This is a genomic window from Shewanella atlantica, from assembly GCF_003966265.1.
GTDB lineage: Bacteria > Pseudomonadota > Gammaproteobacteria > Enterobacterales > Shewanellaceae > Shewanella > Shewanella atlantica.
Genome location: NZ_RXNV01000007.1, coordinates 1 through 57671, shown reverse-complemented (window position 1 = coordinate 57671; position 57671 = coordinate 1). Strand labels below are relative to the sequence as shown.

Annotated in this window: 40 protein-coding genes and 1 riboswitch (1 of these 41 running past the window's edge); of the genes, 22 read left to right on the top strand and 18 right to left on the bottom strand. The window is 47.6% G+C overall.

Going from position 1 to position 57671, the window contains the following annotated elements; all coding sequences use genetic code 11:
• A protein-coding gene (locus tag EKG39_RS15215; RefSeq protein WP_126506662.1) for an MFS transporter crosses the window boundary here: on the bottom strand, positions 1 to 1018 show its 5' portion. Its footprint begins 392 nt before the window's first position; the window shows 1018 of its 1410 coding nt (coding positions 1-1018); the start codon lies at positions 1016 to 1018; its stop codon lies beyond the left edge, outside the window.
• Positions 1019 to 1538: 520 nt separating this feature from the next.
• Between EKG39_RS15215 and EKG39_RS15210 the strand changes: the two genes are divergently transcribed.
• The 6 genes from EKG39_RS15210 to EKG39_RS15185 all read left to right on the top strand — a co-directional run bounded on the left by EKG39_RS15210 (position 1539) and on the right by EKG39_RS15185 (position 10600).
• Positions 1539 to 1850, top strand: coding sequence for a hypothetical protein (locus EKG39_RS15210; RefSeq protein ID WP_126506660.1), 312 nt, complete (start codon positions 1539 to 1541; stop codon positions 1848 to 1850).
• 150 nt (positions 1851 to 2000) lie between these two features.
• Entirely contained in the window at positions 2001 to 3923 is a 1923-nt protein-coding gene (locus EKG39_RS15205; RefSeq protein WP_126506658.1) for a methyl-accepting chemotaxis protein, read from the top strand.
• A gap of 401 nt (positions 3924 to 4324) precedes the next feature.
• A complete protein-coding gene (locus EKG39_RS15200) occupies positions 4325 to 5206 on the top strand; it encodes an AraC family transcriptional regulator (protein ID WP_126506656.1) in 882 nt (293 codons plus the stop codon).
• Positions 5207 to 5664: 458 nt separating this feature from the next.
• Complete coding sequence (locus tag EKG39_RS15195; RefSeq protein WP_246028514.1) at positions 5665 to 7269, top strand: Ig-like domain-containing protein; 1605 nt, start codon at positions 5665 to 5667, stop codon at positions 7267 to 7269.
• Positions 7270 to 7868: 599 nt separating this feature from the next.
• Positions 7869 to 9479 (top strand): Ig-like domain-containing protein, encoded by a 1611-nt coding sequence (locus tag EKG39_RS15190; protein ID WP_126506653.1) that lies wholly within the window; start codon positions 7869 to 7871, stop codon positions 9477 to 9479.
• 401 nt (positions 9480 to 9880) lie between these two features.
• The gene (locus tag EKG39_RS15185; RefSeq protein WP_126506651.1) at positions 9881 to 10600 is read left to right on the top strand and encodes a helix-turn-helix domain-containing protein; all 720 of its coding nucleotides are present in this window, start codon (positions 9881 to 9883) and stop codon (positions 10598 to 10600) included.
• An 86-nt stretch (positions 10601 to 10686) separates the two neighbouring features.
• On the opposite strand, the gene EKG39_RS15180 is transcribed toward EKG39_RS15185, so the two are convergent.
• A complete protein-coding gene (locus tag EKG39_RS15180; RefSeq protein ID WP_126506649.1) occupies positions 10687 to 10887 on the bottom strand; it encodes a YheV family putative zinc ribbon protein in 201 nt (66 codons plus the stop codon).
• A 193-nt stretch (positions 10888 to 11080) separates the two neighbouring features.
• On the opposite strand from EKG39_RS15180, the gene EKG39_RS15175 reads away from it, so the two are divergent.
• On the top strand, positions 11081 to 12991 hold the full coding sequence (locus tag EKG39_RS15175) for an ABC transporter ATP-binding protein (protein ID WP_126506647.1): 1911 nt from the start codon (positions 11081 to 11083) through the stop codon (positions 12989 to 12991).
• Positions 12992 to 13067: 76 nt separating this feature from the next.
• Positions 13068 to 13505: a TIGR02444 family protein gene (locus EKG39_RS15170; RefSeq protein ID WP_126506645.1), complete on the top strand. Its 438-nt coding sequence runs from the start codon at positions 13068 to 13070 to the stop codon at positions 13503 to 13505.
• Between the two features lie 80 nt (positions 13506 to 13585).
• Here EKG39_RS15170 and EKG39_RS15165 read toward each other — a convergent pair whose 3' ends face one another.
• Positions 13586 to 15181 carry a GMC family oxidoreductase gene (locus EKG39_RS15165; RefSeq protein WP_126506643.1) on the bottom strand — a complete coding sequence of 532 codons (1596 nt, stop codon included), beginning with the start codon at positions 15179 to 15181 and terminating at the stop codon, positions 13586 to 13588.
• 74 nt (positions 15182 to 15255) lie between these two features.
• Entirely contained in the window at positions 15256 to 15771 is a 516-nt protein-coding gene (locus EKG39_RS15160) for a TAT leader-containing periplasmic protein (protein WP_126506642.1), read from the bottom strand.
• A 230-nt stretch (positions 15772 to 16001) separates the two neighbouring features.
• On the opposite strand from EKG39_RS15160, the gene EKG39_RS15155 reads away from it, so the two are divergent.
• The 3 genes from EKG39_RS15155 to EKG39_RS15145 all read left to right on the top strand — a co-directional run bounded on the left by EKG39_RS15155 (position 16002) and on the right by EKG39_RS15145 (position 18221).
• A complete protein-coding gene (locus EKG39_RS15155; protein WP_126506640.1) occupies positions 16002 to 16982 on the top strand; it encodes a hydrolase in 981 nt (326 codons plus the stop codon).
• The gene (locus tag EKG39_RS15150; protein WP_126506638.1) at positions 16976 to 17233 is read left to right on the top strand and encodes a YheU family protein; all 258 of its coding nucleotides are present in this window, start codon (positions 16976 to 16978) and stop codon (positions 17231 to 17233) included. Before EKG39_RS15155 ends, EKG39_RS15150 begins: the two co-directional genes overlap by 7 nt.
• Before the next feature lie 100 nt (positions 17234 to 17333).
• Positions 17334 to 18221: a phosphoribulokinase gene (locus EKG39_RS15145; RefSeq protein WP_126506636.1), complete on the top strand. Its 888-nt coding sequence runs from the start codon at positions 17334 to 17336 to the stop codon at positions 18219 to 18221.
• A 749-nt stretch (positions 18222 to 18970) separates the two neighbouring features.
• Here EKG39_RS15145 and EKG39_RS15140 read toward each other — a convergent pair.
• The 5 genes from EKG39_RS15140 to EKG39_RS15120 all read right to left on the bottom strand — a co-directional run bounded on the left by EKG39_RS15140 (position 18971) and on the right by EKG39_RS15120 (position 26416).
• The gene (locus tag EKG39_RS15140) at positions 18971 to 22105 is read right to left on the bottom strand and encodes an efflux RND transporter permease subunit (RefSeq protein WP_425470180.1); all 3135 of its coding nucleotides are present in this window, start codon (positions 22103 to 22105) and stop codon (positions 18971 to 18973) included.
• A gap of 12 nt (positions 22106 to 22117) precedes the next feature.
• Positions 22118 to 23464 (bottom strand): efflux RND transporter periplasmic adaptor subunit, encoded by a 1347-nt coding sequence (locus EKG39_RS15135; RefSeq protein WP_126506632.1) that lies wholly within the window; start codon positions 23462 to 23464, stop codon positions 22118 to 22120.
• Positions 23464 to 24810: a TolC family protein gene (locus tag EKG39_RS15130; RefSeq protein WP_126506630.1), complete on the bottom strand. Its 1347-nt coding sequence runs from the start codon at positions 24808 to 24810 to the stop codon at positions 23464 to 23466. The genes EKG39_RS15135 and EKG39_RS15130 overlap by 1 nt, the downstream gene beginning before the upstream one ends.
• Before the next feature lie 136 nt (positions 24811 to 24946).
• Positions 24947 to 25306, bottom strand: a complete 360-nt coding sequence (locus EKG39_RS15125) for a hypothetical protein (RefSeq protein ID WP_246028513.1) — start codon at positions 25304 to 25306, stop codon at positions 24947 to 24949.
• A gap of 333 nt (positions 25307 to 25639) precedes the next feature.
• Positions 25640 to 26416, bottom strand: coding sequence for an SEL1-like repeat protein (locus EKG39_RS15120; RefSeq protein ID WP_126506627.1), 777 nt, complete (start codon positions 26414 to 26416; stop codon positions 25640 to 25642).
• A 447-nt stretch (positions 26417 to 26863) separates the two neighbouring features.
• On the opposite strand from EKG39_RS15120, the gene crp reads away from it, so the two are divergent.
• From crp to EKG39_RS15100, 4 genes are all read left to right on the top strand, one after another.
• Positions 26864 to 27499, top strand: a complete 636-nt coding sequence (gene crp / locus EKG39_RS15115) for a cAMP-activated global transcriptional regulator CRP (protein ID WP_012144207.1) — start codon at positions 26864 to 26866, stop codon at positions 27497 to 27499.
• Positions 27500 to 27581: 82 nt separating this feature from the next.
• Complete coding sequence (locus EKG39_RS15110; protein WP_126506625.1) at positions 27582 to 27920, top strand: PepSY domain-containing protein; 339 nt, start codon at positions 27582 to 27584, stop codon at positions 27918 to 27920.
• 47 nt (positions 27921 to 27967) lie between these two features.
• Entirely contained in the window at positions 27968 to 28642 is a 675-nt protein-coding gene (locus EKG39_RS15105) for a response regulator transcription factor (protein ID WP_126506623.1), read from the top strand.
• Positions 28639 to 29964: an ATP-binding protein gene (locus EKG39_RS15100; RefSeq protein WP_126506621.1), complete on the top strand. Its 1326-nt coding sequence runs from the start codon at positions 28639 to 28641 to the stop codon at positions 29962 to 29964. The genes EKG39_RS15105 and EKG39_RS15100 overlap by 4 nt, the downstream gene beginning before the upstream one ends.
• Positions 29965 to 30651: 687 nt before the next feature.
• Here EKG39_RS15100 and EKG39_RS15095 read toward each other — a convergent pair.
• The gene (locus tag EKG39_RS15095) at positions 30652 to 32442 is read right to left on the bottom strand and encodes a flavocytochrome c (protein ID WP_126506619.1); all 1791 of its coding nucleotides are present in this window, start codon (positions 32440 to 32442) and stop codon (positions 30652 to 30654) included.
• A gap of 414 nt (positions 32443 to 32856) precedes the next feature.
• Between EKG39_RS15095 and EKG39_RS15090 the strand changes: the two genes are divergently transcribed.
• Together EKG39_RS15090 and EKG39_RS15085 are read left to right on the top strand one after the other, a co-directional pair.
• Positions 32857 to 34881 (top strand): ATP-binding protein, encoded by a 2025-nt coding sequence (locus tag EKG39_RS15090; protein WP_126506617.1) that lies wholly within the window; start codon positions 32857 to 32859, stop codon positions 34879 to 34881.
• Positions 34878 to 36260 (top strand): sigma-54-dependent transcriptional regulator, encoded by a 1383-nt coding sequence (locus EKG39_RS15085; protein ID WP_126506615.1) that lies wholly within the window; start codon positions 34878 to 34880, stop codon positions 36258 to 36260. Before EKG39_RS15090 ends, EKG39_RS15085 begins: the two co-directional genes overlap by 4 nt.
• Positions 36261 to 36328: 68 nt before the next feature.
• Here EKG39_RS15085 and EKG39_RS15080 read toward each other — a convergent pair whose 3' ends face one another.
• The 8 genes from EKG39_RS15080 to EKG39_RS15045 all read right to left on the bottom strand — a co-directional run bounded on the left by EKG39_RS15080 (position 36329) and on the right by EKG39_RS15045 (position 50710).
• Positions 36329 to 38371, bottom strand: a complete 2043-nt coding sequence (locus EKG39_RS15080) for a sensor histidine kinase (protein WP_126506613.1) — start codon at positions 38369 to 38371, stop codon at positions 36329 to 36331.
• Entirely contained in the window at positions 38368 to 39546 is a 1179-nt protein-coding gene (locus EKG39_RS15075; RefSeq protein WP_246028512.1) for an urea ABC transporter substrate-binding protein, read from the bottom strand. Before EKG39_RS15075 ends, EKG39_RS15080 begins: the two co-directional genes overlap by 4 nt.
• Positions 39547 to 39771: 225 nt before the next feature.
• Complete coding sequence (locus EKG39_RS15070; protein ID WP_126506609.1) at positions 39772 to 41046, bottom strand: dicarboxylate/amino acid:cation symporter; 1275 nt, start codon at positions 41044 to 41046, stop codon at positions 39772 to 39774.
• Between the two features lie 514 nt (positions 41047 to 41560).
• A complete protein-coding gene (locus EKG39_RS15065; protein ID WP_126506607.1) occupies positions 41561 to 42781 on the bottom strand; it encodes a phosphoenolpyruvate carboxylase in 1221 nt (406 codons plus the stop codon).
• A 1-nt stretch (position 42782) separates the two neighbouring features.
• The gene (locus tag EKG39_RS15060) at positions 42783 to 43436 is read right to left on the bottom strand and encodes a condensin complex protein MksE (RefSeq protein WP_126506605.1); all 654 of its coding nucleotides are present in this window, start codon (positions 43434 to 43436) and stop codon (positions 42783 to 42785) included.
• On the bottom strand, positions 43436 to 47110 hold the full coding sequence (locus EKG39_RS15055) for an ATP-binding protein (protein ID WP_126506603.1): 3675 nt from the start codon (positions 47108 to 47110) through the stop codon (positions 43436 to 43438). Before EKG39_RS15055 ends, EKG39_RS15060 begins: the two co-directional genes overlap by 1 nt.
• A 394-nt stretch (positions 47111 to 47504) precedes the next feature.
• Complete coding sequence (locus EKG39_RS15050; protein WP_126506601.1) at positions 47505 to 48884, bottom strand: alanine/glycine:cation symporter family protein; 1380 nt, start codon at positions 48882 to 48884, stop codon at positions 47505 to 47507.
• Between the two features lie 159 nt (positions 48885 to 49043).
• Positions 49044 to 49207, bottom strand: a riboswitch (glycine riboswitch).
• An 801-nt stretch (positions 49208 to 50008) separates the two neighbouring features.
• A complete protein-coding gene (locus EKG39_RS15045; protein ID WP_126506599.1) occupies positions 50009 to 50710 on the bottom strand; it encodes a DUF3581 domain-containing protein in 702 nt (233 codons plus the stop codon).
• 351 nt (positions 50711 to 51061) lie between these two features.
• On the opposite strand from EKG39_RS15045, the gene EKG39_RS15040 reads away from it, so the two are divergent.
• The 5 genes from EKG39_RS15040 to EKG39_RS15020 all read left to right on the top strand — a co-directional run bounded on the left by EKG39_RS15040 (position 51062) and on the right by EKG39_RS15020 (position 57470).
• Positions 51062 to 53254, top strand: coding sequence for a TonB-dependent receptor family protein (locus EKG39_RS15040; RefSeq protein ID WP_126506597.1), 2193 nt, complete (start codon positions 51062 to 51064; stop codon positions 53252 to 53254).
• 267 nt (positions 53255 to 53521) lie between these two features.
• Positions 53522 to 54709: a porin gene (locus EKG39_RS15035; protein WP_126506595.1), complete on the top strand. Its 1188-nt coding sequence runs from the start codon at positions 53522 to 53524 to the stop codon at positions 54707 to 54709.
• Between the two features lie 186 nt (positions 54710 to 54895).
• Complete coding sequence (locus EKG39_RS15030) at positions 54896 to 55414, top strand: FMN-binding protein (protein ID WP_126506593.1); 519 nt, start codon at positions 54896 to 54898, stop codon at positions 55412 to 55414.
• An 87-nt stretch (positions 55415 to 55501) separates the two neighbouring features.
• The gene (locus tag EKG39_RS15025) at positions 55502 to 56314 is read left to right on the top strand and encodes a PepSY-associated TM helix domain-containing protein (RefSeq protein WP_126506591.1); all 813 of its coding nucleotides are present in this window, start codon (positions 55502 to 55504) and stop codon (positions 56312 to 56314) included.
• Between the two features lie 649 nt (positions 56315 to 56963).
• Complete coding sequence (locus EKG39_RS15020; protein ID WP_126506589.1) at positions 56964 to 57470, top strand: DUF4265 domain-containing protein; 507 nt, start codon at positions 56964 to 56966, stop codon at positions 57468 to 57470.
• The last annotated feature ends 201 nt before the right edge of the window (positions 57471 to 57671 follow it).

The following is a 57671-nucleotide window of genomic DNA, read 5'->3' as shown; positions in this document are numbered from 1 at the left end:
CTAAGATGGTTTCTGTACCGGCAAACATATTACCCGATGCCATCAAAAGCGCCGAAACAGGCATGATAAACATACCGATAGTCATCGAAGAGAGCGCGCTGCGCTTGCTCATCATGGCGGTAACTAAACTAACCGAAAGAAATACCACTAACGGGTTTACGTTAGCGTACCAAGATGGTGAAGAGCCCTCACCCGCCATACGCAATACATACTTAGGCATAGTTGCATACAACTGATGCTGTACCATCCAGAAACCACTGATGATAATGGTCAATGAGATTAAGCGGCCGTTACCCAGAACCTTGGTCAGTGCAGTCCAGATTTCAGCCAAAGACTTTCCTTCGCTGTTTGTCTCGGCATTCTTGAAGAAGATAAAGATACTGAAAAATGCGATAAGCGTCATGCTGGCCGCGAAATAGTTCAGGTTGATTAAACCCAGATCTCCCATTGACTCACGAAGAGGTTTAACTACGGTTTTTCCGGAGAAGGCACCGATGTTAACCATCATATAAAAGATCGAAAAACCTTTAGCGCGGTTAGCGGTAGTCGTACATTTAGCCACGGTACCTGTGATCACCGCCTTGATAAATGAACCACCGATCATGATAACGATGAGGATCGGCACAATCGCCCAGCGAATATCGGCCTCTTTCAGCCCGTGATAGGTCGCCTCTTTGCCATATTCAACCAGCCCTTGTCCCTCTAGCAGTGCAGGGAAAAGAGCAAGGCCGGAATAACCTACCGTAAGCAGACCGAAGGCCAGCAGTAAGGCTCCCCTGAAGCCGATTTTGTCTGCTAGCGCCCCACTGAAGGTCGGCAGAAAATAGAGACCCGCAGAGAAAGAACCGGCAAGCCATGCGGCCTCAACATCGGTAAATCCAAGGATTCGTGACAAATACAGGGTGATCACAATGAACACGCCATAATAGGCGGCGCGCTCTAAAAGTTCGACGCCGTTAGCAATCCAAAATGTTTTTGGAAAACCCTGCTGCGTCGAAGAAGACGTACTGTTATTCATTTTATAATTCCAGATCTGAAGTTATTATCTGCATCAACATATTATCTAGCCCATGATGACGCAATTGTGACTATATCGATTCTATCTCTATTCTATATCTATTCGTCTGAAGCCTGAGTTTCCTGTCGGTTGAAGACTCGAATCCAACCGATTTTAACCCCATATACGTAGACTTCTGGCCGATGCGCCCTGAACAGCGCCTGACATATCTCTAATAAACAGACATGTCCCTAATAAAAGTAAGGCGGGATTCTATCACGATTTTGTTAATGACAAGACAGTTAATGCGCCATATTGAGCGCTCCACACGCCAAACTCATTAACAAAAAGCCATATCGGCTAACAAGAAATCTTAGTTAACATCTGATTGTAAGCGAATTAATGATGTAAAAATTCCTATACAGCAGTTCAATGTTTATTCAGCTCACGTGAACTTTCCTAACTAAGGTATCCCCATGCCTCGATTATCAGACTAAATAGGGTTACTCTTTGCCCAAAGTAGCCATATACAGACAAGCCAATGACTAAACCTAACATCAGCAAACAGCAACTCATCGACGTACTCAACTCCTGGGGAGAGCAGAAGCTCACCGCAGATCAACTTCAGGACTGGATGGTCACCAACTACGATCCCGATGAAACCGACATAGGTAAAGGAGAGCCGGAGTGGACCGTCGAAGCGATGAATATCGTGATGAATGAGTATGAGATTGCGAAGCAGGAAAAGTTTCGTCTGGAGAACTACATGCTGGCAGTCGAGTTCATTCAGGCCGAAGAATCACGCTTTAACCAGACCCGCCACCTGTTTTTACGTGAAGGATTTAGCGATTAATTCGTAACTAGACAACAAAATTGAGAGCGAACTATCAGCGGCGCTCTCGGTCACTCCTTAAAGTTTAACTCTAGGAATGACTTAAGCCATTATTTAACAACACGAATGCCAGCGGTCTCCTATACTTATTTCAGATTAGGAGACACGCCAATGTTAAAACTGAATATTCGCCGCAAAGTAGTCTTAACCACCTTAGCCTCTGTAGTACTCTCTATACTGATCATCAGTATCTATTCGCTAAGCAGCAGCCGTAGTATTATCCTCGAAAGCACCCTCGAAAGAGAGCTGCCGGCAGTCTTAGGTGAGGTTGCTAATGACATCCATGCCCAACTGCTGATGCCGATAACCATCAGTAAGGTGATGGCCAATAACATCGACTATCAGGACGTGATCCGCCGGGGGGACACCCCGGATACCCACGAGGCGATCGATAACTATCTGACCAATATCCAGAAGAGATTTGACACCATCACCGCCTTCCTTGTCTCGGCCAACAGCGGTCGCTACTACATTCCCGGCGGCATACTGAAAACCATCTCCGAGTCCGACTCGAGCGACCAGTGGTTTTACAACTTTATGAGCAGTGGTAAGCAATACTCTCTCAGTTTAGATGTCGACGAGTCGAATCAGATCCCAACCCTGTTTATTAACTACCTGATGACGATTGACGGAAAACCCAGTGCCGTTGCTGGCGTGGGCTTGTCACTCTCCAGCATGGCCACCAGCATTAAACAATACCAAATTGGCACCCATGGCCAGGTCTTCCTGGTCGATGGCAGCGGCGCTATCAAGATCCACCCCGACAGCAGTTATAGCGGCAAACAGTTGAGTAGCTTAGGTGAGATAGATACCGAATCACTCTTTAAAGAGCAGGAGTTTGCCACCACAGAGTATTCCGATAACGGCAAAGAGATGTTGGTCGCGAGTCGATACCTGCCCGATATTGGTTGGTACCTTATCGCTCAGATCCCACGCGATGAGATCTTTGGCACCTTAGATGATGCCACTTGGTCTGTGGTGATTATGGGGATCGTTATCGCCCTCTTCTTTATGGCCGTCAGCATGTGGCTGATTAACCACCTGCTCTCTCCTTTCGGAGAGTTGGCTAAGATGCTTAAAGCCATTGGCGAGGGTGAAGGGGACCTCACGCTGAGGCTGGATGACTCACGTCAGGATGAGACAGGTAACATGGCACAGGGATATAACCACTTCGTCGATTATCTCAGCCGTACCCTGCAGAGCGTGTCGGCGACGGGCAACGATCTCTACGAGGCCGTCGAACGTATCGATAATCAGGCTAAGCATATGGAGCATGAGATAAATGAACAGGTGAGCAAGATAGAGCAGATAGCCACCGCCATTCATGAGATGGGGATGACGGCCGAGGAGATAGCCGGTAGCGCTAATAATGCCGCTGAAAACGCATCAGTCGCCGAAGAGGCTGTGGTACAGGGTAATAATTCGGTTCAAAAAACCATTACCAGTGTCGCGACCATGAGCGAGCAACTGCAAAATACCAGCTCCACCATCAGTAAGCTGGCCGAAGATGCCAGCTCTATCGACACCGTTCTCGAAGTTATCCGCGGGGTATCAGAGCAGACTAATCTGCTGGCGCTCAACGCCGCCATCGAAGCCGCCCGTGCCGGCGAACAGGGACGAGGCTTTGCCGTGGTCGCCGATGAGGTCAGAACATTGGCCTCACGCAGTCACGCCTCAACCGAAGAGATACGCAATATTATCGAGCAACTGCAGGAGAGAACCAACGAAGCAGTAAAAGCGATTGAACAGAGCACCGAACTGAGTACCGATAGCCAGCAGGAAGCGACCTCATCGGGTGAGCATCTACAGAGCATCTCAGACAACATCAAGGCGATGAACGAGATGAGCGTACAGATAGCCACGGCAACCGGTGAACAATCGAATGTGGTGGGAGAGATCAATCCCCATGTAACTGCCATCGCCGATATCTCAAGAACCAGTAGTCAGGTAGTGCAACAGACCTCTGTCGATTGTAGCGATCTCAGAGAGATGGCAGTACAACTCAATGAGTTGGTGTCACGGTTTAAGTTTTAAGTTTTAAGTTTTAAGTTTTAAGTTTTAAGTTTTAAGCTTTAAGCTTTAAGTAATGAAGCCTCGGAGTATGGAGCCGACAGGCATGCTGAGCATAAGATTATGCTCGATGCCGGAAGCTCCAACCGAACAGCTTAAGCATTTCAGGTAAAATGACTGGCAACTTAATGATGTACCATGGGAGTCGGCTGTTGTTTCTAAGCACGACACGACTAAATATTTGGGATCTGGCTCAGATATCAGCATGGGGTATACACAATTTTATTCCATTTGAATACCTCAAGCCCTATCATCAGATTTGAAGTTGACGTATTGATAACAATTTCAGCACAATCACCTCTACGAAATACTGCACGCTTTATGCCGCAAGGCTCTATTAAATAAACACGATGACTTGAAGCTAAATGGATAAATTTACTGATATACCAGACATTAAGTATCGGGCTCCAAGCAGCGAAAAGTCCGGAATAGAGGTTTTAGATCTCGACAAATTCTACAAGAAACTACCTAAGTATGATCATGATCCCTCAAAGCCTCACAGGCTCCATTACTTCTGCTTTATCTATATCACTCAGGGGGAAGGCAGCCACTTCATCGATTGTAATTACTATCCATTCAGGCAAGGTAGCTTCATCGCCGTCAACAAGAATCAGATACAGGCCTTTGATCTAAAAAATCGTCCCAAGGGGAAGATGATCAATGTCACAGAGAAATTTTTTGACGAAATTCGAGCCAACGTCAGAATGCCGCTGTTCACCCCCACTCACCTGGCGACGGCACATTCACCCGTTTTTGTTATGGACCAATCAACTAATGAGAGTTGTGATAATTTTTTAAAAGAGATCGATAAGGAACAGGCAAGCGAGAATTGTGACAACCTGCTCCTTCAGCTTATTTTCTCTTCGCTACTGCTAAAATTAAGCCAGCAAAGAACGAGTCATATCGAGCAGTTAAACGAAGTGCAGGCACAAAGGTTCAGTCAGTTTATATCATTGATAGAGAAGAAGTTCACTGTCACCAGAGATGCCTCCGTCTACGCCGACATGATACATATCTCTTACAAATATCTGAATCAGATCTGTAAGCTGGCGTGCAACCAAACCGCCAAACAACTGATTGATGCGCATATCATTCTGGAGATAAAGCGCAGACTCACCATAGATAACTCTCAGGTGCAGCAGATAGCCTATGATCTGGGCTTCGATGATGTCACTTACTTCGTTAAGTTCTTCAAAAGAAACACCCTTCTCACGCCATCTCAATTCAAAGAGACCACAAAAGGCTAATCCATTTTAATCCTGATAGGCTCCGGTTGATGCCTGGAGGTGAAAAGTAATTTCCAAGCCAGTGCCCCCCAAAAAAACTTCCACATAAGCTCTGTATTCACTTAAAAAGAAGCAGCTATCTCTCTTTCAATTAACCTTAACTTAATAAAAATGAGGGGGCTCTGAATTGATTAAATATCTACTTAAACAGGTATTAAGGGAGTCAATCTATCCCTCCATCCACTCTCTGGTTCAAAGAATCCTTATCAGGTTCGATTATCGCCATTTCTGGTTCGATAAGTCCATGCTGTTCACAAGGGTAATTAATTAACTTCCCCATATCGTACCACTTACATAGTTTACGTTCGAGCAACAAGCTCTATTCACCTAAAACCCCCATAAAATTAGGAAGCTATGTTGGTGCGATACCTAATGTGTAAAAAGATAATCTATTAAATATGATTACGGGAAAGATAATGATGAATACGATAAATATAAGCGTACCATACAGGAAGCTAGCACTTGCCTGCATGATAGGTATGCTGGCGGCTTGTGGCAGTGATGACCCAGCTCCAACTCCTGAGCCTCCACAGCCGGCGGAGAATACCGCTCCGGTTGCGAACCCGAACGAAGCCGATACCCTTGTGGGAAGCAGCATACTGATCGATGCCCTGTCTAACGATACAGATGCCGACGGCGATGCACTAACCATAGAAGCGGTGACGCTGATTGACGGCAGTGGCACCGCAACCATTGAAAGCAACCAGATCCGGTTTACTCCGGAGCTGGCCGGTACCACTACACTGAACTACAGCATCTCCGATGGTAACGGAGGCGCCGCCGAATCGGGAGTCACAATCACCGTAACCGCTGACACCTTGAGTTATGTTGGTACTGATACTTGTCTCTCCTGCCATACAGATAAGAAGACCTATTATGAGACAGGCCATAACTTTAAGTTGACTAAAGTTATAGACGGTAAGGAGCCTGTGTATCCATTTACAACTCTCAATGGTTCCATAGAGACAATGGACGGAGTCACTAACACTCTGGGTAAACCAGCCAGCTGGGCAGATATCAGCTATGTTATCGGTGGCTACAAGAGTGTTGCTTTGTTTGTCGATACCAATGGCTATGTTATCGATGGTACAAATGTGGTGAGTCCTGCGATGCCTTTGGGTGAGACAGTGACTAAGATGTTCCCACACTATCCTGAGAGGGCGCCGGATGGAACCCCATACGATTACTGCGGCAGATGTCACACTACAGGTTGGAAGGATTACACCGAAGGTGCCGGCGATAACCGAAACCTGAACAGACAAGATGATATGCCTGGAATGGGCGGCACGTTCAGTATGACCGGGGTTCAGTGTGAGAGTTGTCATGGCGCCGGTAGTAAACATGCTAAGGCTCCGGCAAAAGATAACATCGTTAGAATAGCAGAAGCCCGTGTTCCAGGTGATTTCACCGCAGATGATATGGGATATGGCAAGGCGGCCGCCTGTAAAGAGTGTCATACCACAGATGACGCCGTCAGACGCTACCCGGACTATGAGTCTCCCTTCGAGCAAAAGTTTGGAGCACCTAGCCTGGGCGCACGCTTGAAGAGAGTCGACAACGTCTTTAGCCCTGAAGGACGCAAGGATGGCCGTGGTGGTCGCCATGCGGCTTCAACCTTGATAGGCGCCGATCCGGACAGCGGCGAGTTAATGGGTAAGAAGAAGGACTTCGCCTGCTCAACCTGTCATAACCCTCACCGGTCTGAACACTACCAGGACCAACCTGGTCACGAAGATGCGATGGTAAAACAGTGTAGTGACTGTCATAGCAAAGAGTTTGCTAATGCGCCTGATGGTGGTGGAGCAGCAGCTCACGAGTTCATCGCTGAGTGTAAAGATTGCCATATGCCGGGCGAATCTCACCTGTTTAAGATCGATCTCGAGGGGGAAAAGGAAGACCCAAGACACTTCTCCGCAGACGGCAAGTGGCAGAAGCCCTGGCTTCGCGCCTGGGATAGCTGCTCAGGTTGTCACGAAAATGACTACGACGAGAGAGCCGCAAAGATTGGACAAATTCATAAATAATCGTTTACCTGCAACCTTCTAGGGCATCGCCATCGCCTTAGCCTTAGCCAGCCACAGATAGTGGCTGGCATTTTTTTGCAATTCAGTCCGATAGCGACCCCATTGCCCCTCCATTTTTAGCCGAGTGTACCGCCCGTTTACTATCGTGAAGCTGAACTAGCCAAAACCACGCTGTTTGTTCTCACACAATAACCGCCAGGTTCGATAATTACCATTTTTGTTCCCATATCTCCATGCCAGAGGTGGGGGCTTTCTACTACTTTTAGGGTATTAAAGTATGAGTTGTAAAGAGTTAAAGGCTTTTGTTACACACAAATAGAGACACCGAAAAAAGACCGTATTTTATATATCGTCGGTAACTGCATTTTTTTAGTGCATCGGAGGTTTAAAACTTGTTTGTATATGAAGTATTTAATTTATAAATCTCAGTTCATATTTTAATCCCAGATATACAGTCGAGCTTAAACTCGTTGTTTTATAAGGTTTTACTAACTCGCAATGATTAGCTACAACCGAAGAACGTTTATTTTTGACTGTGTTAATAATTCTAAAATAAAAATATCCAATATATTAAGTAATAAATATATTAAGGGCATATCATGATGAACATTTCAGATATACGCACTCCATATAAGAAGTTAATACTTGCCAGTATGATCTCTTTACTGGTGGCTTGTGGTAGCGATAACGACGATCCGGTTCCTCCACCAGAAGATAATAATCCACCAATTGCTAACCCAAGCGATGCTGAAACCGTTATCGGTAGCAGTATATTAATAGACGCTTTGGCCAACGATACCGATCCCGATGGTGACGCATTGACTATCGGAACGGTGACGGTAACAGAGGGAACGGGAACGGCATCGATACAAGATAATAAGATCTTGTTTGAACCCGTTGAGGTCGGTACCACATTAATCAACTACACCATCTCAGATGGTAACGGCGGCGAGGCGGGCTCGACTGTCACCGTCGTTGTGACAGCAAGCGGGGCGGCTTTGACTTATGTCGGTACAGAGACCTGTATCGCCTGTCATACGGATAAGAAGACCTACTATGAGACAGGTCATAACTTTAAGTTGACTAAGATTATAGACGGCAAGGAGCCTGTGTATCCATTTACAACTCTCAATGGTTCCATAGAGACAATGGACGGAGTCACTAACACCTTGGGTAAACCACAGAGCTGGGCAGATATCAGCTATGTTATCGGTGGCTACAAGAGTGTCGCTTTGTTTATCGATAATAATGGTTATGTTATCGATGGTACAAATGTGGTGGCTCCTGCTCAGCCTTTAGGTGGGACAGTGACTAAGATGTTCCCGCACTATCCTGAGAGGGCGCCGGATGGAACCCCATACGATTACTGCGGCAGATGCCACACTACAGGCTGGAAAGATTACACCGAAGGTGCCGGTGATAACCGAAACCTGAACAGACAAGATGATATGCCTGGAATGGGCGGAACGTTCAAGATGACCGGCGTTCAGTGTGAGAGTTGTCATGGCGCCGGTAGTGAGCATATTAAGGCTCCGGCAAAACATAACATTGTCAGGATAGCTGAAGCACGCGTTCCTGGAGATTACACCGCAGATGATATGGGATATGGCAAGGCGGCTAACTGTAAAGAGTGTCATACCACAGATGACGCCGTCAGACGCTACCCGGACTATGAGTCTCCCTTCGAGCAAAAGTTTGGAGCACCTAGCCTGGGCGCACGTTTGAAGAGAGTCGACAACGTCTTTAGCCCCGAAGGGCGCAAGGATGGCCGTGGTGGCCGTCATGCGGCTTCAACCTTGATAGGCGCCGATCCGGACACCGGCGAGTTAATGGGTAAGAAGAAAGACTTCACCTGTAATACTTGTCATAACCCTCACCGGTCTGAACACTATCAGGATCAACCGGGTCACGGAGATGCGATGGTAAGACAGTGTACTGACTGTCATGACATGGAGTTTGACAACGTCCCTGGCAGTGATATGGCTTCAGCCGCCCACGAGTTCATCGCTGAGTGTAAAGATTGCCATATGCCAGGTTCATCTCACTTGCTCAAGATCGATCTCGAGGGGGCAAAGGAAGACCCAAGACACTTCTCCGCAGACGGCAAGTGGCAGAAGCCTTGGCTTCGCGCCTGGGACAGCTGTTCCGGATGTCATGCTGAGGACTATGACTTGAGAGCCACTAAGATAGGAAAAATTCATAAACAATAGTTTTCCTGCAATTTCCTGAGGCAAAACCTCTGAAATCAGTCCCTTGAGGTAATGGTCCAGGGCAATGCCAGTCGATGATATCGACTGGCATTTTTTTGTGGTGTTACTAAATTATCTGCCGGCCGGCGCTCTCGGCTTCATTAGCCCGCGCAGCGGACGTCGCTGAACTCGCAGCAGAGCCTCTATTACTGCTAACATACATCAGTCACATGCAGAGCCTGTCTCTCCTCACCTATCTGGCTCAAGAGTTTCAGCCTCCGGATCTCATGAGCATAGATAAATCAATTAATATTCATCCATATCCACTCATATTCCTCTTCATATTTTTGCTGGAATACTAAAGAATAGTCTTCGTTGCCGGCAGCCCACGTTCATAAAATGATACTCACAAGGAATCGAGCATGACATTAGGAAAGCAGATCAAGCACTTCAGAAACGAAAGAGGCTTTAGCCAGCCGGAACTGGCGGAGTTAGCAGGTATAGAGCAATCTTATCTCTCTAAACTAGAGAATGATAAGTCAGTGCCATCGAACGACATATTCAGACAGTTACTTTCAGCCTTGTCACTCACGACTCAAGAGTTTATCGAGGCTCTCGACACCGATAAGCATAAACAGCAACTCAAATTAATACCCGATATCGAGCTATTACTGGCGCAGAAAAGTAAGTTAAAGATACAGAACATACGCCGTTATCTCTACATCTCCAGTCTTTTACTCATCATAGGCGTCACCCTGTTTTATACCGGTTCGAGTAAGCAATTATTCAATGAGAGCCGCTTTCAGTATCAGTCTCATGGTCTGGTTATGATTGATGAACCCGATGATATCTTCTCATCCTGGCGTCACCGTATCGATACCGATGGTGAAGCTGGTAGAGCCTTAATGAAGGAGATAAGACTGGAGATGGAAAACCGCAGAGACAATAGCTTCCTGTTAACCACGGAAAATAGAGGGCCGGAGTTCACTGTGATTCTGGAAAAAGGAAAAAGACATTACTTCTTCGATAAACAGGAGCAGTTGCCCAGACCTGTTAATGCCTGGCTACAGATATTTGGCGTCTTGCTGGTCACTTCAGGGCTTATCGGCTTCGTGCTGGAAAAGCGGCTTAATAAGTTGTAGGGCCGTTGCTGAATGATAAATAGCTAAACGACAAGATACATAGAATCGAATCGGGTTCTAGGCTCTAGTAACCTAGAACCTTATTTTTAAGGCTTAAATACACCGATCACATCGCCGGTGGCTTTGTTAGTCACCTTTTCATCGGTCTGTTGTTCACTGTAATCACAGTCGATGCACTCTACCGTTTCGACACCGTTAACTTTAAACAGGACTATGCTATCCATCGCCTTACATTTAGGACACTTAGCACCGGCAACAAAACGTCTCTTCACTCTAGCTTCAGCCACTTAACTCTCAACCTTTGATTAGGAACACAACTCAATAGCTGTCTATTTTGCCATAAACAAAGCAAAATCGCCGTATTGTTCGGCAATTTTCCCCTGTTAGTAACGCAGTTTGTGGTTCAGTTTGTGGTAATGGTAGCCGTTTGTGGGATATCATCTGCCCAATAGTCTCCAGAACATCACCAAGTCGTACTCCATGATATCCATCAATCAAGCACAGTTGATCCGCGGCAGTAAAACGCTTCTGGATGAAACCTCTCTCACTATCTATCCCGGCCACAAAGTGGGCTTAGTCGGTGCTAACGGCACAGGAAAATCATCACTACTCGCGTTAATCTTAGGCAAAATAAGCTTAGATAAAGGTGATATTAGTCTGCCCAGTGGCTGGCAGATAGCGACGGTTGCTCAGGAGACGCCGGCCCTTGAGGTATCGGCACTGGATTACGTTATCGATGGTGATGTCGAATATCGCGAGCTTGAAAACCAACTCCATCAGGCTCAGGCAGATGATGATGGTAATGCCATCGCCCACCTGCACGGGAAAATTGATGCCATTGGCGGTTATGCCATTCGCTCGCGTGCGGCCAGCCTATTAGCCGGTCTGGGATTCAGTGAAGCGGAGCAGTCCAATCCGGTCAGGAGTTTTTCAGGTGGTTGGCGTATGCGCCTCAACCTGGCTCAGGCGCTGTTGTGCCGTTCAGATCTCCTGCTACTCGATGAACCAACTAACCACCTTGACTTAGATACCATGTATTGGCTCGAAGGTTGGATTAAGGCCTATCAGGGCACGCTCATCCTGATCAGTCACGACAGAGACTTTATCGATGGCATCGTCAGTGAAATCATTCACGTAGAAAACCATAAGCTCAACTACTACAAGGGCAACTATACCGCCTTCGAGCGGATCCGTGCCGAACGCATGGCGCAACAACAGGTAGCCTTCGAGCGTCAACAGAAAGAGCGGGCTCATATGCAGTCCTTTGTCGACCGATTCCGCTACAAGGCCAGTAAAGCTAAACAAGCACAGAGTCGCCTCAAAGCATTAGAACGCATGACAGAACTGTTACCTTCACAGGCCGACAGTCCGTTTCATATGGCATTTCGTGAGCCGGAAACCCTGCCAAACCCACTCGTTACCATGGAGAAAGTGTCCGTGGGCTATGGTGATACCGAGATCTTAAAAAGCGTTCAAATGAACCTGGTTCCCGGTGCTCGTATAGGCCTGCTGGGACGTAATGGCGCGGGTAAATCTACCCTGATTAAACTGCTCTCCGAAGAGTTGTCCCCGATGAAGGGAAAGTACGAGACCAACCCGGGCCTGAATATCGGCTATTTCGCGCAACATCAACTTGAGAGCCTTCGCCTCGATGATACACCACTGCAGCACCTGTCACGGCTGGCCCCGACGACGCGTGAGCAGGAGTTGAGAAACTTCCTCGGTTGTTATGGTTTCAATGGCGACATGGTTTTATCCCCTGTTCGTCCTTTCTCCGGTGGAGAGAAGGCCCGTTTAGTATTGGCATTATTGGTATGGCAACGCCCTAACCTTCTGCTTCTCGATGAGCCAACAAACCACCTGGATCTCGAGATGCGCCATGCACTGACAATGGCGTTACAATCGTTCGAGGGGGCGATGATTATCGTATCTCACGACAGGCATCTGCTCAGACTCAGTTGTAGCGATTACTACCTGGTCGACGGCGGTCAGGTGCGCAGTTTCGATGGTGATCTCGATGATTATCATCAATGGCTACTCGATGCAGCCAAGGCGGCAAACAAAGAAGAGGTCAGCCTGGAGGCTAAACCTGCCCAGGATAAGAAGCTACAAAAACGTTTAGAGGCCGAGTTACGCCAAAAATTATCGCCGATGCGAAAGGTTCAGCTCAAGCTCGAAAAAGAACAGCAGAAGTCGAGTTCCCGCTTATCTGAACTCGAAGAGATGCTGGCCGACATGAGTTTGTATGAGGCCGATAACAAGGCTAAATTAACCCAGGTCTTAAATGAAAGAACTAAGCTCACTCAGGCGTTGGAAGAGAGTGAGATGGAATGGTTAGAGATTCAGGAGTCTATCGAAGAGATTGAACAAGAGGTTCGTTCAGCTCTCTGATTGTGATTCGGCGGTGTTCCGGTTCCTATTCAGGATAGAGCACCGCAATGACAAAAATGCAAAGGAAACGCGTTAAATGACCTATTTAAATCAGTTTGATCTCTCCCTTTGGGTAATGTGTGACAGCTATTATCACCAGCATCAAACGCTCTGCCTCCAGCTTCAGGATGAACACCAAGTCAATGTGAACTTACTCTTGCTCTCCTTATGGTTAGACAAGCAGGGCTACCTGTTAAACCCGACAGATTGGTCACAGATGAAAGAGGAAGTTCATCACTGGGAAGAGCGGGTTTTATTGCCCTACAGAAAGTTACGTAAACTGAGTAAGAACAGCTTAATCGAGGGAGAGTATCAGCAGATGCTTGAAGTCGAATTGATGCTGGAACGAAAATCCCAGGCACTTATTTTACATAAACTCAGACAACTCCCCCATGAAGGCCAGTCTTCAAACTTGAGTGTCTTTCTGGACCTGTATCGGTTAAATGCGGATGAATATCAGCATCTTGCAGCCTAGTAGGAAAACGTAATAACTATCCCAGACAGGAGTGAACTATTCACTCCTGCTCTTTTTCAGCTAGCGCTAAACATTTAATACTAGCCCTTAGCTGCGCTCAGTCGCTCGGCCAGACGAGTCGCGTTTCTGGCCGTCATACCATAAATCGACAGTTGTGGATTAGCGCCTAAGCTGGTGGGAAAAATAGATCCGTCCATTACCGACATGTTTTCATAGTAATGGGACTGTCCATGACTATCGACCATAGAGATCTTGAGGTCCTCCCCCATAGGGCAGCCCCCCATTACATGCGCCGAAGCAACGACGGTTTTAAGCGGTGCTAACGCCATCGTCGCTATCTTGGTCTTGGCCTCGGCCCAGCTGTTCAGATAAGGCATCCCTTCGCTGATCGGCAATACCTGTTTAGCACCTGCGGCAAACTGTAGCTCTGCCATGCTGGAAAATGCCCTTCTTGCCGCGTTCCAAAACGCCTCGGTCAGAGGATAATCCAATGTAAACCCTTTATCGGTAAGGTGTACCTGCCCCCCTTGACTCTGCTCATGATAGCCGTCTCTCACCAGGGCTATGGTCACCTGAAGCTGATTAAAGTTAGCCATTAACTCTGCATGACTCTTACCATAACCCAATGTTTTAGAACCGATAAGTACAGGGTGAACCGGAGGCACCTCCAACTTGTAACCCAGCTGACCAGCTGCGCCGTCGCGCCAGACAAACTCATCGGAATAGATGGATTGGGGAGCGCCACTGTGGGCATTAATGGGATCACTAAAAATGGCTCCACTCAATAGCGTCGGATGCAGGAAGGTACGCTTACCGAGTATTTGATTGGGATCGGTGACGCCGGATCGCATCAACAGCGTCGGCGTGTGTATGGCGCCCGCCGCAATAATATAGTGCTTAGCCTTAAAGGTTAACTCTACAGAGGTAGGCTTCAGGTTTTCATCCAACGCGATGGCCTTAGCCGCGAAGATCTTCTCCTTATGATGCTCTAGCTTTACCACTTTGGCGCGACTCACCAGGGTTGCCCCCTTCTCGAGCGCCGCCGGTATGGTGGTGACCAACATAGATTGTTTCGCATTCACGGGGCAACCCATACCGCAATATCCGGTATTCCAGCACCCTTTGACGTTGCGCTTAATCACGGTGAAATCCCAATTGAGTTTCTCGCAACCGTTTTTTAATGCCTCATTATTTCTGTTGGGGGCAAAAGGCCACTCGGTGATATTCAGGCGCTGCTCCATCTTCTCGAACCAGGGATCCAGCTCCTCCCTGGACAAGCCCTCAACCGACTTGTCTTTAGCCCAATAATCCAAGGCGTTTTTGGGTGTTCTGATAGATGTGGTCCAATTGACGGTGGTCGAGCCTCCCACGGCCCGGCCCTGAAAGATACCGATGGCTTTATCTTTCGTTTTCATGGCGGCTGCTTGGTGATAGAGATCAGGATAGGCGCGCCGCTCCTCCATATTAAAACTCCGGGATGACTTCAGCGGGCCTCCCTCGATGATAATAACCCTCAAGCCAGCATCGGTTAAGATCTCGGCGGCGACACCGCCACCGGCACCGCTGCCAATAATAACGACATCGGCTTCGAGTGTTTGACTCTGACTCAACTGGCTGGCATCGATATGCTTCCAGCCCGAGGCCAGTCCCTCTTCAATCGGATCTGCTATTACCACCTCAACTACCTCCAACGACTGACTATTTTAGTTATAATTTTAAATTCGTTACAGCAATGCTAAGTCGTTAATATCTAAACTTCCTGACCCAGAAATGTCGGCTTCTCATAGTTCAATCGACTCCAGTGCTCGGGGCAGGAGTAGTAACTTGCAATGACCAACTCCCTGAGGCCCTGATAAGCGGTCACCATCAGGTCTAAAAAACTGCTACGCCAATACTCTAACATTGAGACCAGCTCTTGAGGGCTGCGCATCATCAGCGGCGTCACGCTACCGGTTAAGATCAGCAGACCCAACCTCTGCTCCAGCATATCCAGTAGCTGCTCCAGCTCGACTCGCCCCTCTTCGGGTAAGATGGCGATGGTCTGCCCGATGGCATCTAAGGTACGATTCTCAGCGGCTCTGCGAAGATTTTCGACATCGGGGAGCGCCCCATCCAAAAATACCGGAAGTAACACACTAAATAACAATCTATGTTGGCTATCCTGTGATCTGTTAGCCGAGATGAATTCAGGCGAATAGATGCTGACACCCAGTGCTAATGCTGCCGTGCCCACGAATGCCGATGTCAAAAAAGTCCGTCTTTTCATGCCCCCCCCTAATTTTTTCGATGAGGATAAATATCCAACATAGAAAATCGTTGTTTTTCTATACTATACCTATGCAGGTCATTCTGCGAAGCTGACTCGAGTCTAAAAACCCGGAGCTAAGATGGCATGGCTTTTTCTCATCGAGAAAAAGAAACAAACAGGTATGCTACAATGCAACTCACATTAATAATTAAACACACGTTTTAATTTTCAGCAATAGCCAATATATTATGACGCAATCTTTTTCACCTCCATGGTGGGCAAAAAGCCCGCATATTCAGACGATTCTGCCGGTATTCACCAAGGTGGACAGACCAGTATTGAGTCGAGAACGTCTGGAGCTTAATGACGGTGATTTTATCGATCTGGACTGGTTAAGCTTTCCCAAAGACGGGCAAAGCATTCTGGTTATCATTCATGGGCTGGAAGGTAGTGCAGAATCCCATTACGTACGCAGGCTCTTGCAAGGGTGCCGCGATAGAGGCCTATCTGCCGTCGTTCACCATCACAGAAGCTGCTCAGGTGAGCGTAACCGCCTGGCACGCAGCTATCATAGTGGTGATACCCAAGATCTGCAGGCACATCTGACCCACTTAAAATTGAGATATCCAAACTCAAAAATAAGGGCCGTAGGTTACAGTCTCGGGGGCAACGTGCTGACTAAATATCTTGGTGAGCATGATGACTCGAGTCTTATCGAACGTGCCGTTGTGGTATCGGCACCGTTAAAACTTGCAGCATGTGCCAAGAGGCTGGAAAAAGGATTTTCGAAGGTTTACCAAAGCTACCTGATAAAGCAGTTACAACAGAAACTCACCGAAAAGGTCAAAGACAAGCAACTTGGGGAGAGCATGCCGGTCTCGATGTCGCAGATAGATGAGCTCAACACCTTCTATAACTTCGACCATAGGGTAACGGCTCCCCTTCACGGATTTACCGGAGTGGACGACTACTACCATAGAGCCAGCGGTATGGACTATCTGAAACATATCAGTCAGCCAACATTGGTCATACATGCGCAGGATGATCCTTTCATGACCCGGGATGTGATCCCAGCCGCTGATAAGTTGTCGCCTCAGGTGGTCTATGAACTGCATAATCGCGGTGGACATGTCGGCTTTATCGAGGGGGGCACACCATTAAAACCCAAATACTATCTGGAAAGGCGGATCCTCACCTTTCTCTCACAGAGTGATACTAAAACATGTTAGTCCCCTATGATGCATTGCAGCAGTTACCAGATGAAACATTAGAGAGTCTGATTAAAGAATATCTCTTCTCTCAGGTCGAAGATGGCAGTTTTTCCGGCACAGATGATGAGACACTAAAGCTTGCGATAGTTAAATGCAAACAAGCTCTGAAGCAAGGAGTGTTAGTTGTTGAATACAGTGAAGATGATGAGTCGATTGCGATCCGTCAACATGATCACCTCAATAACCAGATAATAGCGGGTAGTCGCTAAATCACATATGAGTTTGACCTGATAGGTCTGATTACCGTATAAATATGAGTCAGCTACACGATATCTATGGCTCTTTTTCAGGTTCCATTTAGGAAATTTAATGTCAGCAAAACATCCCATCATCGCAGTGACCGGCTCTTCCGGAGCGGGTACGACGACCACGACAACGGCCTTTAAGCATATCTTCCGCCAACTAGGGATCAATGCAGCTTCGGTCGAAGGTGATAGCTTTCATCACTTTACCCGCCCTGAAATGGAATTAAAGATCCGCCAGTCTAAAACCGAAGAGAAAAATATCAGTTATTTTGGCCCCGAGGCAAACGACTTTGAAAGGTTAGAGCAATGTTTCAGCGATTATAGCGCAACAGGACAAGGCGAAACCCGTGCTTATCTGCATACTTTCGATGAAGCCGTGCCATTTAACCAGATGCCGGGGACCTTTACCCAATGGCATCCGCTGCCGGAAAATACCGATATGCTCTACTATGAAGGACTTCATGGTGGTGTGAAAACTGACAGCTGTAATGTCGCGGAACATGTCGATCTATTGATAGGCATGGTGCCGATTGTCAACCTGGAATGGATACAAAAGATCATTCGAGATACCTCGGAAAGAGGCCACAGCCGCGAAAAAGTCATGGGTTCGATCGTACGTAGCATGGACGATTATATTAACCACATGACCCCGCAATTTTCTCGCACCCACATCAACTTTCAGCGTGTGCCGACCGTAGATACCTCCAATCCATTCAGCGCGAAGAATATTCCCAGCTTAGATGAAAGCTTCGTAGTGATCCGTTTTCGTGGCATCAAGAATGTAGACTTTCCCTATTATCTGAAGATGATCGATGGTTCATTTATGTCCAGGGTTAATACACTTGTGGTACCGGGTGGCAAGATGTCTCTGGCTATGGAGTTGATACTCACTCCCTTGATCAGAGATCTGTTAGAGAAGCGTCAGCAGCTTTTATTGCTGGATAATGAATAGTAAGTGGTGAGAAACGAACAGGTAAGAAACCTGCTGTTTTTATTTCGACTCAGGAAAGCTTAAGCTTTATTTAAGTATGTTCGAGTAAACTTTCTCTCGTCGGGATTTCAGGCGAAAGACTGATAAGTTAGCATGCTCTTGGGAGTAAATTCCCCCATCTTGATCTGTTTGTTTCCTCGAGTATGCTAGCTGTTCCGACCCTCTTCATTATCATCGAAAGTAAATTCCACGTCTATGCTTGATCCGCTCGTTCCTCGAGTATGCTAGCTGTTCCGACCTAATTAAATTTAACTTCCCAAGTAAATTCCACGTCTATGCTTGATCCGCTCGTTCCTCGAGTATGCTAGCTGTTCCCTTCAAAGAAGGTACGAGGATCAAGATAAGTTCCTAGGAACTAGAAGCTCAAAGCTCAAACCTCTCAGTAAATTCCAAAGCTCTAGGATCTCGAACCTCGAACCTTTTCAGAAAATTCCACATCCATGCTTGATCTGACTCCTTGTTTATAAGAAGAGTTTATAAAAAGTCCTCGATTATGCTGGCAGCTCCCTTTCCTAAAGAAGACGCTAGGACATAAAGAAGTTCCTAGACTCTAGAACCTCGCTTCTGATGTGACCCCCCTCATAACTCGAAACTCGAAACTTAAAACTTAAAACTTAAAACTTAAAACTTAAAACTTAAAACTAAGAAGATGAGGTATTAGCGGGAGAGTATCTCCCGCTATCTGAAGCAAACCCGAATTCAAGCTTACTTTACTTAGCTTCTCCCTTCTTACTGAAACGATACACCAGCATATAGAGCACGGGCAGGATGACGAGGGTCAGCAGGGTCGATGAGACTATGCCGCCAATCACCACAGTGGCAAGCGGACGCTGTACCTCTGCACCGGTACCGACGTTCAATGCCATAGGGACAAATCCAAGACTGGCGACCAATGCGGTCATTAGCACCGGACGAAGACGTTGACTCGCGCCTTGCTTGATGGCCTCCAGCAGCTCGAGTCCCTGTTGCTTTAGCTCCTTGATAAAACTCAACATCACCACACCGTTAAGCACGGCAATGCCCGACAGAGCGATAAAGCCGATCGCCGCAGAGATAGACAATGGCATATCTCTCAGCACCAATGCCAAGACGCCACCGGTCAATGCCAGCGGAACGCCACTGAAGATGATCAACGAATCCCTGATTGAGCCAAAGGCGCTATACAGCAAGCCGAGGATAAGTAGCAGAGTCAAAGGTACTAAGATCATCAAGCGATTAGATGCCGACTCCAGCTGCTCAAAAGTGCCACCATATTCACTCCAATAACCACTGGGCAGCTTCAGCTCACTCCCCATCAGCGCCTTAGTGTCCTTAATGAAGGAACCCAGATCCCGACCTTCGACGTTTGCGGTCACCACCACATGGCGTTTACCACTTTGACGATTGATCTGATTTGGTCCCACCTTGAACTTAATATCAGCCACCTCGCCAAGAGGAACATAACTAAGATCCGGATTGAGCTCTGTGGGCAAGGCGATAGGCAACCTCTCCAGTGCCTTGAGATCCTGGCTGATGCTATCATTCATACGAACCACGAGCTTAAAACGCCGATCCCCCTCATAGATAAGACCGACTGGTACACCGGAGACCGCAGTTTGCAGCGCTTGCTGTACATCGACTATGGTGAGGCCCAGTAAGGCTAGATGATCCCGGTTAGGCTCGATAGACAGCGTAGGTAAACCTGACATCTGCTCGACACGCACATCTTTGGCGCCATCGATTTTATGGAACAGCACTTCGGCGCGATCGCCGGCAGCTTTAAGGGTATCGAGATCATCACCATAAATTCGTAAGGCAACATCTGCACGAACTCCCGCAATCAACTCGTTGAAGCGCATCTCGATAGGCTGGGTAAACTCATAGTTATTGCCCGGAACCTGCTCAACATGTTCTCTGAGTTCATCAATAAACTGATCTTTACTCTTAGTAGGATCGGCCCACTGATCGCGAGGCTTAATGATCAAGATGGTATCGGCAACGCTTGGCGGCATGGGATCGGTCGCCACTTCCGGGGTACCAATTTTCGAGAACACATGCTCGACCTCATCAAGTTCGCCAATGACCAGCTCAAGTTTCTTCTGCATCTCGGTCGACTGCTCAAGGCCGGTCCCCGTAATGCGCATGGCATGCATTGCAATATCGCCTTCATCGAGTTTAGGCAAAAACTCAGAACCTAAACGGCTGAGTTGATAGGTGGTGACGCCCATCAAGGCTATCGCGGTGACGACAATAATGGCTGGGCGTTTAAGAGAGAAAAACAGCACCGGCTCATAGACGCTACGCGCTTTAGCCATCAGAACGTTTTCTTTCTCGTTAACTTTACCCTTAACAAATATGGCGATGGCTGCGGGCACAAAGGTAACCGAAAGGATAAGAGCACCGATAAGCGCTGCAACCACGGTAAATGCCATTGGGTGGAACATCTTACCTTCGACGCCACTGAGTGCAAAGATAGGCAGATAGACCAGCATGATGATCAGCACACCAAATACTGCCGGGCGGAACACCTCTTTTGTCGCATCGAACACCACCTTTAGACGTTCCTCGAGTGAGAGTAGCCTGCCGTAGTGATGTTGAGCCATACCGAGTCGACGCAAAGCGTTCTCGACGATGATCACCGCACCATCGACGATAATGCCAAAGTCGATAGCGCCAAGGCTCATCAGATTACCTGAGACACGATTAGTCGTCATGCCTGTGATAGCAAACAGCATACTGAGCGGAATAACCAAGGCTGCGATAAGCGCTGCACGAAAGTTCCCAAGCAAGGCAAACAACACCACAATAACCAGTACGGCGCCTTCGAACAGGTTTTTCTGCACCGTGGCAATGGCCTTGTCGACAAGGCCCGTTCTGTCATATACCGCTTCTGCGACTATTCCCTCTGGGAGGCTGGCATTAACATGTTTTAGCCTGTCACCCACCTCTTTAGCGACAACGCGGCTATTTTCACCTAAGAGCATAAAGGCGGTGCCCAGCACTGTCTCTTCACCATCTCGAGTCGCTGCGCCGGTTCTGAGCTGCTTACCGTAGAACACCTCGGCCACATCGCCGATTCGAACCGGCGCATCGTCACGCTTAGTCACAACGACTTGGCGGATCTCCTCCAGATCTTTAAGCTGCCCCGGTGAACGAACTAACCACTGCTCACCATTTCTCTCTATGTAACCTGCACCCGCATTGCGATTATTGAGCTTAAGCGCCTCGATCACATCATTATTGGTCACCTTAAATGCCAGTAACTTGCCGGGATCCGGCGCGACCTGATATTCACGCTCGAAGCCACCCAGGCTGTTGATTTCGGTAACCCCGGGCACCTTGACCAGCTGAGGGCGGATGATCCAGTCCTGAATGGTACGCAGGTCTTCGGCGTTATAGGGGCTACCATCCTCTTTCAAAGCGCCATCCAGCGCGCGAATTGAGTAGGTAAACACTTCACCCAAACCACTACTCACAGGGCCCAGTGCCGGTTCGGCTTCTGCGGGTAACTCACTGCGGATCCCCTGAAGTCGTTCGGCGATCTGCTGCCTTGCCCAATAGATGTCAGTGCCTTCATCGAAGATCACTGTCACCTGAGACAGACCATAACGTGAAATAGAGCGGGTATGATCCAGATGAGGTATCCCCGCCATAGCGTTTTCAATTACATAGGTGAGTCTCTGCTCAGACTCGAGTGGAGAGTAACCCGCGATGGCTGTGTTTATCTGTACCTGCACATTGGTGATATCGGGCACGGCATCAATAGGTAACTTTAACGTGTTGTAGACACCCAATAGCGCGATGAGTAGGGTCATCGCCAGCACCAGTAACCGTCGCCTTAATGCAAAGGAGATAATTGTATCCATGATTATTGGCTCCTAGTGCACGTGTTTAGCGGCATTTTTCATGATGTCCGCTTTTAATAAGTAACTATTTTCAGTGACATACTCACTCTCACTATCCAGTCCTGCCAACACCTCTACATACACGCCATCGCTCTCGCCAAGTTTCAGCATACGAACCTCGAAGGTGTTGCCATGTTTGACAAATACAGCGGGATTTTCCATAAAGGTTTGCAGTGAATCGACACGTACCGCTAAAGGTACCTGCTTGGTGCGGGTCTCAATGTCCGCTTGAATATGCATGCCTGGTCGCCAGTGTCCATGTTCGTTATTGATCACCGCTCGCACACGGGCGATGTGACCGCCTGTCATAGTTGGCGCTATGTAACTGATGGTGCTTCGGGCTGAAGCGCTGACATTGTCGGCATTGTGGCCCTCTGATGTATCATGACTGTCATCACGACTCACTTCGTCGCCATGAGCTTCACCGCTGTGATCGTCACCAATCGTCACGGGCTGACCCAGAGATAGTTTGTCTATGCTCTTTGGGAAAGCAGAGAGATCTATCCAAACACTCGACAGATCACTGATACGTACTAAGGCGCGATTAAATGTGTTGTCACCCAGGCTCAATAACTGCTCGGTAACCTGACCACTGGCCGGGCTCTTGACCTGATACGTTTGCAGTGTGCTTGAGTTGCGCACACTTGCGATAATTTGTCCCTTCTCAACCGTGTCACCTATGCTGACATGAAGCTGTTCAATCACGCCGGCGTAAGGCGCATTAACACTAAACTGCTTATCGGTAATAGGAGCTACGATACCAAACAAGGTGTCGACGAAGGTGAGCTGCTTACTGCCGGCTTGCTGAGTTTGAATACCGGAAAGTTTCAATAAGCGATCGTTTATCTCAGTCCGGCCGGTATAATTTTCATAGTGCCAGTCGAAGGACTCGCCCTTAAAGCCGGCATGAACCTCTACCTCGAAAGAGTGCGGTTCGGCGACGCTCTGCTCACTCACAAGGTAATCTTCTTCACCGATAAAGCTTATTCTGTCTGTCTTGCCGCCAAGGCGATTAAGCAATAACTCGAGTTTAATCTCACCCGGATCCAGCTTCACACCCTTATGATAAGCATACACCCGCATCTCCGGCGGGATCCCCGATTCGACCATAGTGATCTCGACCTCAAACTCGCCGCTGTGCAGGAGTCTGCCCCCATGAGGTCCCTCGGGAGTATGCTCCTCCTTCTCTTCATGACCATGACCATGATCACCACTGGCCCAGGCTAAATTTCCCGGTAGTAGAGTTGAAAAGCTTAAAGCCGATAGTGTGATAGCTGCCGCCATAAATGCAGATGAAAGCTGATTCAATTTAAAATTCATTATCTGTTCTCCGGTGCCACAAACGGCGTCATATTTGAACGAACACTTGAGCTAAAGTTTGAGTGGGTGGCTGTCATAGATTGTCCGGTGATGCGCTCGAGTTCGAGCCTTTGTTGATAGACAGCCACTTTGGCTTCGATAAGATCCCGCTCTATGGCAAATAGCTCAGATTGGGCATCGACCAGCTGTAGCACACTGGTTTGGCCCGTTTGATAGGCGCCTTGCGTGTCTTCGAGTAACCTTTGCGCTAAAGGCAAAACTTGCTGCTGAATACGGCTTGCTTGCCGGGCGTTATTGACCATGGCCAGATGAAGCTCCATCAATGACAGCTTGAGCTGACCGCGGGCCAATTTTTGTTGCTCCATAGCTCTGTCTTCACGGGCTTTAGCGGCCAAAATATTACCTTGATTGGGGTTAGAGAGCGGAATGGGCATAGAGAAGTTGAACATCAAAGCACCATCATCGAAACCGTCATAGCTTCGAACTCCCATCCCCAATGTCACATCATATTGTGCCTTAGACTCCTCCATTCGGCGTTTGGCATACATCAAACGCTCGACGCTTAACAACTGCAGGTATTGAGGGGCGGTTTCGATAGCGTTGAGCACGCTCGCCGCAGTGGGCAGCGCCGAAGACAAATCGAGGGTACCAAGGGCATGAGAGAAGTGAGGTTCGCTCGACCACATGGCCGCTAAACGCAGACGGGCAAGTCTTGTCTCGCCATCGAGCTGCTCCTTAACCGACGTCGATCGTGACAGGCGCAGAGCCATCTTAGTCACATCTGCTTGAATCACCGCCCCGGCATTGGCGCGGGATTCGATCGCCTTTAAAGCGCTCTGCTCAACTGAAATACGCCTTTCGATCCAGTCTTGCAGGGCTTGCAGGCGAAGTAGCTGATAGTAACGCCCGGTGGCCTCGGCCAGGATATCCAGACGCAATATCTCATATTCACTTAGCTTTTGACGCTCAGCGGCTTGAGCCACATCGACGCGGCGCTGACGTTTGTCACCCAGCTCGATAAGCTGGCTTAATGCCAAGGTGATCTCGGCATTGTCGACGCCTTGCATCTCCCCCGTACCCAGCACATTTTCGACTTCGACTGAAAACTCCGGGTTAGGCGTGATCCCAGCCTGTAAAGTCAGGGCTTCACTGACTCTGACTTCATAAGGAAAGGTTTGTAATTGTGTATTCGTTAATAAGGTTTTTTCCAGCACCCAAGGCAGACTAACCTCGCCTTGCTCCGGCTGGGCTACACTTTTGCCTGCATATAATGCAAGCACGCACAGACTCACGGTGACCAACACGCGTTGGCAGGCCACGAGTGTGATCTCTTGATATCTCTTCACGAGAATAAACTCCGGTTATCGCCTGAACACCTGGCGGTGCGAGTCGCGTCATAATCAAAATAGACACGGCAACTCACCTCGGCCACAACTTGTGCAGGCAGATTTAATTAATAAAAATTATATATATAACGTGGAGTTAACTATGAGGAGGGGGAATAGGTGGTGCGTAATTTCTGTCTTGATAGCTTATAAGAAATGGACTTTCACCTTCGACGGCCTTGTGAGCGCAGGCAAAATTTAGCTCTACTGGCGGATGGCAAGAGGTATGAAAATCATCATCATGCTCATCTTGGTCACTCCCCGCTCTGGTGTGCACACAAGTGCAGGCGGGAGTATGACAGCAAGACTCCTGCTCTTCATCCGAAGGCGTGACTTGTGAGCGTGCTTGCGAGACCTCTTGTAAGGCATCTTGTGAGAGTTCTTGTGAGAGTTCTTGTGAGGCAACGTCATTGGTGTGGATGTCTGATGCCACACAGGTTGGAAATAATTGAGACACGAAAACCACCAGCAGGAGAACCAGTGTCAACTTAGATTGTAAAACCTGTGTTGAAGCTTTCATGTTGAACAACAATTATTTCCTAATAAGATGATATCTCGCCCGCTAAAGTTCAAAGATAAGTAGCAGGCGGTAAAAAACTAAACTCTAATAATAAAGTAAGTCACGTATTAGACCAGAGTCAGATTTTAAGATCTAGAAACAAGATATCGATATTGACTAATTTACACGGATAAATAGGATTTTCGTGAGATAGCACTAAGAATCAAGTGGTGAATAACCGGATATGATCCAGGCCACCTTCTTCGATGACCCGGAGTTAAAAGTGTGAGATCACATCAGGGGAACGATTTCGCGGAAAGGCTTATTCTGCTCATAGGTCTGAAGACGCTCCTCAAACTCACCAGAACGATGCGCTTCCTCGCTATGTTTCAGTGCATCGATGGCTTTCAGCTGCGTCATAATCGCCGCACTGTAGTCACCGGTTTCAGCATAAGCGGCAGCCAGATTATCCAGGTTAGTCGGATCATCACGATTTGCGTCAACCAGGCTCTGTGCTAGCTGCAGGGCCTTATCACCATTTCGGTATTCCTCTTCCGGACAGGTAGATAAGATCCAGGCTACATTCCCCAATGAAACTTCATCGCCGACCGAACTGAATCGGTCAACCGCTTTGCCACAGTTCCGTTCTACACCATTGCCACCGGCGGCATAGATAAAACCGAGTCTGAATTGAGCCCACTTATTGCCCTGTTCGCTTAAAGAGAGATACCAGCGCTCTGCAACCGTCAGGTCACGTTCAATAATATTGCCTTCGAATGAGAGATCGGCCAGCGTCTGTTGAGCCTTAGGATGACCCTGCTCTGCTGCCAGTGAGACCCACTTAATCCCCTGTTGTTGATCTTGCTCTACGAAACGTCCGGACAGATACATGAGGCCGAGAAGAAACTGTGCTTCCTTCTCGCCTTGAGAGGCTTTCAGCTGAATATGTGCTAATTTGCTCGCGGCAACTTCTGCCACAGGCTGAGGGATTGAAAATGCATTAGTTGTAGTACTCGTCAAGAGTAATATGACAAAACCAACGCCTACAAATAACGGATGATATTTCAAAACAACTCCTAATTGAAATCAGCATACGAACCAGCCCACAACGGGGGTTTACTGTTGAAAAAAGTAAATTGGAACAGCAAAAATAAAGCAGTAAGAACTCAATACAAAACGCTCATTTCCCTTGAGTTAGCCAGAAATAACAGCCAAAGTCGAGAAAAAGTGTGTTTCACACTCTGTTTATGACAAATAAATATCGCACAAGTTCTACTGTAAACAGAGGTAAGATGTGATTAAGTCGGCATTGTTAAACCAATCAATGCATATTTATACGGTATTAGTTGACTTATATCACTAATGTATCAAAATAAACATCAATATAGATAGCCTGTTACGAATATTCATTCTTTCTAAATCTAGATCTCTATCTAGGTTTTGTTGACTTAATTGACGTAAACTGCTTATTTAGCATATTCTTGTATTTACATTAAACTGTCGAGGAACATAGGCATGGCTCTGATTGGTAAGCCTAAACCGGATCCTACTTTGGAATGGTTTTTATCACACTGTCACATTCATAAGTATCCAGCCAAAAGCACTTTGATCCACGCTGGTGAAGAATCAGATACGCTTTATTACATCGTTAAAGGTTCTGTTGCTGTTTTGATCAAAGACGAAGAAGGCAAAGAGATGATCCTCTCTTACCTGAATCAAGGCGACTTCATCGGTGAACTTGGTCTGTTTGAAGAGCAAGCCGAACGAACTGCTTGGGTTCGTGCTAAGCAACCTTGTGAAATTGCAGAAATATCTTACAAGAAATTTAAGCAGCTTATCCAGGTTAACCCTGAAATTCTGATGAAGCTTTCTTCTCAGATGGCATATCGTCTGCACAGCACCAGCCAGAAGGTCGGTGATCTTGCATTCCTTGATGTCGCCGGAAGAATCGCCCAAACATTATTACATTTGGCGAAACAGCCAGATGCGATGACTCACCCGGATGGCATGCAGATCAAGATCACTCGTCAAGAGATTGGTCAAATTGTTGGTTGTTCACGTGAGACTGTTGGTCGTATTCTTAAGATGCTTGAAGAGCAAAGCCTGATTCAAGCTCACGGTAAAACTATCGTAGTTTACGGCACGCGCTAAGCTAACATTAAGTTAGATTTAAGACAGCTTCGATAAAGTGGCCTGAGATAATCTCAGGCCATTTTTTTTGGAGATAATATTAATGACAAGGGCACTAATTGTTAGCTTTTTAGCTCTTGCGGCCTTAATGCCAATGACAGGTCACACATCCAGCCTGATTGAACTTGAACATTATGAAGCTAAACAACTAGTTAGCTCTGGAAAGATTCTATCTCTCGATGTTACCCTCTCTAAAACCAAACATTTCTGTTTCGGCAAACTTATCGATGCACACCTCTATCGTGAAGATGGAAAGTGGCGTTATGATTTGCAAATTAAGTCGCAACGTGGCCAAATCATAGATCTGAGTCTGGACGCTAGCACCGGACAGCCCGATCCCTACAAATCGTTACCCAATGACTGCAGAGCTTTTGAGAATTAGTTCCATATTTCATTTGGGCCCACGATACCATTTGATGACAGGTTAATATGAAACTACTGCTCGTTGAAGATAATGCACTACTCGTTGAAGAACTCGAAAAACAGCTTAAGCAAGCCGGATACGTTACGGACGTAACAGATAAGGCCGCCGAGGCCGACTACCTGCTAAAAGAGACGAATTACGATTGCGTGATCTTAGATATCGGTCTGCCCGATGGCAATGGCCTCGAACTACTCGAACGCTGGAGAAATCAAGGCATTAATACGCCGGTTATCATGCTAACGGCGCGAAGTCAGTGGCATGAAAAAGTGGAAGGCTTTAATGCCGGTGCCGATGATTACTTAGGTAAGCCTTTCCATACTCAGGAACTGCTGGCAAGAATACATGCACTCATTCAGCGTGCTCACGGCAAAGCAAGCTCACCATCGAAGGAGCTGAGTTTCTCAGGCGTCACTCTCGATGAAAACCAGCAATCTGTGATGGTTGGAACGAACTTATTTGAACTCACGGCGATGGAGTTCAGGTTACTCAAGATATTTTTGATGTCACCACAGAAACTGCTTTCGAAGTCTCAACTCACAGATAAACTGTATCAATTCGATGATGAGAAAGAGAGTAATGTCGTAGAGGTGTATGTCACCCATCTACGTAAGAAGCTAGGTAAAACAGCCATTGAGACACGACGTGGGCAAGGTTATATCTTCCACGGCATCAAAGAATGATCTCGATTCGAACCAGGCTCAGCCTCTGGCTTACGGGCTTAGTCATCTTGTCGACAGCCGTTGCGATTATCTTCTTCGAATCCATGCTGAGACAGGCGTTTCACGACTCAATCATAGCCAGATTACAGGAAGACTTGGAGCAGGTTATGCTGGCGACTCATCTTCAGGGCGATGAGCTGAGCATAGATCAGAGCCAGCTTTCAGGCTTCTATAAACCGGTATTTTCAGGTCGTTACTATCAACTAAACCTACCGGGCCAGGAGATCCGCTCACGCTCTCTGTGGGATCAGAAACTCGAAATAGAGCCTCTAGAGAGGGGAGAGAGCCGTGTCTGGCAGACCAAGGGGCCACAAAATCACGATATCCAACTGCTCTCGCTCGGGCTCAGCTCTGACTCTCTGGATGTCGATGCCACATTGACCGTCGCTCAGGATCTGAGTATCGGACGAAAAATTTTCACCCAGGTTTATGGCACAAAAATGGGCGTAAATCTGGCAATGTTATTGGCCATGATCACCGGGATTTTCCTGGTTTTAAGACAATCCTTTAAACCGATTAACCATATGCAATCGGCTCTATCAAAGCTGAGAGAGGGAGAGATCACCTCATTAGAGATAGATAAGATCCCTCCGGAGCTGCAGGGATTAGCCTCCACCTATAATGAGCTGTTGCAATACTCCAGCAAACAGCTGGAAAGAAGCCGCAATAATATTGGTAACCTGAGTCATGGGCTAAAGACACCACTGGCTGTTATGCAGCAACAGGTTGAGGCTTTGGGACTCAAAGATCCCGATGCAGCTATAGCGCTTCAAAAGCAGTTGGACTTAGTCCATAAGATGATCGAGAGAAAACTCGCTTCAGCGCGGATCACCGGAGATATGTTACCGGCGGCTCAGATGCAGCTCCCCAAAGATTTAGACGATCTTTGTCAGACATTGAGCAAGGTCCACTTTCATAAACATATACAATGCAATGTCCATATTCCGGAGAAACTTTTAAGACTGCCACTTCATAGAGAAGATGGCATGGAGCTTATCGGAAACTTACTCGATAATGCCCACAAGTGGGCTAAGTCTCGGGTAGAGATAAGCGCAGGCGTTGAAGATGACCGCATCAGCCTCACCATAGAAGATGACGGTCCCGGTGTAGCCAGTGAGGAACTTGCTCAACTGACCAGTCGCGGTAAACGATTAGATGAGGCGACCATGGGTCATGGCTTAGGCCTTTCTATCGTCAAGGACATCGCAGAGCAATATGAGATAGATTTGCAATTTACCCATAGCGAACAATTCGGTGGGTTAAGAGTCAGCTTAACGTTCTAATACCAATCGGTATAAGAGGGTCAATTCCAGGCTCACTTCCCCACACACAACGAAGGCCGGAGCTCGACTCCGGCCTTTTTTATGTCTGGAACATTTATGCAGTCGCCATAAGCGACGCCGCTCAGAAGATTCCTCCCTGCTCCAAACCCATTACTTTATGTCAGAGATAGGAACACCATATTGATGCCGGGAGCATCATTGGCCCCTGGCCTCTTATTGAAAAGCCCTTCATAAGTGTTCTGACTGCCAGGGTCTAAAGCGTTCCCTACGCTTTTAAGACATTTCCCATATCCATATGGGTCAGAAGCGGGAATGCCAACAAATGTACGACTGTATGGTCTATTTTGTTCCATACAAAATAAGACATTTCCTCCTTCCATGGAGGTCAGATTCAGGAGGTAGAGCGAAGCAGGGCGAAAATTGTGAAACGATGTGCTATTGAGCGAGAGAGATGGATGTCGAACTGGCTTTTATACAGGGACGTAATTGCCAGAGCCGAGGGAACATTTGTGGCCAGACACAACGAAGGTTTCTTCCCATCCCTGGGAAACCTTCATAAATGTTCCAGACATAGAAAAGCCACAGCACGGAGTCTGTGGCTTTTCATTTATAGCTTATTGAAGCGAGTAAACTGGAGAGAGTTATCCGCTTCTAAGCATGCTCGCTCTTACTATTAAGAATGGAAGATTACTTCTTCTTAGAGTAAGCCGCAGCTTGTTCACCGGCTAATCTACCGAAGGTGATGATATCAGAGATAGCATTACCACCCAGGCGGTTAGCACCATGAACACCACCAGTCACTTCACCTGCGCCATATAGGCCAGGGATAACCTGCTGCTTAGCATTCATAACTTCTGCTTTAGAATCAATCATCACACCACCCATAGTGTGGTGAACACCTGGAGTCACTTCGATAGCGTAGTAGTTACCTTCATTGATTGCACGAGGTAGGTTTGGACGCTCAAAATCGGCATCTTTACCACTGGTCACGAAAGTGTTGTAACGAGCAACAGTTTCTTTCAGAGCCTTACCATCGATATTCTCTAGCTTACCTAGCTTAACAAGCGTGTCGGCAGTAGGAGCAACGCCCAGACCAATATACTTATCAATTTTCTTCAATGACTTACGTACTGAATCATCGAAAATCAAGTAAGCTGATTTGCCTGTTTGTTGTAAAATCGCAGCAGCGGCTTTATCACGAGTAGTGATCTCGTTGACGAAACGCTTACCTTCACGGTTAACCAGGATTGCACCGTTACCACGTACAGCTTCAGTCACCATCACACCACCTTTCACAGAAAGTGTTGGGTGAGCCTGGATGTACTCAAGATCCTTCATTGCTGCGCCGGCATTGCCAGCTACATCGATACCATCACCGGTTGCACCAGGTTGGTTAGTCGATACGAAGCCTTTCAGCTTAGGATCAAGCTTAGAAACACGTTCATTATTCTTAGCGAAACCACCGGTAGCAAGAATAACGGCATCGGCCTTAATCCAGTAGTAGCCTTTGTACATACCCTTGACTAGCAGGCCTTTAACGTTACCTGAGTCATCTTTAAGGATTTCGATTCCACGTGTGTTCATACGCATATCGATATCACGCTTAACGGCGTTATCGTAAAGCACCTGAACTACGTGTGCGCCAACACCAGCACCACCAGTTGGACGGTGAGTACGGTTAACCGATGCGCCACCCATGCGGCCAACATCGCTTAAATCAGCACCCATGGCTGTCATCCAATCGACAGAACCTTTTGAGTGAGAAACAAGCACGTCTACAAGCGCTGGGTCATTGATGTTACGGCCACCTTTCATGGTGTCTTTAGTCATCAACTCAAGGCTATCTTCGATGCCTTTAGCTTTCTGCTGATCGGTCCACGCAGCGTTCATACCACCAGCTGCAAGTTTTGCATTACCACCGATCACAGGCTCTTTCTCGATAAGAATCACTTTTGCGCCATGGTCATGGGCTGAAACAGACGCAGAGAAACCTGCTCCGCCAGAACCTACAACGACCACATCGACTGTATCTTTTGGTGCCAGAGCTAATGCCGCTTCACGCTCAGATTTATCTTTAGCAAGTTCAGCAATGCTTGGTTCATGACGTTCCCATTTGCCTACATATGGCATATCGAAGTCGAAGCTGTGGCAAGAATCACAATAGACCATAGATTTTTCATGGGCGCTATGACAAGAGGTACAAGCGATGTCACCAGGGAAGTGAGAATCATGGGCATTGTAGTGCTCATGTTTCGTCTCTTCAGCAACCTCTTCCATGGAGCCGTGACAAGAAACACACTGCTCATTTTCATAAGTAAGGCTATCGTTAGACAGCTCACCATCCGGTGTATGGCAGCTATCACACTCTTGATTTTCAGCATGAAAGTCTGCAAGGTTATCAGCAGCAGTTGCGTTCGCTACCATTCCAGCAGAACCAATTAAGGTGGCCAGGCATATAGCTTTTTTAAAGTTTTTCATCACGTCTCCTAGCTTTTCAATAGAACAACTCATTTATTTAAATAGTCGCAATATCTACAAGCTCATCTCTGTTATGTGAGCTGAGTTTTTAGACCCCATAAGAATAGGATACTCTCAGCTTTCTGTTTCAAATAAAGTTTGAGCCATATCAAAAAGGAGCTCAATATGAATGAAAAAAGAGGAGATAAAAATCAAGCTGGCTTCACAGCTAAAAATAACCCTCATGCAAAGATGCATAATTTAGCAAGCCGTTATGCAGTTTTGCATAGGCCATAGATGGATGGATCACAGAAAAGTAATTCGATGGCATTCTTAGCGGCTCAGCACTTCCCCGAGCCTTTGTGTTGCAACAAATTTGTTAATTGGGTCCATCACCACAGTTCATCAACGAATGAACATGTTAAAATCGTCGCCATGAAATATCTTCTTATATTAGTCATGGTGCTGTGTTTCCATGCACCTTCCCTGGCCGCACAGGCACAAGACTTATCACACAAGAGTATTGTGTTTGGTGTTCATTCAAAAACGGCCCCGCTAGAGTGGCGTAACAATGGTGTCGACCAAGGGTTTAACCTCGAACTGATAGGCAGAATTGGACAACTCATAGATAAAAGAATCGTTGTCAGACGCAAAACGTTTCAGCAACTGCTGACCGATGTTCATGATCCCGACTGTCCTATCGATGTTATTGCCGTCGTCAGCCCGGTCAGTATAGACAGAAAACTCAGTCAGTCTGATCCCATCTATGCCACCCACGCCAAAGCTTACACACTGCAGGGGAAATCCTTTATCAACAGCTGGCACGACCTTGTCGGTAAGCGGGTTGCCATCAAGAAAGGCGCCTTCGTGGACGTCTATATCTCGGGTCAGCCACAGGAATTTGAGCGAGTCGATGTGGATCTCTATGAGACTGGCTTTCAGCTGTTAATCAAGGGGGAGGTCGATATCGTTCTCGCCGAAAACTTTGTCGCCAGACGCTTGATGCCCCTCTATCCAAAGATTAGAAGTTCCAGCGACCCACTAATTTATGGGGCATTCAACTTCGTGAGCAATAAAGTTAATGCTGCTCTTATGGCTCAAATTAACGACGCCCTCAGACAGTTAAAACTCTCCGGTGAATACGACCGACTCGTCAATAAGTGGTTTGGTACAGGGCGGGAAAAAGTCGATCTGACCTCCACCCAGCAGAAGATGTTATGGCTGGCCATAGCTGTGAGCATCATCTCGGCACTTGGCATGATACTCACCGGCTATATCAGCCGAAGTCTGCGAAAACGTACCCGGTCTCTGAATATCGAGCTGTCACAAAGGCGCAAGGCTGAACATCAAATATCCAACCTATCTCAACAGTTTCAATCTGTGCTCGATGGGATCCCCCACGGCGTGACACTATTTAATCGGGAATGTGATTGTTTGTGGAGCAATGATAATAATAACGAACTACTGGAAAACCCTGAGTTTCACTTTACCGATGGCGAACCTTTCGAGCTGAAGATCACCCTACTTGAGGTCTTGAACAGCCAGAAGTCTCTGATTGAAGATATGAGTTTTCTGGATCAGTTTTGGCAGATCCAAATTCACCCCATAGGGGAGGATCAGGCTGTCATTCTGTTGGAGGAAGCCACGGAGCGTCAGCAACTCAGGCAAGCCAATGATGAAGCGAGCCGCCTGGCCTCATTAGGCGAACTCTCTGCCGGGATCGCCCATGAGATAAATAACCCTACGGGGATTATTATCCATTCGGTGGCCTTCTTAAATGATGCACTCAAAGATCTACAGCCGGCAAGCGATGCCTACCAGAAGCAAAACCCTTTTTGGCTAATCGCAGGGCTGGAACCGGAACGTGCTCTACATGAACTGCATTATAGCTGTCTCAATATCGATGAAGGGGCGACCCGAATAAGCCGAATCGTGAACGATTTGAAGCGCTATGCCTTACCCAATATTGCCTCCGAGCACCAAAGGTTAAGCCTGAATGAGGTGGTGCAGGTATCACTGCGTCTGACGGCAAATCAGATTAAAATATTTAAAATCAGAACCCAACTACAGCAGCCAGAACCGATGATCATGGGTGATGCGCAGCAGCTGCATCAGGTACTGATTAATCTTATTCAAAATGCCTGCCATGCATCGCCACCCGATGATGGAACGGACACAGATGACGGCATGATCTCAATAGAGACCAGCATTGTGGATGGCAAAGCCTGCTTAATCGTCTGCGATAACGGTTCCGGCATGGATCAAGCAACGCTACAACGCATTACAGAGCCTTTCTTTACGACTCGTCGCTCCTGCGGCGGCACCGGGCTCGGCTTATCTGTGTGCAGCCGAATAATCAAAGAACACCAGGGTGAAATGCAGATAACCTCTCGCCAGGGTAAAGGAACCTGCATCAAACTTCTCTTTTCATTGGAACCCGCATTGGAGTCACTAAGATGAAACTCGCGCGAAATATTTTGTTAGTCGATGATGAGGCCTCGTGGTTGAGAACCTTAGCCGTGACCCTCAATCGACTCGTTCCCGAAGCGCAGGTCGATACTTGTGTTGATAGCAGACAGGTCGTTAACCGCCTTGCTGTGGGCGATTACGCGTTAGTGCTACTCGATCTGACGATGCCGTTTCATTCAGGCGAAGAGCTACTCGAGATGATCCGCTGCGATTTTCCTAAGACCCGCGTCATCATAGTGACCGGAGTCAATGAGGTCGACACCGCGGTTCGCTGCATTAAAAATGGCGCCTATGACTACTTTATCAAGACAGATAATGTTGACGATTTAGCCCGAACGGTACGCAGAGCCCTCGAGGTCGTTGGCTTAGAGCGAAACTATCTGCGAATAAAAGAGAGCTTCCTGAGTCGCACTCTGAGTCAGCCGGAGGCCTTCAATAATATCTTGACCTGTGAACCCGCCCTGCTGGATCAGTTCAGATACCTGGAAGCCGTCGCACTGAGCCCCGAACCTATCCTCATCTTCGGTGAGAGCGGCACAGGAAAAGATGAATTTGCCAAGTCTTGTCATCAACTCTGTTGTCCCGATGCCCCTTTCATCAATGTAAACCTGGCCGGAATAGGTACAGATGCATTTGAATTACAGCTGTTCGGACAGCTCCATACCCACGAAGACGGTCAGGTTTCGGCGCAGGCCGGCGTGTTACATCAGGTCAATAGCGGCCTGCTCTATCTCAATGAGATTGGCGATCTGCCCTTAGAAGCTCAGGCAAAACTGGTCGACGTGATCGAGCATAAACAGTACTATCCGATTGGCAGCGATCGTCCCTACCCGGTTAACTGCCGGATCATCACCTCGACTCAAAACGATCTGTTGGCACTGAATCAGGCCGGCAAGTTTCGCAGCGACCTGTTATATAGATTGCGGTCACACAAGATAAAATTACCTCCACTGAGAGACCGTACTCTGGATCTCTCTATGCTTATCAATCATTTTATCAGCCTGGCGGCTGAAGAGATGGGACTCGATGCCCCGCAGCAACCCGGAAACTTAGCGAGCCAACTGGCGGACTATGCCTTCCCGGGGAACCTCCATGAACTCAAAGGCATGGTCTTCGATGCGGTAAGTCGCAGCGATGGCGTTCAGCTCAATACATCTCCCTTCATGGAGGCGATAAAAGAGCAGAAAGGTGACCATGAGGCCCCGCAAAATACTCTTGTATTTCCAAAGAGTTTGCCAACCTTAGCCGAGATGAGCAATGCGCTGATCAACGAGGCTATGAGCCGCACGGCAAACAATCAAACCGCTGCAGCTCAGATGCTGGGGATAAGCCAAAGTGCACTGAGCCGGCGAATGACAAAGGAGAAATAACAGTTCATTAAATCGATATCAGGCTCAGGCAACTCAGTACGACCTGAACCTGTGTTATAGCAAAGGGCTCAACCTTCGACAGGGCAAGTGATAATAAACTCAGTTCCTTGCCCCAATATCGACTTGACCTCAATATCGCCATGAAGTTTTTGTTTAACTATGTTGTAGACAATACTGAGCCCCAAACCACTGCCGCCATTACCGCGTTTAGTGGTGAAAAAGGGCTCGAAAATACTGCTACAATTTTTTTCCGGGATACCTTTGCCATTATCGGAAACAGTGATGATTAGCAGCTCCTCAACTATCGATGCATCGATAATTAACCCTCCAGCCTGGTGACCGGTAAAGCCATGGATTAATGAGTTAAGGATTAAATTGGTAAACACTTGATAGAAGTCCCCCGGATAGGAGTTAACGACAATATCCTCCCGAACTCTATTGGATATTTCGACAGGATATTTTTTGGTCTCCGGAGACAAGCTGGTCAATAATGATTCTATCAACTCGTGGAGTACAAACTTCTCTTTGTGAAGGTTAGTTTGTTCGACGGCCACTAATTTAAAGTCTCTCACCAGTGAAGCGGACCGCTTCAGGTTTTTCTCCAACAGGGTACACGCGGCTTTAATATCATCCAGATACTGTTTAAATACCGCCTCAGTCAGCTCATCACTACTGTAACTCTGCTCTAAGATGGTTAGCTCTCTCAACAACAGTGAAGATGCCGTGATGGCAACACCTATTGGGGTATTCAGCTCATGGGCAAAGCCGGCAACCAAGCCACCCAGCGCCGCCATCTTCTCCGATTCTATTAACTGTGACTGCATCGCCTGCAGGTTTTTCATCGACAGATTTAATTTTTTATAACTTTCAGCAAGTGCAGCCTCTTTATTCTGCCGCAAATCAATCTCATCGGTGAGCTCTAAGGTACGTGCTTCGACCTGCTGTTCTAACGTCTCCCTGGCCAGAGAGAGGGCATGAGACATCTGGTTAAAGCACAGTGCCAATTCATAACTCTCCCTGAAACCTTCTGGCTCTATTCGGGTATCTGTCTTCCCCGAGGCAATGGAGCGGGTCATCTGTGTCATAGACTCAAAGGGTTTAGCTAACATGCTTCCAAGCAAGCCGGAAACAAGCAAAACCCCAATCAGTACAACAAACAAGGTCAGCAGTCCCAGTTGAAAAATCTGATCGTAAACCTGAACGACTTCACTCATATCCTCCTTAAACACTAACCCCCATTGTACCGATGGGATGTAACGAGAAGCCGCAAGCACTTCCACTCCGCGATAATCAATATCGACACCGATATGCCTGCGACCCGATACCGCGTTAGAAAGTGATTCGGATAACGCAGAAATAGGTTGTGGTTCACCAACTATCGCATCGGCATCATATTTAAGCTCTACCTGATAACTAAAATAATCTCCCTGTCTGGCCGCGACAACGACCTCCCGACTCGACCTCGAACCGCCGACCTCCAAGGTCACCTTCTGAATGATCTGACTGTCTACCTGCAGCACTACTATGCCTATCAGACGCCCCTGAACTAACACAGGAGAGCCTATAAATGCCACCGCCTGTCCAATTGGAGGGTAATACTCGAAGCTCGATGATGAGGACTCCAGAAAATACTTCGCTCGCTTTACAACGAAGTTTAAGCCTTTGCCCCTCTCAGACTCAGCAATTCCCTTTGCCTGCAAATGACTGTTCATCGCTAACGAAAACAAAAGATCACCAGATGGAGAAATAAGTAACAGGTCTAGGTAACCATCATCCTGGTAGTGCTGGTATACCTTTTTAAGCTCGACCAATCGTTTAAGATAATCCTGAGTATGTTCACCACCATGACGATATAGAGGGGAGAGTTTTGAGAAGGCTTCTACCGTCTCGGCCGACTGGGAAAGACTAAATACATCCGCTATTCGTTCGCTTATATAATCTTCAATCTGTTTCACTTTATTGTCGGCAAACTGAGATAGGTGTACCTGCTCCTGTTGCAAAAAAGCTTGCTTGAATGAACTGAGATATAAACCGGATAAAATCACAGTCGGAGTCATGACACTTAAAAGTAGCCAGACAAAAAGCATGGTCGATAAGTTATATCGTCTCATCGATACTTGAGCTCCTGCAGGCGTTGCAGCCAAATCGATCGGCTATGATATTTGGGAAAAGGTGTGGGCCTGATGGGAGAGTCACTTCGCCAGACGATTTCAAACTGCCCATCGCTTCGTACCCGTCCGATGCGCACAGTTTTCCACACATGTTGACTGCCCATGTCGACCGATACTATGCCTTGAGGTGCATTTAGGCTCTGATAACCAAGGGCATGCTTAACCCTTAGAGGATCGAAAGTACCAGCCGCTACCACCCCCTGAACCCACAACTTAATACCGATATAGGTGGCCTCCATAGGATCGTTAACGACTCGATCTTCACCAAAACGTGCTTTAAAAGCACTGACAAATTGCCGATTCTCCGGACTTTCAATGCTCTGGAAATAGTTCCAGACGGCATAATGCCCCAACATGTGTTCGATACCTATGGCCGATACCTCAGGCTCAGCAATGCTGAATGAGACCACCTTGGTCTCCTTTAGCCCATCCAGAGCATTGAAAAATGCGATGTTACTGTCACCGTTAATGGTGTTGAACACCAAATCGGGCTTTAACCTGCGGATATCTTCAATTGCACCTGAGATATCAGATGATCCCAGGGACAGGTATCTCTCTCCCAGAGGCTCAATACCTCGATTTTTTAGCTGATCTTTAATCAGCATATTAGCGGCTCGGGGGAAGATATAATCTGAACCAAGGAGGTAGACACTCTTACCGATATTTTCCAGCGCCCAGTGAACACCTGGGATGATCTGCTGATTCGGTGTGGCGCCCGTGTAGATAATATTCGACGACTGTTCCAGCCCCTCATACTGCAGGGGATAAAACAGCAAGTGATCATAACGCTCAACAATAGGTTTAACCGCGATACGGCTGCTCGAGGTCCAACAACCAAAGAGTACCGAAACCCGCTCCTGGACAATAAGTCGCTCCGCCTCCTTTGAAAACTGCCACCAGTTCGATGCGCCGTCCGCTAAAACAGGTTCTAACTGTCTCCCCAATACTCCACCACTGCCATTTATCTCTTCGATTGCCATGGTGAGTACATCGACCAGATCCCGTTCACTGAACGCCATAGTGCCACTCATAGAATGCAAGATACCGACCTTAATGGTGGAATCATCTTTTTTATCACAGGCGACAATCCCCATAGCAACAAAGATGGCTATCACTAACCATCTCCATCTGCAGAGATACCATTGAGGTGCAAACTCACTTTCCATTGCCATAGGTCATTGTCATAAATCTGGATTCACCAGATTTAATTTTGGCAGATAAGTGAAGTTTATCCACTCGAAGCGAGCAGGGAGAGCAGGCAAAAAAAAGCCCACAGAGTTAATCTGCGGGCCATTGTAATTATCAGTTGTTACTTTTAGCTTTCGCCTCTCAGCAAATGACTAAGCCTGATTGGTTTCCTGAATAGGAAGAGCTTGTGCATCAATCTCATCCCCGAAACCTTTCTCGGTTTCATCGACAATAGTCAGTACAGCCGCATCGCCGACAACGTTACACGATGTAAGTACCATATCGATTAACCTGTCTAACGCGGCCACAATGGCGAATGCTTCTACGGGCAGACCCATCTGATGGATCAATACACCTATCATTACCATTCCACCACCGGGAACGCCACCAGCCCCCACAGACAACAAGAAGATGCTGAATAACAAGGCAGGAAGCTGATCCATCGCAATCGGTGCACCGAAGGCGTTAGCAACGAAGAAGATGGCAATCGTGATATAGATAGATACGCCGCCCATATTCATGGTCGCCCCAAGAGGGACACCGAAGCCGGCAATAGCACGCTTAACGCCTAGTTTATCGGTCAAGGTTCTCATGGTCACAGGAATGGTAGCATTCGAGCTTGCAGTAGAGAGTGAGAATAAGATCTGCTCCTGGGTTTTAGCCCGGAACTCTTTCGCCGATACTGAGGTAAAGGCACCGACCGCCATCGGATAAACGATGAAGATCCACGTCAACAACAGGCCTAAAATAACCACCAGATACTCGAGTACACTCAGGAAGATACTCGCCTCGAGTGTTGCACCAAGCTTCAGCATCAGGGCGAAAACACCAATGGGAGCCAACTGCATCACAATAGTAATAAGCTTCATCATCAGCTTATTGCCTTCCTGAAACCCTTGAACCAACAGAGGTACAGCATCACCCAGAGACTTAATTACACCACCAACAAGCAGTGCCATGAAGATGACTTGTAGCATGTTACCCGAGGTAAAAGCCGCGACCGGGTTATTAGGAACGATATTAACGATGAGCTGAACCAGATTAGGCAGCTCTGTTGCGGTAATTTCCGCGCCCGTTCCACCAGACATATCTACGCCTAACCCTGGCTGCAGTAACAATGCCACAGTCAGTGCCGCAAATATTGCGACTAACGTATTGATGATGTAGAAACCGAATGTTTTCCCGCCTAAACGACCGAAGCTCTTAAGGTCATCCAGCTCCAAAACACCACATACAATACTGACGAACACCAGCGGCACAACCAACATCATGATCATATTGACGAACATGGTGCCTACACCGGAGGAGAGCTCGACCACAGTACCGGAAAAGAAGCCGATATCGCCGAGAAGGTATTGAATAATGGAACCGAATATTAATCCGGAGAACAGACCGATAAAGATCCGCGTAGAAAGTGATTTTGTCATTTGCCTGCCTTCAATTTGGCATCTCTTTTTGTATGCCTTTTTTAATTCAACATCGACCTCTAAGAGTGTTGATGCCTTAAATTGAGAGAATGAGTTCCCTTCTTTGCACACGATAGTGAATCATGCTGGCCACAATTTCAATCAGAATCGAAAAAATGCAATTTGATACAATTTTGTAACCCACACATAAACAAGCATAAAATCACGAAGAAACAAGCGACAAGGTCAAAATCACCAACAATAACTTTTACATCATTATCACCTGAGCAACATACACCCCGTTCTGCCCCCACCTTATGCAGACATAACAGCCACAACAAGATGCTATAGCAGTCAATTAAACTACAGGCGGGATCTCAAGTAGTGTCAAAGGCTGGCAGTGAGCGAGCGTCAGGATGGTTAATTTGTTTTTTGGTTAAAAAAAAGCCGTTAATAGGCCTCTATCAACGACTCTTCATACTGTTTGACTAAATAACCTGAGCTTAAATTAAGAACCTGAACCTAGGCTAAGCAATCAGGCTAGCCAGATCTCTACATCCCGAATAATGAAGTTACCTGTGTAGACCGGATCCGGATCACCGATAGGCTCCAACTCAAAATAGGCTCTATGCTCTTCGGGAAGGCCTTCGTAGCCACAAATAACCTGATACAGCCAGCTTTCCCTCTCCCAGGGCAGCTCCTGCTCATCCAGGTACTCAAGCGCCGATTGATTCCGTCCCGAATCGATAACTGAGCAGAAATATTCATCGACGGCCAGCTTCAACGGGTTATCCGGGATATCAAAATCTTCAGCCTGACTCAGGGAGACACTGACATCATGCTCACGAAGCTGGGGATCCTGGCCCGTTCGCGTGATGGCTTTAATGCGCGAGACGATATCTAACAGCTCAGGTTCATATCCCGTGTTATGTACATCCACCGCAGCTGGCGCCAGAATGGCTTCTGCGCGGTTAAACAGCGTGGGCAGCTGTTTGTGGCTGACATGATCGGCAGGAGTGTAATCAGGATGCAGATCGGTATAGAGCAGCCAGCCCTTCAGCAGACGCGTGCGCCCTCTTATTTGGCGGAACCGGCCGAGCAACTCGAGCAATCGGCTCTGAACGACGCTAAGTTCCTGGGTACAGTCACTCAGGGTCTCTTGCAGGCTGGTGACCAGGAGTTTTCGCAGTTCTCGAATGTCTCCGGCAATTTCACCCAGCTCACTGAACTGGAACATCTCCAAGCCGTTGAGCAGTTCAGTTACCTGGCTCTGGGCTAACTCATTTTCACGGATCTTGGCATTGATGGTTCCCACATAGCCAAATTCGTTGTTGATACGACTCCAGAGCACACGTATCGAGTATCTCAGCCCTTCGGCAAAACTGTAGACATGCTCATTCAAGTCGGACAGATAGGCCTCTGAAGCACTGTAATCGACGTTGTGGCGTGCCTCTTTATAATGGTCGGCCAAAGTTTTAATGCTGGCTAAGGAGGAGCCGACGTTGGAATCTATCTGGCGATTACGCTCATCACTGAGCGCCTCTTCGAGCAGGGCACGTACCGAACGCTTAAGGCGTAGCTCTTGATCCGGCTCCGGACGCCATAATATCTCGCTCTTACGCAGTTTCTCTATCGCGGCCGCGTTCTCCCCCTCTTCAGGCACTGAACCCGAAAGGTAGACATCCATAACGAGATCGGCGTGTCTGCCTAACTGCTTAAGCAGCTTAACCCCGGCCTGATGTAAGTTTGTACTCATCTTAAACCAGATCCCTTTGGGTCGCGGTCTCAGCCTGTGCTTCCAGGCTCAGCCCTTCGGTTTCATCGATAAAACGGATAACCTCATAGAGATAATCTAACTTGCCGGTGGCAATAAAGATCTGCTTCTCGGTATTGGGGCGCGTAAGATAGCCCAACTCGACCAGACGTTTGAACACCAATTTAATCTGGGCATCGACATTGCTACTGGTCGAGCCAAACAAGCGGTAATGGCTGATCTTAGCCAGCTGCTCCCGAAATGCCGGCGTGTCTTCTATGCGGGTTTGCAGCTCAGTTAAACGTACCGCGGCTCCCTCAGAAAGCGGGGCATCTTGTCCACTGGACTCCTGTACCAGCACCAGCCACTCGACCAGCGGAATGAGTGCATTACAGATATCCCTGAACTGAGAAGAGATCACTTTACGCTCTCTGTCTCCAAGTTGCAGATAACCACAGAAGAACACCTCACCCTCCCCCGCCGAACCGATAGTCCGGTTTATCTGGTTCAGATAAGTTTCGACCCGCTCTTTTGTGGCTGAATTTTTCAGTGAACGCCAGGCTTCTTCATCGGTCGTACGACAGATAAACTCCCCCTTAAGCAAACGTTCTATGATGGCGCCCGTTCCGACGATTGCGGTTTCTGTCATCTCACTCATTACACCGCCTCCCTTGCGAATCGTTTATTGAGCTTATCTGCGATAGGGTTAGCCTGAGGCTTCACCACCTGAAGTTTTCTGGTCTGTTTATTGATGATATATCGGTTAGCAAACAAGTTAAGTACCTCAGACTCAGGGTTAGGGAAGGCCCCCAAAACGGAAATATTGTTGTTTTCACAGGCATCGAATATCTTTTTCACATTGCCATGATGCAAGGTGCCGAGCTCATCGATAGGCCAATGAATGGTGACATCCGAACGGCCACGAAGCAGACGGGTAAATGCCAGCAGGAACTTACACAAGATCAAATACGCCATACCGTGACTGGAAGACTCATTGAGCTGACGATCGGTGCGGATCACCAGATCGCTGTTGCCCTCTTTGAGCCTCAACTCAATCTCGAGCAGTTTAGCAATACCACCTGAGAGTGCAGCGCGGCCGATAATATCCAGGGCCCGGCGCATGCTATTGGTGTAGTTTTCATCGGGAAGTTCGCTGAACCCGTCGGCTTTCCATTGACGGAAGGCTTTAACAAATTCCTCAAGCTCAGGCCAGAATTCAAGCTCGCTGATCCGTGAGCGGATCTTAACTGCAGACTCGGATACCCCATCTAGGAACAGCTCTTCACCCACTTCACGAGTGATCCGCGCACTTTGCGAGGCGATGCGGCGGTCAATATCGGCCAGTACATCGTAAAATGCGGTGAGATCGACACCAAAAATTCGCCCCTGCTCACGCAGCGCCATAATCGATTGCGGCACCATCACATTGAGTAACTGCTCGAGTTGAGGGACCAGCTTGCGATAATCCAGCAGACGGATCCCTTTATCGTTCACAAAGCTCGACTCTTCACGAGCCCGCTCCCAGGTCTCAGATAGACTCGAGCCAGACTTGCTGGCAATAACCGAGTCGAAATGCTCCACATACTGCTTAACCGAGCCTAACAAGCTGTCTCTTTTCAGCAGCTGCTCTTCACCCTGACGCAGACGTTCGGTCAGGCCACCCTGAGCATCATCATTATTGGCCGGCAATTTAAGCTCACTAAGCTTACGCATCACACTACGCAGCTTAGTTAAGTTCTCCGAAGCCTCTACCTGTATGGCATCGGAGCGCTTACGCTGACCATCGAGCTCCAGTCTTTTAGCTTTAACCTCATTGGCTTTAGACTTGAGTTGCTGCTCAAGCTCTGAAGTCGCATGTTTAACTGTGCTCAGCTCAGTTTGTAACTTAGGCTTACGCATTAACCAGGTATGCTGATACCAATCTTCATATCTGAGTACCTCGTTACGACGCTGCTCGGCCTTACCTATACTCGACTCCAGCCCCCGGATCTCCTGCTTAAGAGCCAGGATTTTATCTTCATCGACACCGCGGGATTTAAGCTCGCTCTTATACCATTGCTCACAGGCCTTGAGCTCGCTCTTAGCGTGACTGCGCCTGTGTTGAATATTTTCCTTTGTCTGCTCCAGCTGAGTGTCTAACGCACCGACGACCTCCTGCCAGTAGGCATTTTTCTCCATTCTGGCTTCCAGCGCCTGCTCTTTCTGCTCTTCGAGCCATGCCAGGTGCTGATGCTTCAACTGCTTGATATCACTATCTAAATGACTAAGCTTCTTCTGCGCTTCGGCTTTTCGCTCCTTGAGTGCTTTATTGATCTTATCTTGCTCGGCGCGCTTCTCATCAAACAGACGACGCAGATCGTCACGACTGTTCTTATATGCGGTACGGGCAAAGGTCAATTCCCGGGTCAATCCATCCAATTCAGTATTGATGGCGACCAGGCTGTCTTCGGCCTCGGCCTGCAACTCTTTGGCGCTGAGTAACGCCTCTTCGGCCTTAGCATGGCTAATACGCAGCTCTTGCTCCGAAGCCGCATATTCCGGCGACTCGATAGCCTTCAGATCCAGGTGAATTCCGTAGAACGCCTCTAAATTATCACTAAGCATGGCCGGATGCAGGTCACTACGATGTAACAACTCAGGGTTAATAACTTTACCTAAGCTGTTCTCCCAGCCATCGGCTTCTTTGCGTAAAAACTCAAGCAGAGTATGAGATTGAGGAAACAGGATGTGGTGTAGCTCGTCGAGTTCACTCTGGCGCTCTGTCACGCGAATACCGGCCAGACGCAGACTCTCATTGGCCTGGTCCCGCTTGGCACGAAGCTTACGCTCCTCAACGGTTAGTCTGTCGACCTTGGCATTGCATACTTCCTGCTCTTCATCGGCGCGGGTGATCCGCTCATCGAACACGGCCAATGCCAACTTTTCCTCTTCGGTATAGGTCACGCTATCGACGCGCACCTTGAGTTCGGCTGTCGATAACTTAAGTTGGTACTCCTCTTGATGGAACTTTTCACGGCCATTGTCCATCAGTTCGCGCCATTGACCGTCGAGGGCCTCCAGCTCGCCTCGCCCCTTCTCACGCTGTTTGTCTCTGGCTTCGCGCTGCTTATCTTGAGACTGATGCAGGTTTTCCAGTTCTCTGTTGAGCCCCTCACCAATCTTACTGCGGCGGGCATTGTATGCCGCTTCGATATCCTGATGCTTCTCAGTCTGCAGCTTATGGCGCTCGGTTAAGTTCTCCAGACTGCCACGCCAGTTGGGCAGCTGTTCTAAGTCCAGTTTGGCCTGTTCGATATCGGCATCGAGAAAGGCACCGTGCTGATCCTCTATCGCATCTAATTCATATTCACATTTTGCGACATCACCCTTAGCCGCCGACAGATCTAAGCTGAGCTCATCTCGCTGCTCTTTCCACTCATCATCGAGCTGCCTTAACTCGCCATTGAGGGCTTTAGAGAGATCCTGATTATGCTCCTGGCGCTCCACCTCGCTGGTTTCATCTTTACTGTAACCACGCTTAAGACTCGAAAGTCGCAGCTCGGCGCTCAAGAGTTGATTAAACTCCTGCTCAAGCTTTTCAAATTCCGGACGGATCTGCTCGAATCCCTGAATAAGCTGGCTGTCTCTGATCCAGGCCTCGACCCGCTGAGGATTCAGGCGAGAGCTGGGTGGGTTAACCCCATCCTCTTCCAGGATGGCGGCGATCATCGACTTTATCGTCTCCATCTTGCCCTCTTTCGAGTGCACCGCCTTGGCTAACTTTTCGATATGGCGCAGTGAATGCTCGGATTCACATAGTGAGAACTGCCGCGCATAGGTACGAAGCTCGGTTCGATTACTACCGGTGCTCAACAACGCGCGATCGTTTTGAATAATGGCGCGAAATTCCCGGGTATTAAGCAGGTTAGTCACCGCGACGCCGGCACGTTTCATCTCCCGGCCCAGCTCAGCCATGGTGTGGCAAAGCACAGTGTCGCCATTTTTTGACTTTACATAATCTTCAAGCTCGAAGCCCTTGGCGATGAAACGATAATTAACCCCTTTACCATCACCGGCAGAGGCCAGAACCGCTTGATTTAACAGGCCGTCATCGCGCCTATACTCATAGATGATAAAACTAGAATCGTGAGGCAGGTACCAACGCTCGAAGCTATCTCGGGTAGAGGGCACGACTCGACTTGGATACTCACCATAAAAAACCGGGACCAAACGCTGCAGCGTGGTCTTTCCTGAGGCGTTAGTACCACAGATATTGGTGTGGCCGTCGAGGGCGAGTTCCACTACGCCGGGTAGGTGCGTATCGATAAGCACAATTCGATTCAAGCTTGGCATTTCTTTCCTTATCCAAACAGCGCCTCTTTTGAGGCAAAAGCAGGCAATAGAGCATCACAGACACAGAGCCGGGATCGGTTCTGCGCACTTTTCGTCAACCTTGGGGTTAACCAGTCTCTCTTTTCAGAGACACTAAAATAGATCAAAGCGGCAGCGAGCGCAATCACGTGCACGCTGGCTATTATCAGTGAAGTTTAAAAGCGGGATCATACGCTAATTTGCATCAAAATGACGTTCAAGGAAAGAGCAATCGAAAAAGAGGCTGACAGTCAGGTTCAGAGCGAAGAGATAGGGCAGAGAAAGCCACAAGGCAAGCGGGATTAACCTGAGCAATATGGTCAATTAAATTGAAGGTGCGAACTTAAAATTATTCGCACCTTCATTACATGTAACCTTAGCCAGGCATAACTTCGGCATTATCCACAAGCTTACTGTCACGCTTGGAAAAGTAACGTACTGTTTCTGCATGGATAATATGACGTAAGCCAACGATCGCAATAAGGTTAGGGATCGCCATCAAGCCATTAACGGTATCGGCAAGCAACCAGATCATATCCAGTTGTATGAAGGCACCCACGGCAATAAGGCCAAGGAACAGTCCCTGATAAAGACGTAAGCCTCTGTCTCCCATCAGATAGTACCAACAACGCTCACCGTAATAGTGCCAACCTAAAATAGTGGTAAAGGCAAAACAGACCAGGGCGACAGTCACTAAATACTGTCCGACCAATGCCGAGCCACCGCTGGCAAAAGCCGCACTGGTCATGGCTGCACCCGCAGTTTCACCGCTCCACACTCCGGTTATTATCAACACCAGTCCGGTCATGGTACAGATGATAATGGTATCGAAGAATGTGCCCGTCATACTGACCAAGCCTTGCTCTACAGGCTCATTGGTCTTGGCTGCAGCGGCGGCAATCGGCGCACTGCCCAGTCCCGCTTCATTTGAGAATACGCCACGGGCAATACCGATTTGCAGCGCCTGTGCTACCGTCGCGCCGAGGAAGCCACCGGCGGCAGAGATAGGGGTAAAGGCTGACTCGATAATTAATCCGAATGCCGGCAGAATTTGCTCTGAAAAAGCGACTAAGATCCACACGCAGGCAAGCACATAACCCAGCGCCATGGTCGGCACTAACCTCTGTGCCACATTGGCAATACGCTTAACCCCACCCAAGGTGACCGCAGCCACAAGCACAGTTAATACCAGAGCAGTAACCCAAGTCGGTACATGGAAGGCTATCGTCATAGCATCGCTGATAGCGTTGACCTGAGCAAAGGTTCCGATACCGAAAAACGCGACACCAACACCAAACACAGCGAACAGTTTAGCCAACCAGCCCAGTCCCAGACCACGCTCAATATAATACATAGGGCCACCGGCGATCTGTCCCCGTGCATCTGTGGTGCGATATTTTACCGCCAACATACACTCGGCATACTTAGTGGCCATGCCGAAGAAGGCCGCCAGCCACATCCAAAACAGGGCGCCGGGACCGCCAATCTTAATAGCGGTGGCGACACCGACAATATTTCCGGTACCTATTGTGGCAGAGAGCGCTGTACAAAGGGCGGCAAAAGAGGAGAGGTCTCCCTTACCTGTAGCGGGTTTAAACAGTAATTTCATCGCTAATGGCAGACGAAATACCTGGATAAGCTTGAGTCTCACCGTGAGATAGAGTCCCGTACCGACCAGCAGGCATAAGGTGACAGGTCCCCAAACGATGGCATTAATGTTGGCCAGCAGATCGGCGATTAAGAGTTGAAAATTCATACATTCCTCGTGTATTAAACTACTTAATTAATAAACGGAGGAGGAAAAGAAATGGCTGTTGAGCGACACGTCGGACGCAATAGCAAGCCAAATTCACCGGGCAAGGGAGCCAAACGGTAAAAATAGCCCACGACGACAAACGACAGGGACTGTGCAGTCATCCTCTCCTCTGTCCTTTTGCCTGAGCGTTTCGCGTCTATACCCAAACCTGTGGTTTGGCTATTGGTAAGTGAACGAGTTCACTTTGACACTTTCGCCTTCGGCGCCGCAATACAGTTATCCTGATTTGAATACTTGTTTACGATCTCTCCAGAGGCTCGTCCAGTAACAGTCCACGCCAATCACAATTGGCACCTGAAAGAGTATTTGGCTTAAACGAACTAAAGCGTTAAACCAAGTTGCCTCGTCGGTGTGGGGGCAATTCCCCACTCTCCTGCTACCTTCATCCGAACGGATTGCCGAATCTATTGTGAATAATCGCGATAGATTTGGCAGGTTGCACAGGATGCAGCAATCTCGAACATTGCTCAAGCAGGTTAGATCACACTTTTAGCTTAGATTCGACAGATGTGCTTTTTTTGGACAAAAAAGGAAGATGCTAGGTTCCAGGGGCGAGGAAGGGACCAGAGTTCTTTTATGTAGGAGCGGCTTTAGCCGCGAATCTTTAAACGTTTCGAGCCATGAGATAAAGGCTTTAGATACATGGCCAGGCTCCAGCTCTTTACAAAGAGTGAGTCCAGAATGACGGGAAGGGCTAAGGTTCTTTTATGTAGGAGCGGCTTTAGCCGCGAATCTTTAAACGTTTCGAGCCATGAGATAGAGGCTTTCGATACATGGCCAGGCTCCAGCTCTTTACAAAGAATGAGTCCAGAATAACCGGAAAGGCTAAGGTTCTTTTATGTAGGAGCGGCTTTAGCCGCGAATCTTTAAACGTTTCGAGCCATGAGATAAAGGCTTTAGATGCATGGTCTGAATTCAGCTCTTTACAAAGAGTGAGTTCAGAATGACAAAATCAACTCATTCAGACAATAAACTAGCACACCCAAGATGACGCTAAATATTGGTATTCGGGCAGGCTGCTGAAAACTCAGAGCCTGCCTGCAAACACTAAAACTGTTCAAGCTTTAGAAGCTGGTTCTGCGGCCTTCATAAGTATCGCACATACCTTGCACTTTATCTGCCTCATAGGGACGCAGGCCACTCATGACCAAGGTTTTCACTCCCGTGCCCACTAAGGTATCGCCACTGTGTAACTCAAACTTCAGGGTGACATTACCTCGCTTACCGTCGACGATAAGTTCCTGTTCAACCAATGAAAGGGTTACCTGTGTAAAATCGAGTGTATTGAGGTCGAAAGACATGCTCTCGTAGATAACCAGTGGCCGCGCCGGATTTATCATCACCTGATGTTGTTCCATCATAGGCACAAGCACATGAATAAAGTTCAATCCGGAAAAAGCAACATAACTACGGATAAAGGACTCAATCTGAGCTTCACAACTTCTCACATCGCCATGTCGCTCAACACTCAGGTAGTGCTTATCTTTATCATCATGAACGTCAAAACTCTCGCCGACAGACTCGGGGAACTCCAACTTCACTCCATCTCCCACCATGCCGGCGAAGGTAAAGCTCATCTTCTGACTTAACCCATACTCCCCTAACACCAAAGAAAATAGCAGGTCGCCGGGCACACAGAAACGCTTGGCACCTTCATCATGGATAGGATTAAAATCCTGAGCCACGATTTTTGCAAAGTCACTCGCCTGAGATGGGAGAATTGAGACCGATTGATTTTCTTTTTTATAATATGGAGTTAGGAACATAGTCACTCAAATAATTGTTGAAGCATAAAATAGCCGCACATTTTATATCAAAATCCCCAAAACACTCACCCGATGACTTAGCTGCCACAATTAGCGCCGAAGCCAGCACCGATACCAGCACCGATACCAGCACCGATATAAGTGTTGAAAAAATCGCCTGATTATTTTCAGGCCAAATACTAATTTACCAGCCTTTAAGAGTTAACAATTGTAAAGAAAGCTGAGCTTAAGTTAATTTTAATGAAGCGAGCCTAAGATGCGCATACAAATGATAATCAGTCTTATTAACAGTATTTAGTAGGTTGACTTGAATTGTTTTACCTTTGGTATTAATTGCGTAACGGAGATCCTATGCCCCACCCTAAAGTCTTGTCACTCAGTCTAGTTTCCACGGCACTGCTTACTGCACTGTCAACCTCATCATTCGCTCAGGAGGTTCAAGGCGCTGAACATGCTGGCCCTATGGAGCAGATCAGTATTTTTGGCAAGCGAAACCCGCTCAACACGGTTCCGGGTAGTGGGCATCAGATCACCGAGGCGCAGCTCGAGACTTTTAAATACACAGATATTATGCGCACTCTTTCATCGGTTCCGGGTGTCTATATTCAGGAGGAGGATGGTTACGGTCTTCGCCCAAATATCGGTATGCGTGGTACGGGGCAAAACCGCTCTGAAAAGGTCACCATCATGGAAGATGGCGTTATTGCAGCCCCTGCCCCTTATGCTTCTTCTGCAGCCTACTACTTCCCGACTTCTGGACGCATGGAGTCAGTTGAGATCCTCAAAGGTAGCTCAACGGTTAAGTATGGTCCCCGTACAACTGGCGGCGTGATCAACATGCTATCTCGTCAAATTCCCGAGGAAGAGCTAGCAGGTAAGATTGACCTGGCAGCTGGCCAAGATGGCTTCGGAAAACTGCATGGCTATGTGGGTGGACAAGGCGAGCGTGTCGGTGGTGTTGTCGACTTCTACCGCTATCAGGCCGATGGCTTTAAAGATATCAATGGCGTAGGCGGTGACACCGGCTTTAAGAAGAACGACGCCATGGCCAAGTTCAGCGTACGCTCAGCCAAAGATGCCAAATACGATCAGGTACTGGAATTTAAGCTTAAGTATTCAGATGAAGCATCAAACGAGACCTATATGGGCCTCACCGATGAAGACTTTGCTGCTAACCCCTATAGCCGTTACTCGGCATCACAAAAAGATGTGATGAATACCGAGCACAAGCAGCTGCAGATCAACCATATCATCGACTTTAGCGACAACGTTACCTTAGGAACTACGGTTTACCATAACGACTTTAAGCGTAACTGGTACAAGACCAACAAGGTTAACGGTGAAAAAATCAGTGGAGATGGTACCCGGATTGCTGCTGATTTCGATAAAGATCCCACATCTGGTGATCTTGAGGTCGATGTCAAAGCTAACAACCGTGCCTACCTATCCCAAGGCATTCAAACTGAACTTAACTGGTATTTAGATAGCCATGAGATTGCCTTCGGCGCTCGCTACCACGAAGATGAGATGGACAGGTTCCAGTGGGTTGATACTTACACTATGGGAGCGAACCAGGTGATGCTGATGTCCGAAGCTGGCACTCCTGGCACCGACTCTAACCGTATCGACAGCGCCGAAGCGTTAGCACTTTATCTGCAAGATAAGATTAACTTCGGTGACTTTAATATCACCGCAGGTGTGCGCTACGAAGATGTCACCACCAAGCGCCGCGACTGGGGTAAAGAGAACCCTGGACGTAACGGAGAAGCAGGTAAGATAAAAGACAATAGCTTCTCGGCGTTCATGCCTTCGCTGTCAGCCACATACCAGGTTAACGATTCCCTGCTTGTGCTTGCCGGCGTTCAGAAAGGTTTCTCACCTGCATCGCCAGGTAATAGCCAAGGCGAAGAGGAGGAGAGCTGGAACTATGAAGCCGGTGCCCGTTACAACAGTGGTGAGCTAACTTCTGAAGCGATATTCTTCTACAGTGACTACAGCAATATGCACGGTGACTGCACTGAGTTCGCTGGTTGTAATGATGAAAATATTGGTGATCAGTACAACGCAGGTGAAGTGGACATTAAAGGTTTGGAGCTTAGTCTGGCTTATAACTTCAATACTGGCGGTCAGATCAACTTCCCGGTCAAACTGGCTTACACCTACACGAGCTCAGAGTTTGGTAATAGCTTCGAATCTGATTTTTGGGGGGATGTTGAGAAGGGCTACGCACTACCTTACCTTGCTGAAAATATCCTATTTGCCTCGGCAGGTGTTGCAGGTGACAACTGGGAGCTGACCTTAGCGGCACGCTACACAGATGATATCCGTACAGAGGCCGGTGAAGGTAGCATCCCAAGCGATGAGCTTATTGAAGCCAAAACTATAGTCGATCTTTCGGGACGCTATTTTATATCCGAAGCCCAGGAAGTTTACCTGACGGCTGAGAACCTGTTCGATGAAGAGTATGTCGCGACTAAGATCCACGGTTCAAGCTCAGCGGGTAAACCAATGACGGTAACTGTTGGATATTCGTACAAGTTCTAGCATAGAATTAAAAAACAGATAAATTTTTTAAATCTTTTAAAAAGGTGAGCCTCGGCTCACCTTTTTTATTGCCAAACACAAATTACCGCTAATAAACAAATAGATAAACCACCTAACACCAACACGAACAAGTATCAAAGCGATTTACCTCATCTTTACATTTGTTGATCTTTATCAAGAAACCAAATGATAATAGTTTGCATTATCGAACTCAATTGTTAGAATCGCTCCAAATTAAATAACCCTTACATAACAACAGGGAACAGAATGATGATGAAAAAGACGCTGATAGCAACCGCACTCGTTGGCCTTTTCGCCAGCCAAACTGCATTTGCTTCACAAGAGACTCAAGAACTTCGTAAAGTGATCGAACAGCAGCAAAAGGTGCTACAAGATCTTGAACGTCGTCTCGAAGCCACTGAATCTCGTGTTGAGAAGACTGCCGATGTAGTAGAAGAGGTAGCAGAGTCTAAAAGCGCAACAACTATCGGTGGTTATGGTGAACTTCACTACAACAACATTACCGATAACAAGTCTGGCAGCGATAAGAAAGCGATCGATTTCCACCGCTTCGTATTGTTCTTCGGCCATGAGTTCACCGAAAAAACACGTTTCTTCTCTGAAGTTGAGCTTGAACACTCACTTTCAGGTGATGGTAAGCCAGGTGAAGTAGAGCTTGAGCAAGCCTATATCGAGCATGACTTCAACGAGATGTTTACCGGTAAGGCGGGTCTGTTCCTGATGCCTGTCGGTATCATCAACGAAACCCACGAGCCACCAACTTTCTACGGCGTCGAGCGTAACCCTGTTGAAAAGAACATTCTTCCTGCAACTTGGTGGGAAGCCGGTGCGGCACTTAATGTTAAAGCCGCTCCAGGCCTGGCTTTTGATGGTACTGTAACGAGTGGTCTTGAAGTGGCTACTGAAGGCAGTAAAGCCTACAACATACGTAGCGGTCGCCAGAAAGTCGCTAAAGCGAATGCTTCAGATCTAGCCTACACGGCGCGCGCAAAATACACAGGCGTTCCAGGTTTAGAGCTTGCTGCAACCGCTCAATACCAAGCCGATATCACTCAAAGTGCTGGCGGCGTAGACACAGCATCTGCAACACTATTGACGGCTCACGCTATCTACAGCATTCAGGGTTTCACAGTTAAGGCCCTTTATGCACAGTGGGATATCGATGGCAAAGAAGCCGAAGCCTTAGGTCGTGATGAGCAAAACGGTTGGTACATCGAGCCTTCATACCGCTTCAACGAGAGCTTTGGTCTTTTCGCACGTTATAACGAATATGACAACGAAGCTGGCAACAGCGACGACACTAAAATTGAGCAAACCAATGTAGGTATTAACTACTGGTTGCACGAAAACGTGGTATTCAAGGCTGACTACGAGAAAGTTGGCGGCGCTAAAGATGCAGACGGTTTCAACCTGGGTGTAGGTTACCAGTTCTAATCTGAGCCCGATACTATGAGCGTCCTTAGTGGGCGCTCATCTATACTCAAATAACTTGGCAGATTTAAGCAAGCTGATTAGGTTATTTGACTATAGATTTTGATAGATAGCAGGTTCTGTTAATAGTGATAGCGTGTATGAACTTTTTATTCGCTCTCCCCCGTAAACCCGAGCCCCGAGCACTTTATGAAGCTAAACTCTTTTCTCCTTGTCCTTCTAGCACTGACCCTAAGCTTTAATTCGCATGCAAAGGGCGTTTATCAACAATCTGAAGATTTTATCAGTCAGGCATTTAATGCCCCGGCGCCAAAGTCGAAAGTCTTTTGGCTGGACGATGAAGCACAGGAAGTTATCGAACAGATATTGGCACATAAGTTCAAGAAGATGCGCCTGAGATATTGGCAGCAGGAAAGCGAAACGGTTTGGATATTAGAGGAGATAGGTAAAGAGTCGCTTATCACAGTCGGTATTCACATAAAAAACCAACAGATAGCCCAAACTAAGGTGCTCGTCTACCGGGAGAGCCGCGGCGATGAGGTAAGGCATGACTTCTTTACTGATCAGTTTAAATCGGCCAAACTAAAGGACGATCTTCAGCTCGATCAGCATATCGACGGGATAACCGGTGCTACACTGTCCGTCAGGGCGCTGACCAAGCTATCACGCATTGCACTGTGGTTGGATAACCATGTCACTAAGGGGTAAAAGCGGAAGAGGTATCTAACCTTACAGCTTGAGCCCTCGATATGCCGGCGATGCAATTCAGAAAAGAATTATAAAAAGAATAATTAAATGATCCATAAGCATCACCATCATCGTAAGAAAAGTCTCACAACTCAAATAACCAAACAGCTTCGCCCCTGGCATCGCAGCCTTGGGATCCTGAGCGCGCTCTTCATCTTGTTGATGGCCCTGAGCGGCATGCTGATTAACCATAGCAACCACCTATCGATCGATACTGCCCATGTAAAGCAGAACTGGTTGCTGGACTACTATGGCATCACTCCCCCCTCTCAAATAGATATCTACCAGACATCGCCACTTAAGCTTGCCAGTTCAGATAACCTTATCTGGATAGACAACCGACTCGCCGTCGAAGCCGATTCATCGATTAAGGGTATGTTATCTCTGGGCAGGATGCTGGTAGCCGTAGACAGCAACAACCTCTACCTGCTCTCGAAAGGGGGCGAACTGCTAGAGAAACAAGATGCCTCGACCGGGCTGCCAAGAGGAATTGAGGCTATCGGCTTCGATGAGCAGGTCTGGTTAAACACAACTAGCGGCAGCTATATGGCCGACGATGACCTTATCGAGTGGAATCAGGCTCAGCCATTCGTCCCTATCGCCTGGGTCACACCGCTTACTGTGGATAGCGAAGAGATGGATATTAGTGTGAGAGACGAACGAGAGGCGATAACGCTTCAAGCCCGCTCGCACCACCTCACCTGGGAGCGCGTCCTGCTCGATATTCACAGCGGACGCTTCTTCGGCAGCTTAGGCCTCTGGTTTATGGATCTGGTGGCACTGGCACTGATCATCATGGCCATCTCCGGGATCTATATCTGGCAACAGCAGAAACCTAAGAAACAGAGAAAACGAAAGTAAATTCGTTTTATCCTTTATTTGTTGGTTGCTGCTTCATTGCGAGCTATCGCCAACTTGTGGGTGCGTGCATTGTTGCTATAAAAGTGAACTAACCTTCGAATGAAGGCTGATTATATTTTCTATGCTGGTATTTAGTGGCGTGTTTAAAAGTCTTACCATAACAGCCATCTATCGCTTGCTGCGGGCTTACGTGCAAGTAATCTCTCGGTACGCTGGCTCTTGATTTCAAATGAGTCATCCCTGGGCGCTCTGCGATTTCAAACAACCTCCCTGTTTAACAGCCAGTTCGATATCCCTATCTCTCGCTCGAAGAGTTTCACCTTGTGAAACCTCGCCATGAAATCGAAGCCCTCGATCTCACTTACACCGAGTATTTTCTCTCTTCGATTGAGATTCTTTTGGTTAAGTTGCTAACAAGAAAATGCCCCATAGAGAGTTACATTTGGTAAGCAGCCTAGATAAATTTCCTGTCAGTTAACCTAGCTTTACTAACCCACTTACAGTAATAACTGGTTGCCTTCAGCAAGACCTCTGTATCAATGCAAACCTTTTCGGTTAAGCGTGCTCGTTTTTTCTTCGCCACCCTGATAGAGTGCCTATGAATCAATAGCTTTGCCAAAGCGAGGCTTAGATAATAGGTTTATTAAATGTGCATGCGCGTTTTGCCAAATATACGCGCATGCACACTATACAAATGTTAGATGCAAATATGAATAATCACATTAATCTCATAGTCGAAGGATCGGAAGGTGGAACTCAACCTGTAGAGGTGAAGTTAATATCGTCCAATGTATATCGAATTTTGTTTTCGCCTGGATTCGTTGAGGGCATTGCTGCGGGCGATGTTATTCGTTTAACTGATCAGGTAACGGGTGAATTCGAAGTCATAGAATATGGTGGAAATGTTTCTGTAAAGATATCTGATATATCTCGAATAGTTGATAAACTTCCGGAGATTGATAGCATTTTGACTAAGATTGGCGCACGCCGTGATGGAAATCTTGAGCATGTTGCTGTTTGGACTATCCCTGTTAAATTCGGGTTTAATGATATCGAGTTATCTGTAGCCAACGCTTGTAAAATATTGAAAGAACCGGAATGGTGGTATGGCAACGTATATGATTCACAAAACAATCCGATTAACTGGTGGCTTTAGTCAGGCCGCATCTAACAAGAATATTAATGATCGCCAGCAAAGCTGGCTGGACGCGCAAAAAGCCGCGCGCCCATTATATTGGCGTTGGTATGACTCCCCACGTCAAGTTAAACATAGCGATCCCTGCCATTTGCTTAGCACCATTACTCATAGTTAGATGAGTTAATACATCAGATGAAGCAAGTATATTCGTCGGTTTTC

Bases quoted from the DNA above. Each gene is read 5' to 3' on its own strand.
- EKG39_RS15030 (WP_126506593.1), top strand. From the start codon at position 54,896: ATGAAGCTAAACTCTTTTCTCCTTGTCCTTCTAGCACTGACCCTAAGC.
- EKG39_RS15155 (WP_126506640.1), top strand. From the start codon at position 16,002: ATGACGCAATCTTTTTCACCTCCATGGTGGGCAAAAAGCCCGCATATT.
- EKG39_RS15025 (WP_126506591.1), top strand. From the start codon at position 55,502: ATGATCCATAAGCATCACCATCATCGTAAGAAAAGTCTCACAACTCAA.
- EKG39_RS15150 (WP_126506638.1), top strand. From the start codon at position 16,976: ATGTTAGTCCCCTATGATGCATTGCAGCAGTTACCAGATGAAACATTA.
- EKG39_RS15195 (WP_246028514.1), top strand. From the start codon at position 5,665: ATGAATACGATAAATATAAGCGTACCATACAGGAAGCTAGCACTTGCC.
- EKG39_RS15145 (WP_126506636.1), top strand. From the start codon at position 17,334: ATGTCAGCAAAACATCCCATCATCGCAGTGACCGGCTCTTCCGGAGCG.
- EKG39_RS15080 (WP_126506613.1), bottom strand. From the start codon at position 38,371: ATGAGACGATATAACTTATCGACCATGCTTTTTGTCTGGCTACTTTTA.
- EKG39_RS15205 (WP_126506658.1), top strand. From the start codon at position 2,001: ATGTTAAAACTGAATATTCGCCGCAAAGTAGTCTTAACCACCTTAGCC.
- EKG39_RS15185 (WP_126506651.1), top strand. From the start codon at position 9,881: ATGACATTAGGAAAGCAGATCAAGCACTTCAGAAACGAAAGAGGCTTT.
- EKG39_RS15090 (WP_126506617.1), top strand. From the start codon at position 32,857: ATGAAATATCTTCTTATATTAGTCATGGTGCTGTGTTTCCATGCACCT.
- EKG39_RS15065 (WP_126506607.1), bottom strand. From the start codon at position 42,781: ATGAGTACAAACTTACATCAGGCCGGGGTTAAGCTGCTTAAGCAGTTA.
- EKG39_RS15070 (WP_126506609.1), bottom strand. From the start codon at position 41,046: ATGACAAAATCACTTTCTACGCGGATCTTTATCGGTCTGTTCTCCGGA.
- EKG39_RS15045 (WP_126506599.1), bottom strand. From the start codon at position 50,710: ATGTTCCTAACTCCATATTATAAAAAAGAAAATCAATCGGTCTCAATT.
- EKG39_RS15035 (WP_126506595.1), top strand. From the start codon at position 53,522: ATGATGATGAAAAAGACGCTGATAGCAACCGCACTCGTTGGCCTTTTC.
- EKG39_RS15095 (WP_126506619.1), bottom strand. From the start codon at position 32,442: ATGAAAAACTTTAAAAAAGCTATATGCCTGGCCACCTTAATTGGTTCT.
- EKG39_RS15175 (WP_126506647.1), top strand. From the start codon at position 11,081: ATGATATCCATCAATCAAGCACAGTTGATCCGCGGCAGTAAAACGCTT.
- EKG39_RS15040 (WP_126506597.1), top strand. From the start codon at position 51,062: ATGCCCCACCCTAAAGTCTTGTCACTCAGTCTAGTTTCCACGGCACTG.
- EKG39_RS15060 (WP_126506605.1), bottom strand. From the start codon at position 43,436: ATGAGTGAGATGACAGAAACCGCAATCGTCGGAACGGGCGCCATCATA.
- EKG39_RS15050 (WP_126506601.1), bottom strand. From the start codon at position 48,884: ATGAATTTTCAACTCTTAATCGCCGATCTGCTGGCCAACATTAATGCC.
- EKG39_RS15190 (WP_126506653.1), top strand. From the start codon at position 7,869: ATGATGAACATTTCAGATATACGCACTCCATATAAGAAGTTAATACTT.
- EKG39_RS15135 (WP_126506632.1), bottom strand. From the start codon at position 23,464: ATGAATTTTAAATTGAATCAGCTTTCATCTGCATTTATGGCGGCAGCT.
- EKG39_RS15200 (WP_126506656.1), top strand. From the start codon at position 4,325: ATGGATAAATTTACTGATATACCAGACATTAAGTATCGGGCTCCAAGC.
- EKG39_RS15110 (WP_126506625.1), top strand. From the start codon at position 27,582: ATGACAAGGGCACTAATTGTTAGCTTTTTAGCTCTTGCGGCCTTAATG.
- EKG39_RS15210 (WP_126506660.1), top strand. From the start codon at position 1,539: ATGACTAAACCTAACATCAGCAAACAGCAACTCATCGACGTACTCAAC.
- EKG39_RS15085 (WP_126506615.1), top strand. From the start codon at position 34,878: ATGAAACTCGCGCGAAATATTTTGTTAGTCGATGATGAGGCCTCGTGG.
- EKG39_RS15105 (WP_126506623.1), top strand. From the start codon at position 27,968: ATGAAACTACTGCTCGTTGAAGATAATGCACTACTCGTTGAAGAACTC.
- EKG39_RS15170 (WP_126506645.1), top strand. From the start codon at position 13,068: ATGACCTATTTAAATCAGTTTGATCTCTCCCTTTGGGTAATGTGTGAC.
- EKG39_RS15100 (WP_126506621.1), top strand. From the start codon at position 28,639: ATGATCTCGATTCGAACCAGGCTCAGCCTCTGGCTTACGGGCTTAGTC.
- EKG39_RS15055 (WP_126506603.1), bottom strand. From the start codon at position 47,110: ATGCCAAGCTTGAATCGAATTGTGCTTATCGATACGCACCTACCCGGC.
- EKG39_RS15140 (WP_425470180.1), bottom strand. From the start codon at position 22,105: ATGGATACAATTATCTCCTTTGCATTAAGGCGACGGTTACTGGTGCTG.
- crp (WP_012144207.1), top strand. From the start codon at position 26,864: ATGGCTCTGATTGGTAAGCCTAAACCGGATCCTACTTTGGAATGGTTT.
- EKG39_RS15160 (WP_126506642.1), bottom strand. From the start codon at position 15,771: ATGAAAAGACGGACTTTTTTGACATCGGCATTCGTGGGCACGGCAGCA.